This is a genomic window from Phytohabitans flavus (assembly GCF_011764545.1).
Lineage (GTDB): Bacteria > Actinomycetota > Actinomycetes > Mycobacteriales > Micromonosporaceae > Phytohabitans > Phytohabitans flavus.
Map to the genome: position 1 here is coordinate 2,456,659 of NZ_AP022870.1, position 57,084 is coordinate 2,513,742.

Annotated in this window: 54 protein-coding genes and 2 pseudogenes (1 of these 56 only partly in view); 35 read left to right on the top strand and 21 right to left on the bottom strand. The window is 70.9% G+C overall.

The features are described from left to right. From Pflav_RS10585 to Pflav_RS10595, 3 genes are all read right to left on the bottom strand, one after another. Window positions 1–545, bottom strand: the 5' portion of a protein-coding gene (locus tag Pflav_RS10585) for a class I SAM-dependent methyltransferase (RefSeq protein WP_173035793.1). It extends 52 nt beyond the left edge of the window; 545 of the gene's 597 nt are visible here — the first part of the coding sequence; its start codon is at window positions 543–545; its stop codon lies off the left edge, out of view. 262 nt (window positions 546–807) lie between these two features. Next, window positions 808–2,019, bottom strand: coding sequence for a serine hydrolase domain-containing protein (locus Pflav_RS10590; RefSeq protein ID WP_173035795.1), 1,212 nt, complete (start codon window positions 2,017–2,019; stop codon window positions 808–810). Between the two features lie 108 nt (window positions 2,020–2,127). Continuing rightward, window positions 2,128–3,171 (bottom strand): LacI family DNA-binding transcriptional regulator, encoded by a 1,044-nt coding sequence (locus tag Pflav_RS10595; RefSeq protein WP_197938317.1) that lies wholly within the window; start codon window positions 3,169–3,171, stop codon window positions 2,128–2,130. Window positions 3,172–3,327: 156 nt separating this feature from the next. Here Pflav_RS10595 and Pflav_RS10600 point away from each other — a divergent pair, with 156 nt between their 5' ends. The 5 genes from Pflav_RS10600 (at window position 3,328) to Pflav_RS10620 (ending at window position 12,980) form a co-directional block, all read left to right on the top strand. Continuing rightward, on the top strand, window positions 3,328–5,244 hold the full coding sequence (locus tag Pflav_RS10600; protein ID WP_173035799.1) for a glycoside hydrolase family 127 protein: 1,917 nt from the start codon (window positions 3,328–3,330) through the stop codon (window positions 5,242–5,244). Window positions 5,245–5,256: 12 nt separating this feature from the next. Continuing rightward, window positions 5,257–7,737, top strand: coding sequence for a glycoside hydrolase family 127 protein (locus Pflav_RS10605; protein ID WP_173035801.1), 2,481 nt, complete (start codon window positions 5,257–5,259; stop codon window positions 7,735–7,737). A 1,127-nt stretch (window positions 7,738–8,864) separates the two neighbouring features. Then, a complete protein-coding gene (locus Pflav_RS10610) occupies window positions 8,865–10,064 on the top strand; it encodes a hypothetical protein (protein WP_173035803.1) in 1,200 nt (399 codons plus the stop codon). A 132-nt stretch (window positions 10,065–10,196) separates the two neighbouring features. Then, a complete protein-coding gene (locus tag Pflav_RS10615) occupies window positions 10,197–11,426 on the top strand; it encodes a hypothetical protein (RefSeq protein WP_173035805.1) in 1,230 nt (409 codons plus the stop codon). Window positions 11,427–11,735: 309 nt separating this feature from the next. Continuing rightward, window positions 11,736–12,980 (top strand): hypothetical protein, encoded by a 1,245-nt coding sequence (locus tag Pflav_RS10620; RefSeq protein ID WP_173035806.1) that lies wholly within the window; start codon window positions 11,736–11,738, stop codon window positions 12,978–12,980. Window positions 12,981–12,991: 11 nt separating this feature from the next. Here the strand turns inward: Pflav_RS10620 and Pflav_RS10625 are convergent, their stop codons facing one another. Next, the gene (locus Pflav_RS10625) at window positions 12,992–13,330 is read right to left on the bottom strand and encodes a hypothetical protein (RefSeq protein WP_173035808.1); all 339 of its coding nucleotides are present in this window, start codon (window positions 13,328–13,330) and stop codon (window positions 12,992–12,994) included. A gap of 150 nt (window positions 13,331–13,480) precedes the next feature. Here Pflav_RS10625 and Pflav_RS10630 point away from each other — a divergent pair, with 150 nt between their 5' ends. Both Pflav_RS10630 and Pflav_RS10635 read left to right on the top strand, forming a co-directional pair. Next, entirely contained in the window at window positions 13,481–14,230 is a 750-nt protein-coding gene (locus Pflav_RS10630; RefSeq protein WP_173035810.1) for a hypothetical protein, read from the top strand. 35 nt (window positions 14,231–14,265) lie between these two features. After that, on the top strand, window positions 14,266–15,486 hold the full coding sequence (locus Pflav_RS10635; RefSeq protein ID WP_173035812.1) for a hypothetical protein: 1,221 nt from the start codon (window positions 14,266–14,268) through the stop codon (window positions 15,484–15,486). Between the two features lie 58 nt (window positions 15,487–15,544). Here Pflav_RS10635 and Pflav_RS10640 read toward each other — a convergent pair whose 3' ends face one another. After that, window positions 15,545–16,054, bottom strand: coding sequence for an Lrp/AsnC family transcriptional regulator (locus Pflav_RS10640; protein ID WP_173035814.1), 510 nt, complete (start codon window positions 16,052–16,054; stop codon window positions 15,545–15,547). A 100-nt stretch (window positions 16,055–16,154) separates the two neighbouring features. Between Pflav_RS10640 and pdhA the strand changes: the two are divergent. From pdhA to Pflav_RS10655, 3 genes and pseudogenes are all read left to right on the top strand, one after another. After that, window positions 16,155–17,247: pseudogene (gene pdhA, locus Pflav_RS10645) on the top strand (pyruvate dehydrogenase (acetyl-transferring) E1 component subunit alpha). A gap of 17 nt (window positions 17,248–17,264) precedes the next feature. Continuing rightward, window positions 17,265–18,230: an alpha-ketoacid dehydrogenase subunit beta gene (locus Pflav_RS10650; protein WP_173035816.1), complete on the top strand. Its 966-nt coding sequence runs from the start codon at window positions 17,265–17,267 to the stop codon at window positions 18,228–18,230. Continuing rightward, window positions 18,227–19,494, top strand: a pseudogene (locus Pflav_RS10655) (dihydrolipoamide acetyltransferase family protein). Before Pflav_RS10650 ends, Pflav_RS10655 begins: the two are co-directional and overlap by 4 nt. A 165-nt stretch (window positions 19,495–19,659) precedes the next feature. Here Pflav_RS10655 and Pflav_RS10660 read toward each other — a convergent pair. Next, window positions 19,660–20,025, bottom strand: a complete 366-nt coding sequence (locus tag Pflav_RS10660; protein WP_173035817.1) for a sigma-70 family RNA polymerase sigma factor family protein — start codon at window positions 20,023–20,025, stop codon at window positions 19,660–19,662. 137 nt (window positions 20,026–20,162) lie between these two features. Between Pflav_RS10660 and Pflav_RS10665 the strand changes: the two genes are divergently transcribed. From Pflav_RS10665 to Pflav_RS10700, 8 genes are all read left to right on the top strand, one after another. Continuing rightward, on the top strand, window positions 20,163–20,621 hold the full coding sequence (locus Pflav_RS10665; protein ID WP_173035819.1) for a nuclear transport factor 2 family protein: 459 nt from the start codon (window positions 20,163–20,165) through the stop codon (window positions 20,619–20,621). 131 nt (window positions 20,622–20,752) lie between these two features. Further along, window positions 20,753–21,307 carry a class I SAM-dependent methyltransferase gene (locus Pflav_RS10670; protein WP_232071231.1) on the top strand — a complete coding sequence of 185 codons (555 nt, stop codon included), beginning with the start codon at window positions 20,753–20,755 and terminating at the stop codon, window positions 21,305–21,307. 257 nt (window positions 21,308–21,564) lie between these two features. Beyond that, window positions 21,565–22,686 (top strand): threonine synthase, encoded by a 1,122-nt coding sequence (locus Pflav_RS10675; RefSeq protein ID WP_173035821.1) that lies wholly within the window; start codon window positions 21,565–21,567, stop codon window positions 22,684–22,686. A gap of 3 nt (window positions 22,687–22,689) precedes the next feature. Next, a complete protein-coding gene (locus tag Pflav_RS10680) occupies window positions 22,690–23,886 on the top strand; it encodes a M24 family metallopeptidase (protein ID WP_173035823.1) in 1,197 nt (398 codons plus the stop codon). A gap of 31 nt (window positions 23,887–23,917) precedes the next feature. Further along, on the top strand, window positions 23,918–24,361 hold the full coding sequence (locus Pflav_RS47315; protein ID WP_173035825.1) for an LLM class flavin-dependent oxidoreductase: 444 nt from the start codon (window positions 23,918–23,920) through the stop codon (window positions 24,359–24,361). Continuing rightward, window positions 24,298–24,933, top strand: coding sequence for an LLM class flavin-dependent oxidoreductase (locus Pflav_RS10690; protein WP_173035827.1), 636 nt, complete (start codon window positions 24,298–24,300; stop codon window positions 24,931–24,933). The genes Pflav_RS47315 and Pflav_RS10690 overlap by 64 nt, the downstream gene beginning before the upstream one ends. Then, complete coding sequence (locus Pflav_RS10695) at window positions 24,930–25,178, top strand: RidA family protein (RefSeq protein ID WP_173035829.1); 249 nt, start codon at window positions 24,930–24,932, stop codon at window positions 25,176–25,178. Before Pflav_RS10690 ends, Pflav_RS10695 begins: the two co-directional genes overlap by 4 nt. Before the next feature lie 128 nt (window positions 25,179–25,306). Continuing rightward, window positions 25,307–25,918, top strand: a complete 612-nt coding sequence (locus Pflav_RS10700; RefSeq protein ID WP_173035831.1) for a cysteine hydrolase family protein — start codon at window positions 25,307–25,309, stop codon at window positions 25,916–25,918. A gap of 160 nt (window positions 25,919–26,078) precedes the next feature. On the opposite strand, the gene Pflav_RS43475 is transcribed toward Pflav_RS10700, so the two are convergent. The 6 genes from Pflav_RS43475 to Pflav_RS10725 form a co-directional block, all read right to left on the bottom strand. After that, complete coding sequence (locus Pflav_RS43475) at window positions 26,079–26,330, bottom strand: aminoglycoside adenylyltransferase domain-containing protein (protein WP_197938319.1); 252 nt, start codon at window positions 26,328–26,330, stop codon at window positions 26,079–26,081. Further along, entirely contained in the window at window positions 26,321–26,842 is a 522-nt protein-coding gene (locus Pflav_RS10705) for a nucleotidyltransferase domain-containing protein (RefSeq protein ID WP_197938321.1), read from the bottom strand. The genes Pflav_RS43475 and Pflav_RS10705 overlap by 10 nt, the downstream gene beginning before the upstream one ends. Window positions 26,843–26,947: 105 nt before the next feature. Further along, complete coding sequence (locus Pflav_RS10710) at window positions 26,948–27,571, bottom strand: hypothetical protein (RefSeq protein WP_173035833.1); 624 nt, start codon at window positions 27,569–27,571, stop codon at window positions 26,948–26,950. An 816-nt stretch (window positions 27,572–28,387) separates the two neighbouring features. Further along, window positions 28,388–28,786 (bottom strand): IclR family transcriptional regulator domain-containing protein, encoded by a 399-nt coding sequence (locus Pflav_RS10715; protein WP_173035835.1) that lies wholly within the window; start codon window positions 28,784–28,786, stop codon window positions 28,388–28,390. Continuing rightward, window positions 28,765–29,271 (bottom strand): IclR family transcriptional regulator, encoded by a 507-nt coding sequence (locus tag Pflav_RS10720; protein ID WP_173035837.1) that lies wholly within the window; start codon window positions 29,269–29,271, stop codon window positions 28,765–28,767. Before Pflav_RS10720 ends, Pflav_RS10715 begins: the two co-directional genes overlap by 22 nt. A gap of 4 nt (window positions 29,272–29,275) precedes the next feature. Further along, a complete protein-coding gene (locus Pflav_RS10725; RefSeq protein ID WP_173035839.1) occupies window positions 29,276–30,307 on the bottom strand; it encodes an LLM class flavin-dependent oxidoreductase in 1,032 nt (343 codons plus the stop codon). A 78-nt stretch (window positions 30,308–30,385) separates the two neighbouring features. Between Pflav_RS10725 and Pflav_RS10730 the strand changes: the two genes are divergently transcribed. The 10 genes from Pflav_RS10730 to Pflav_RS10770 all read left to right on the top strand — a co-directional run bounded on the left by Pflav_RS10730 (window position 30,386) and on the right by Pflav_RS10770 (window position 38,694). Then, window positions 30,386–31,615, top strand: a complete 1,230-nt coding sequence (locus tag Pflav_RS10730; protein WP_173035841.1) for a metal-dependent hydrolase family protein — start codon at window positions 30,386–30,388, stop codon at window positions 31,613–31,615. Between the two features lie 39 nt (window positions 31,616–31,654). Next, window positions 31,655–31,882, top strand: coding sequence for a hypothetical protein (locus Pflav_RS10735; protein WP_173035842.1), 228 nt, complete (start codon window positions 31,655–31,657; stop codon window positions 31,880–31,882). Then, window positions 31,879–33,246, top strand: coding sequence for an ABC transporter substrate-binding protein (locus Pflav_RS10740; RefSeq protein ID WP_173035844.1), 1,368 nt, complete (start codon window positions 31,879–31,881; stop codon window positions 33,244–33,246). Before Pflav_RS10735 ends, Pflav_RS10740 begins: the two co-directional genes overlap by 4 nt. Next, window positions 33,243–34,277: an ABC transporter permease gene (locus Pflav_RS10745; RefSeq protein WP_173035846.1), complete on the top strand. Its 1,035-nt coding sequence runs from the start codon at window positions 33,243–33,245 to the stop codon at window positions 34,275–34,277. Before Pflav_RS10740 ends, Pflav_RS10745 begins: the two co-directional genes overlap by 4 nt. Before the next feature lie 3 nt (window positions 34,278–34,280). Continuing rightward, entirely contained in the window at window positions 34,281–35,318 is a 1,038-nt protein-coding gene (locus Pflav_RS43480) for an ABC transporter permease (RefSeq protein WP_197938323.1), read from the top strand. Next, window positions 35,240–36,148 carry an ABC transporter ATP-binding protein gene (locus Pflav_RS43485; protein ID WP_197938325.1) on the top strand — a complete coding sequence of 303 codons (909 nt, stop codon included), beginning with the start codon at window positions 35,240–35,242 and terminating at the stop codon, window positions 36,146–36,148. Before Pflav_RS43480 ends, Pflav_RS43485 begins: the two co-directional genes overlap by 79 nt. A gap of 50 nt (window positions 36,149–36,198) precedes the next feature. Beyond that, window positions 36,199–36,897, top strand: a complete 699-nt coding sequence (locus Pflav_RS10755; RefSeq protein ID WP_232071233.1) for an ABC transporter ATP-binding protein — start codon at window positions 36,199–36,201, stop codon at window positions 36,895–36,897. A 54-nt stretch (window positions 36,898–36,951) separates the two neighbouring features. Further along, a complete protein-coding gene (locus Pflav_RS10760; RefSeq protein ID WP_173035850.1) occupies window positions 36,952–37,314 on the top strand; it encodes a BlaI/MecI/CopY family transcriptional regulator in 363 nt (120 codons plus the stop codon). Beyond that, on the top strand, window positions 37,311–38,144 hold the full coding sequence (locus Pflav_RS10765) for a M56 family metallopeptidase (RefSeq protein WP_173035852.1): 834 nt from the start codon (window positions 37,311–37,313) through the stop codon (window positions 38,142–38,144). Before Pflav_RS10760 ends, Pflav_RS10765 begins: the two co-directional genes overlap by 4 nt. 82 nt (window positions 38,145–38,226) lie before the next feature. Next, a complete protein-coding gene (locus Pflav_RS10770; protein WP_173035854.1) occupies window positions 38,227–38,694 on the top strand; it encodes a DUF6194 family protein in 468 nt (155 codons plus the stop codon). Between the two features lie 22 nt (window positions 38,695–38,716). On the opposite strand, the gene Pflav_RS10775 is transcribed toward Pflav_RS10770, so the two are convergent. Continuing rightward, window positions 38,717–41,071 carry a hypothetical protein gene (locus tag Pflav_RS10775; RefSeq protein WP_173035856.1) on the bottom strand — a complete coding sequence of 785 codons (2,355 nt, stop codon included), beginning with the start codon at window positions 41,069–41,071 and terminating at the stop codon, window positions 38,717–38,719. A gap of 122 nt (window positions 41,072–41,193) precedes the next feature. Between Pflav_RS10775 and Pflav_RS10780 the strand changes: the two genes are divergently transcribed. The 3 genes from Pflav_RS10780 to Pflav_RS10790 are packed head-to-tail and all read left to right on the top strand — an operon-like array spanning window position 41,194 to window position 44,287. Further along, the gene (locus Pflav_RS10780) at window positions 41,194–41,712 is read left to right on the top strand and encodes a PadR family transcriptional regulator (RefSeq protein WP_173035857.1); all 519 of its coding nucleotides are present in this window, start codon (window positions 41,194–41,196) and stop codon (window positions 41,710–41,712) included. Continuing rightward, the gene (locus tag Pflav_RS10785; protein WP_173035859.1) at window positions 41,709–42,446 is read left to right on the top strand and encodes an ABC transporter ATP-binding protein; all 738 of its coding nucleotides are present in this window, start codon (window positions 41,709–41,711) and stop codon (window positions 42,444–42,446) included. Before Pflav_RS10780 ends, Pflav_RS10785 begins: the two co-directional genes overlap by 4 nt. 2 nt (window positions 42,447–42,448) lie before the next feature. Then, complete coding sequence (locus tag Pflav_RS10790; RefSeq protein WP_173035862.1) at window positions 42,449–44,287, top strand: FtsX-like permease family protein; 1,839 nt, start codon at window positions 42,449–42,451, stop codon at window positions 44,285–44,287. 190 nt (window positions 44,288–44,477) lie between these two features. On the opposite strand, the gene Pflav_RS10795 is transcribed toward Pflav_RS10790, so the two are convergent. Next, a complete protein-coding gene (locus tag Pflav_RS10795) occupies window positions 44,478–45,215 on the bottom strand; it encodes a YcnI family protein (protein WP_173035863.1) in 738 nt (245 codons plus the stop codon). A gap of 195 nt (window positions 45,216–45,410) precedes the next feature. Between Pflav_RS10795 and nhaA the strand changes: the two genes are divergently transcribed. After that, window positions 45,411–46,721, top strand: a complete 1,311-nt coding sequence (gene nhaA / locus Pflav_RS10800; protein ID WP_173035865.1) for a Na+/H+ antiporter NhaA — start codon at window positions 45,411–45,413, stop codon at window positions 46,719–46,721. A gap of 541 nt (window positions 46,722–47,262) precedes the next feature. Then, window positions 47,263–48,519 carry an HNH endonuclease signature motif containing protein gene (locus tag Pflav_RS10805; RefSeq protein ID WP_232071235.1) on the top strand — a complete coding sequence of 419 codons (1,257 nt, stop codon included), beginning with the start codon at window positions 47,263–47,265 and terminating at the stop codon, window positions 48,517–48,519. 346 nt (window positions 48,520–48,865) lie between these two features. On the opposite strand, the gene Pflav_RS10810 is transcribed toward Pflav_RS10805, so the two are convergent. After that, window positions 48,866–49,654, bottom strand: coding sequence for a SigB/SigF/SigG family RNA polymerase sigma factor (locus Pflav_RS10810; protein WP_173035867.1), 789 nt, complete (start codon window positions 49,652–49,654; stop codon window positions 48,866–48,868). A gap of 215 nt (window positions 49,655–49,869) precedes the next feature. On the opposite strand from Pflav_RS10810, the gene Pflav_RS10815 reads away from it, so the two are divergent. Both Pflav_RS10815 and Pflav_RS10820 read left to right on the top strand, forming a co-directional pair. Further along, window positions 49,870–50,628: an alpha/beta fold hydrolase gene (locus tag Pflav_RS10815; RefSeq protein ID WP_173035869.1), complete on the top strand. Its 759-nt coding sequence runs from the start codon at window positions 49,870–49,872 to the stop codon at window positions 50,626–50,628. Beyond that, complete coding sequence (locus Pflav_RS10820) at window positions 50,621–51,517, top strand: class I SAM-dependent methyltransferase (protein ID WP_173035871.1); 897 nt, start codon at window positions 50,621–50,623, stop codon at window positions 51,515–51,517. Before Pflav_RS10815 ends, Pflav_RS10820 begins: the two co-directional genes overlap by 8 nt. A 20-nt stretch (window positions 51,518–51,537) precedes the next feature. On the opposite strand, the gene Pflav_RS10825 is transcribed toward Pflav_RS10820, so the two are convergent. From Pflav_RS10825 to Pflav_RS10850, 6 genes are all read right to left on the bottom strand, one after another. Beyond that, entirely contained in the window at window positions 51,538–51,909 is a 372-nt protein-coding gene (locus tag Pflav_RS10825; RefSeq protein WP_173035873.1) for a VOC family protein, read from the bottom strand. A 36-nt stretch (window positions 51,910–51,945) separates the two neighbouring features. Next, on the bottom strand, window positions 51,946–53,139 hold the full coding sequence (locus tag Pflav_RS10830; RefSeq protein WP_173035875.1) for an MFS transporter: 1,194 nt from the start codon (window positions 53,137–53,139) through the stop codon (window positions 51,946–51,948). Between the two features lie 506 nt (window positions 53,140–53,645). Continuing rightward, entirely contained in the window at window positions 53,646–54,287 is a 642-nt protein-coding gene (locus Pflav_RS47320; protein WP_269474488.1) for a DUF2254 family protein, read from the bottom strand. A 50-nt stretch (window positions 54,288–54,337) separates the two neighbouring features. After that, the gene (locus Pflav_RS47325; RefSeq protein ID WP_173035879.1) at window positions 54,338–55,006 is read right to left on the bottom strand and encodes a DUF2254 family protein; all 669 of its coding nucleotides are present in this window, start codon (window positions 55,004–55,006) and stop codon (window positions 54,338–54,340) included. Window positions 55,007–55,050: 44 nt separating this feature from the next. Continuing rightward, window positions 55,051–55,587: a protein-tyrosine phosphatase family protein gene (locus Pflav_RS10845; RefSeq protein ID WP_173035881.1), complete on the bottom strand. Its 537-nt coding sequence runs from the start codon at window positions 55,585–55,587 to the stop codon at window positions 55,051–55,053. 94 nt (window positions 55,588–55,681) lie between these two features. Next, on the bottom strand, window positions 55,682–57,064 hold the full coding sequence (locus Pflav_RS10850) for a cellulase family glycosylhydrolase (protein WP_173035883.1): 1,383 nt from the start codon (window positions 57,062–57,064) through the stop codon (window positions 55,682–55,684). Window positions 57,065–57,084 lie beyond the last annotated feature (20 nt).

Here is a 57,084-nt window from a genome sequence, read left to right on the forward strand (position 1 = left end):
AGGGCGGGCGGCAGGTTGCCCCACACCGTACGGCCGATCACCATCTCGTCGAACCGGGACTCCAGCGCTCTGCGCAGCCGGCGGGCCGGTGGCGCCCAGCGCGCGTGGACGTACGCGAACGTGGTGAACGCCCCGTCCGCGGCGAGCGCACCGACCGCCGCGGTGAGCACGTCCCGCTGCTGCCGCTCGGCGAACGCGGCCCACGGCAGTCCGCTGACGATGACGTCGGCGGGCGGCAGGTCGCGGCTGGCCAGTACGGCCTCCAGGTCACGGGCGTCGGCGAGCGCGACGTCGACGCCGGGGTACCGGGCGGCCAGCCGCATCGCGAACCGTTCGTTGACCTCCACCGCGATGTGGTGGCCGCGACCGCCGAGCCGCCGCTGGATCAGTCCGGTGAAGGCGCCGGTACCGGCACCGAGCTCCACGACCACCGGGTCCCCGGTGCGGGGGATCGGCGCCGTGACCACGCGGGCCAGCGCCGCGCTGCTCGGCGCGACCGCACCCACCGTCAAGGGACTCCGGACGAACTCGCTCAGGAACGACATCGGACCAGGCCTTTCATCAAGGGATCCGCCTATCTCAGGGCAGCGAGTGCGGTCGGGAGGCCGAAACAGCAGGATCGGGCAAGATGTCGCGAGCATCGGTCAAGCCCGGGCGGGCCACCTCGACTGATCGATCTCTGTTAAGGTCTCGCCGCGTGGGAGCTATCAAGCCGTGGCATCTCTTGGCCCTGTTCTGCGTCGCCGCCGTCGCCATCATCGTGGTGGTCCTGGTCGCCGTCCTCGGGCGGCGCAAGTAGGGCGCTCCTCAGACCCGTACGACGGTCGGGCGCAGCGGCGGGACGGCGGCGCGGAGGGCGCGTTCACGGGGATCCGAGGTCAGCGCGGCGCCCATGCGGTTGGTGACGTAGGCGTACCCGATGCCGGTCTCCGGGTCGGCGAAGCCGAGCGAACCCCCGATGCCCGCGGTGCCGTACGCGCCGGGCCCGCCGAAGCTCCACGCCGCGCTCGACTTCATGAAGCCGAGCGAGTGCGGGATCTCGCCGTCGAGGTACTCGTGCCGCAGGCCGTTGTGCGGCGGCACCGCCGGCGCGGCCAGCTCGGCCAGCGTGTCGGGGCCGAGCCCGAGCTGCCGGCCGCCCGTGGCGAAGACGCTGTACGCCTTCGCGATCGACCGGGCGGTACCCACGCCGAGCGCGGCGGGCACCTCGAGGTCGCGGGTGTAGACGCGCTCGCGGTGCGTCGTCAGCCCGGGGGCGCTCACCATCGAACGGAAGAGGCTCGACCGTGGGTTCAGCGCGCGGAGCATCAGGCCCGGTGAGACGCTGAGCATCACCTTGAGCGGGTTAGGACGCTGGATCCGGGCCAGCCGGACGTTCGGCACGGTACCGGGCAGGCGGATGTAGAAGTCCAGGCCGAGCGGCCCGGCGATCTCCTCGTGGAAGAAGCGGCCCAGCGTGCGGCGCTCCGGGTCGACCCGGCGCAGCAGCGCACTCTGGTAGAAGCCGAGGGTCAGCGCGTGGTACGCCTGCCGGCTGCCCGGCTCCCACGCCGGCGCCTGCGCGGCGAGGACGGTGGCGAGCCGGTCGGGGTCACGCACCGTGTTCCGCCCGATCGGCCGGTCCAGCGCGAAGAGCCCGGCCTGGTGGGCGAGGAGCTGGCGGACGGTGACCTGCTCCTTGCCCCGCTGGGCGAACTCCGGCCAGTACGCGCTCACCCGCTCGTCGAAGTCGAGCCAGCCGCGCGAGTGGGCGAGGGCGAGCGTCATCGCGGCCAGCCCTTTCGTGGTCGAGAAGACGAGCACCATCGTGTCCCGCGCCCACGGCGCCCCGGTCGCCGCGTCGCGTACCCCGCCCCACAGGTCGACCACCGGCTCGCCGTCCTGGTAGACGCAGCACGCCGCGCCAAGCTCGTGGCGGCGGACCAGGTTTTCGACGAACGCGTCCCGGACCGACTCGAAGCCCTTGCGCGCGTAGCCGAAGACGGAGATGGGCCTGGACGGCCGCGTTCGCCATGCCATCAGTCCATCGTCCACGTTTTGGACCGACCGGCGACACCGTTCGTTCATCTATGCGCCATGTCACTGTTTGTCCGAATGCGGATGGTGCGCCGCGCCGGGGCACGAGCTTCAATCCGTGCTGGTCCTCGCCGGGCTGAGGCGCGGGCCGGTGGAGTCGCGGACGATGAGGCGGCTGGGCTGGCGCACGACGCCGGAGGAGGGCTGCCCGTCGAGCGCGGCGAAGAGGTGCTTGACCGCGATCTCGCCGATCTGCTGAAGGTTCAGGTCCACAGTGGTCAGTGGTGGCTGGCAGTCCGCGGCGAACTCGTGCCAGTTGTCGTACCCCACGATGGAGACGTCGTCCGGGACGCGGCGGCCCAGCTCGCGGACGGCGGCGGCCACCCCCGCGGCGATCTGGTCGTTGCCGCACGAGATGGCGTCGATGTCCGGGTTGGCCGCCAGCAGCATCTTGGCCGCGGTCCGCCCCCAGCGCTGCGACCACTCGCCGTAGAGCGGGGCGCCGCCGGCGAGCGCGAGCCCGGCGGAGGCGAGCACCACGCGCAGGCTTGTGGCCCGGTCGCGGGCGGCGCGGTAGCTCTGCGGCCCGGTGACGTGCGCGATCTGCCGGCGACCCAGCGAGACGAGGTGCTCGGTGGCGAGGCGGGAGCCGTGCTCGTCGTCGGCGAGGACGGACACGTCGCGGGGGTCGTCGGACTCGCCGTACACGTAGACGACCGGCACCGGGATCTGGGGGGTGAGCGAGGGGCGCACGTCGTTGGAGTCGCCCAGCACCACGAAGCCGTCCACCTGGCGAGCGATCAGCGTGCGGATGTAGTGCTGCCGGCGGATCGCGTCGCCGCGGGCGTCGCAGAGCAGCACGGACATCTGGCCGTTGGCGAGCGCGTTCTCCACGCCGAGCAGGATCGGGATGGAGAACCGGTGGGCCAGCTCGTCGGTCAGCAGCCCGATCGTCCGGGTGCGGCCGGTCTGGAGGCCGCGGGCCAGCACGCTCGGCTGGAACCTCAGCTCCTCGGCCGCCTCGAGGACCCGCCGCCGGGTCTCCGGGGCGACCTCGTCCCGCGCGTTGAGCGCCTTCGACGCGGTGGCCACCGACACCCCAGCCAGCCGCGCCACGTCGGTCAACGTGACCGTCCGGGATCGCTGCCTGCCCACCGAAAATCCTTTCGAAATATGTTTCGGAGCGAAAGCGTACATCAACAACCCCAGCAACCTCGTCTCTTGACGCGGACGTAACCGGGTGGCTACATTGCCGAAAAGGTTTTCGGCCACCGGGCGGCCATCGGTCCCAAGCGCGTTCAAGGGTGGACCATGATCGGACCGGTGCTTCCGTCCGCCGGCGCGTTGCGCCCGCTCGGCCTCGACCAGGTGCGCCTCACCGGCGGCTTCTGGGGCGAGCGGCAGGAGCGCAACGCCAGAGCCACGATCCCGCACGCCCACCACTGGCTGGAGGAGACCGGCTGGCTCGGCAACTTCCAGCTCGCCGCCACCGACGACCTCACCCCGCACCGCCGGCACGGCCGCGAGTTCTCCGACTCCGAGGTGTACAAGCTGGCCGAGGCGATGGCCTGGGAGACCGCCCGTGGCGGCAGCGCGCCCCTCGACGAGCTGTCCACTGTGGTCGCCGCCGCGCAGGAGCCGGGCGGATACCTCAACACGATGTTCGGCCGGCCGGGGCAGCAGCCGCGCTACAGCGACCTCACCTGGGGCCACGAGCTGTACTGCTACGGCCACCTCGTCCAGGCCGGCGTCGCCCGCCTTCGCGGCGGCGTGCGGGACGCGCTCACCAACGCCGCCATCCGCGCCGCCGACCACGTGTGCGTCGAGTTCGGCCCCACCGGCCGGCAGGCGCTCTGCGGGCACCCGGAGATCGAGATGGCGCTCGTCGAGCTGTACCGGGCCACCGGCACCGCCCGCTACCTCGACCAGGCCCGCCTCTTTCTCGACCGCCGCGGCCAGGCCACCCTCCCCGACATCGAGCTCGGCCGCGCGTACTTCCAGGACGACGTCCCGATCCGCGAGCGCACCGCCTTCGCCGGGCACGCCGTGCGCGCCCTCTACCTCGCCTGCGGCGCCGTCGATGTCGCCGTCGAGACCGGCGACGACAAGCTGCTCGCCGCCGTCGTGCGGCAGTGGGAGCGCACGGTCGCCGCCCGCACGTACCTCACCGGGGGGATGGGCTCGCGCCACGAGGGGGAGGCCTTTGGCGACGACTTCGAGCTGCCGGCCGACCGCGCGTACATCGAGACCTGCGCCGCGGTCGCCTCCGTCATGCTCTCCTGGCGGCTGCTGCTCGCCACCGGCGAGGCCCGCTTCGCCGACCTCGCCGAGCGCACCCTCTACAACGTCGTCGCCGCATCCACCTCATTGGACGGTCGCGCGTTCTTCTACACCAATCCGCTCCAGCAGCGCAGCCCGGGCGAAGCCCTCGACCGTTCCCGGCCGTGGCCGCGTGCCAGCTCCAGTGAGCGGGCGCCGTGGCGCGACGTCTCCTGCTGCCCGACCAACGTGGCCCGCACCCTCGCCTCCCTCGGCGGCTACGTCGCCACCGAGGACGGCGGCGGGCTCCAGCTCCACCAGTACGCGAGCGGCACCGTGACCAGCGGTGACACCACGCTGACCGTGGCCACCGGCTACCCCTGGGGCGGCGTCGTCCGGATCAGCGTCGACCGCACCGGCGACGCCCCGTGGGGGCTGTCACTGCGCGTGCCCGCGTGGGCCGGCGAGGCCCAGCTGGTCACTCCCGAAGGCACCAAACGGGTCAAGCCCGGATACACGGTCGTGTCGCGCGCGTGGCGTGCCGGCGACCAGATACGGCTGAAGCTGCCGGTCGCTCCACGATGGACAGAGCCCGACCCGCGCATCGACGCGGTCCGCGGGTGCGCCGCCGTGGAGCGCGGCCCACTGGTGTACTGCGCCGAGTCGGTCGACCACGACCCGGCGGTCGCGCTGGACGCGGTCAACGTCGACCGCGCGGCGCCCGTCGCCGAGCGCCCACTGCCGGCGCTCGGCCGGGACGTCGTCGCGCTCGTGGTCGATCGGGACCGGAGCGAGCCGAACGGCGACGTGCCACCACCCACCACCGACGCGGCCGGCAACGGCTGGCCATACGGATCCCACAGCACAGCCGACCCAGAGCCGGGCAACGTCACCCTCGTTCCGTACCACCTGTGGGCCAACCGCGGTCCGGCGACCATGCGGGTCTGGCTCCCGGTGGCCCCTAGGTAGAGGAGGTAACCCGTGTCCCTCACCCGCCGTACCGTGCTGCGCGCCTCAGCCGCCGGTGCCGTCGCCGCCGCCGGCATCACCGCGCTCAAGGCCACGCCCGCCGCCGCCGCTCGCCCCGACACCGGGGTGTCCGCCTACGCGTTCCCGCTCTCCGCCGTCACCCTGCTCGCCGGCCCGTTCCAGGCCAACACGGGACGCACCCACAGCTACCTCAGCTTCCTCGACGCCGACCGGCTGCTGCACATGTTCCGGCTCAACGTCGGCCTACCCTCCTCCGCCGCCGCGATGGGCGGCTGGGAGACCCCGACCACCGAGCTGCGCGGTCACTCCACCGGTCACGTGCTCACCGCGCTCGCGCAGGGGTACGCGAACGGCGGCCCCGCCGCGTTCAAGACCAAGGGCGACTACCTCGTCGCCGAGCTGGCCAAGTGCCAGGACCGGGCCACCGCCGCCGGGTTCAACACCGGCTACCTCTCCGCGTACCCGGAGAGCTTCATCGACCGGGTCGAGGCGCGGCAGTCCGTGTGGGCGCCGTACTACACGCTCCACAAGATCATGGCGGGCCTGCTCGACATGCACCTGCTCGCCGGCAACGCCCAGGCGCTCACCGTGCTGACCCGGATGGCGGCCTGGGTGAAGTTTCGCAACGACCGGCTCACCCAGACCCAGCGGCAGAACATGCTGGACACCGAGTTCGGCGGGATGAACGAGGTGCTCACCAACCTCTACCAGCTCACCGCCGACCCCAACCACCTGGCCGCGGCCCAGCACTTCGACCACGCCGAGGTCTTCGACCCGCTGGCATCCAATGTGGACGCGCTGAACAACTACCACGCCAACACGCAGATCCCCAAGGTGCTCGGCGCCATCCGCGAGTACCACGCCACGGGCACGACCCGCTACCGCGACATCGCCGTCAACTTCTGGGACATCGTGACCGGGCGGCACTCCTACGCGATCGGCGGCAACTCCAACGGCGAGTACTTCAAGGCGCCCGGGCGGATCGCCAGCGAGCTGTCCGACACGACGTGCGAGTGCTGCAACACGTACAACATGCTGAAGCTGACCCGGCAGCTCTTCTTCACCAACCCGGCCCGCACCGACTACATGGACTACTACGAGAAGGCGCTCTACAACCACATCCTCGGCGCCCAGAACCCCAGCTCCACGCACGGCTTCCACTGCTACTACGTGCCGCTGCGACCGGGTGGCATCAAGACGTACAGCAACGACTACAACAACTGGACGTGCTGCCACGGCACCGGCATGGAGAGCAACACCAAGTACGCCGACAGCATCTACTTCCATAGTGGAGACACGCTCTACGTCAACCTCTTCATCGCCTCCGTGCTCACCTGGCCCGGTCGCGGCATGACCGTGCGGCAGGAGACCTCCTACCCCGAGGCCGCCTCGACCCGGCTCACCATCACCGGTTCCGGCGCTTTCACGCTGCGGCTGCGGATTCCATCGTGGACCAGCGGGGCGCAGATCCGGCTCAACGGCGCGCTCCAGAGCGTGGCGACCACGCCCGGCACGTACGCGACGATGAGCAGGACCTGGGCGTCGGGTGACGTCGTCGACGTGACCCTGCCGATGTCCCTGACCCGGGAGTCCACACCGGACAACACCGCGGTCCAGGCGGTGAAGTACGGCCCGATCGTGCTCTCCGGCGTCTACGGCACCAACAACCTCTCCACCATGCCCACCCTCAACCCGGCGACGATCGCGGCGACGTCGACGCCGCTTCAGTTCACCGCGACCGCCAGCACCGGGGCGGTGACGCTGCTGCCGTTCTACAAGATGCACGGCCAGCGGTACACGGTCTACTGGAACGTCAACACCACCACGCCGCCGCCCGCGCCGTTCGTCGCGCACTACCGCTTCGACGAGACCTCGGGCACCACGGCGGCCGACGCCACCGGCAACGGCCGCACCGCTACCCTCGCGGGCGGCGCAGGCTGGACCACCGGGCGCACAGGGGGAGCGGTCAACCTCAACGGCACGAGCGCGTACGTGTCGCTGCCGGCCGGCATCCTGGCCGGCGCTACCGCGTGCACGGTAGCGGCCTGGGTGCGGCTCGACGCCATCACAAGCTGGTCCCGGCTGTTCGACTTCGGCTCCGGGTCCACGGGCAGCATGTTCCTGACCCCCCGCAGCAGCGCGGGCACCGCACGGTTCGCCATCACCACCTCCGGCTCCGGCGGCGAACAGCGCATCAACGCCCCGGCCGCCCTACCCACCGGCGCGTGGACGCACGTCGCGGTCACGCTGTCCGGCACGGTGGGGGTCCTCTACGTCAACGGCGTCGAGGTCGCCCGCAACGCGGCCCTGACACTCCGCCCGGCCGACCTGGGCAGCACGACACAGAACTGGATCGGCCGCTCCCAGTACAGCGGCGACCCCTACCTGGACGGCGCCGTCGACGGCCTGCGCCTCTACAGCCGCGTCCTCACCGCGGCCGAGGTGGCCGACCTCAACGCCACCGGCCAGTAGCCGCGAACAGACCCCGGCTGGTGGCTCGACCCGCGCCCGGCTCGCCGGGCCACCAGCCGGCCTCCGCTCGTCCGGAGAAGATCTAAAAGCCAAGAGATCTTTTTGAGCTACCGCGATGTCCGCGGTGGTCCAGACCGCCGCTCCCGCGGCCTCACCCTCCGCGGTGCACGACCCAAGAAGGCGCTCCGTCGAATCTGCCAGCCCGCGCTCCGAGTGGGTCCATAGAGCTTTCGGAGTCGGCGTCATTGAGTCTGCCCGCAGTCTCTCCTGCGGATTTCCTTGATCGGCGTAAGCGGCACGGTGTCGCGCTGCGATTGTGGCGAGAAATTGCCCCTCCAGAGCCTGTCGCAAAATTGCCCGACTACAGCGTGTGTCGAGAAAAACACGGCTGTGTCCGCCGCTGGCCGCCGAACGGCGGCCGGCGAGGGTCAACGAGACCCTCATTTCAAGCGAATCTGGCGATTCTGCGACAGGCTCTCCAGAGGCAATTTCTCGCCACGGACGACCAGGGCGACCACCGATCAAGGCCACGCCCTCATCTCGCCAGTGCCGGCCATCCGCGACCTATCGCCCTGAGCGGCGCGATGGGATCGCAGCACGCGGCGACCAAGGGAAGCAAGCGGTCAAGATTCGCCACGCCCGGCGTGACCAACGTCAGTTGTGAAGACTCAATCGCGATCCTGCGGGAGCGTGGACCCGCAGCGATGGTCGCCGTCGGGCGACCGCGACCCCCGGGGTGAGGTTGCCGACCGCGAAGGGTGAGGCCGCGGGAGCGACGGTCTGGACCACGGCGGAAATCGCGGTAGCTCGATTTCCTTGGTTATGGATCTTTGTCGCGGCATGGCGCCGAGGCCACCCTGACTCCAAAAGCTCACTAGCGTCCCGAGCTTCCACAAATTCGAGGTCGTCCGGTGCTTCGGGTTTCGTGAAAGTAGTGACGCTTCTGTCGGATCAACGACGCGCGGAGCAGGGTGAACCTTGGTTACTTCCTGTTAATGCTGGCGTTTCCATGGAATTGTCCACTCGTTTCCAATGCGGGGTATTCGCGGCCGTCGCTCTCTCGAAAAACTGTCTTGGTTCGGTCACAAGATCGGGCAGAGATCTCCGCCCCTGAAAGGGGTGAATGCATGAAGCTGAAGAGCTTCATCGCTGCCGCGGGCGTTTGTGCCCTGGTCGCCGGCGTCCTGGTCGGCGCCGCCGGTCCGGCTACCGCTGATCCGTCAGGCCCCACGACGCCCATAGACCTCGACGGTAGCGGCGCGGACACCACACAGGACGTGATGAACGGGCTCGCGAATATGATCGGGTTCAGCTCGTGGAACTCGATTCCGCCCTACAGTTTGATCACGCCTAAGCCGACCTGTCCCAACATCGCCCGGCCGAATACCGACTTCGACGGTTTGGCGGCCCTGCGCCGATCGCTGAGCGTCTCCTCGACGGCCTTTTACAACGCCGGGGTCAACAACCCTCCGCTCGGCTCGCGGTGCTTTGAGTACGCCCGTACCTCCGTCCGGCCCACCTCCGCCCAGCAGTCCAACGCCGGTCTGCTGCAGTACGTCCCGTTCGGCCTGGACGCCGTTGGCATCGCGAAGGGCGGGACCTCGCTCGTCGGCGGCGTCTTCACCCTGTCGCAGTTGCAGGAGATGTACAGGTTCGGCACGCCGGTGACCGCCACCGATGCTGTCACCTACGACCCGGTTGATGTCAGCAACCCGCTTGACCTGCCGGCGCCGGGTAGTACGGCGGTCCATTTGCTGCTTCCGAGGGCTGGCTCGGGGACAGCGAGTTTCTTCGCGGCGGCGATGGGCATCGACTTTCCTGTCCCGTGGGTGAAGGACTGGTACACGCCGGCCGGCGGCGGTGCCGCCCAGCAGGTGGCGGAGAACGACGGCTCGGCGGTCGTGGCGGACAGCCGGGCGCTTATGCCCTACTCCATCGCCCAGTGGCTCGCCCAGCAGGCCCGCGCGGGTACCTCGATCGACCGCCGCAACGGCGCCCGGCTGATTGGCGTCGCTCCTTCTCCGCCGCGCTTTGGACCTGTCATCTCGCCGTTCACCCCGAACGGCCTCCAGCTCAACCCGAACTGGCACTCCATCCTGCTCCGCGAGGTCTTCAACGTGATCCCGTTCGCAGCCACCACGGCGGGTCCGGGCACCGGCTACCTGAACGACCTCTGGGAGATCTTCGTCGACACCAGCAACACCCCGATCAGCCTGTGCCGCCGCACCAGCGTTCTCCAGTCGTGGGGCTTCGCTCAACTGCCCGCTGGCCGCTGCGGCAACGTGACCGACGTGACCCTGCGCGCGTTCAACAGCAGCCAGTGGTAGTTCGCAATAGGCGTCCGTAATCGGCTTGCCTTCGAATGCCTGGCCGGCACTCCGCGCCGGCCAGGCACCCTATCCACGCGAAATTATCCCAATAGGTCGAGTGGATTTCTCATCCCAGAGAGAGGTGGATACATGAAGCTGAGGAGCTTCATCGGTGCCGCGAGCGTTTGTGCCCTGGTCGCTGGCATTCTGGTCGGCTCCGCCGGTCCGGCTGCCGCTGACCCGCCAGGCCCCACGACGGCCGTCAACCTCGACGGTAGCGGCGCGGACACCACGCAGGACGTGATGAACGCAGGCGCTTTCGCCATCGGGTTCAGCTCATGGAACGCTATCCCGGTCCACACCCCGATCACGCCCAAGAGCGGGATTGCCCCGCCCGCCGCCGTGCCCTGCGGCACCGTCACCCGGCCCAACACCGATCTCGAGGGTCTGGTGGAGCTGCTCCGGTCGCTGAGCGGCACTCCGCTCCTCCCCAACAACCCCCTCCTCCCCACGTACCCCATCACGATGGCCCAGGGCAGCGCCCCGCTCGACTCGCGGTGCTTCGAGTACGCCCGTTCCACTGTCCGGCCCGGCGCCAACGCGAGCTCCACGGGTTTGCTGCAGTACGTTCCGTTCGCGCTCGACGGCGTGGGGGTGGCGGTGGGCCCGAATTCGGGGGCGAACGCCACGCTCATTGGGGGAACCTTCACCCTGTCGCAATTGCAGGCGATGTACAGCACCGGCGCGCCACAGACCGCTAGCAACGGTGTCAGCTACGACCCGGTTGACGTCAGCGACCCGCTTGACGTTCCGGTGATCGGCAGCACGGCGATCCACCTGCTGGTTCCGCAGTTTGGCTCGGGGACGCGGACCTACCTCGCCGGCGTGCTGGGCTTCGACCCGTACTTCCTGCCCAGATGGGTGAAGGACAGGTACGGCCCTGGCCTGTTGGCGGTCCAGGAGAACAACGGCTCGGCGGTCGCGGCGGACAACCGGGCGATCATGCCGTACTCCATCGCCCAGTACCTCGCTCAGACGGCCCGGGCGGGTACCCCGATCGACCGCCGCAACGGCTCTCGTCTGCAGAACATCGGTGGCGTTTCGCCGTTCACCCCCAGCGGCCTCCAGCTCAACCCGAACTGGCACTCCATCCTGGTCCGCGAGGTCTTCCACGTGATCCCGTTCGCCGCCACCACCGCGGGTGCGGGCACCGGCTACCTGAACGACCTCTGGGAGATCTTCGTCGACACCAGCAACACCCCGTTCAGCCTGTGCCGCCGCACCAGCACGATCACCTCGTGGGGCTTCGGTCTGCTACCCGCAGGTCGCTGCGGCGCGATCGACCCGACCCTGCGAGCGTTCAACGCCACTCAGTGGTAATTCGCCATAGACGTCCCTAATCGACCCTCCCTTGGCTGCCTGGCCGGGCCATCCTGTGCCGGCGAGGCAGCCGATGATCGATATTCGTTGCGTCGTTGATCTGACAATTGCGTAACTGCTCTCAGGAAACCCGAAGCGCCGGGACGATTCTGAATTCGCGCCTGTTACTTCCTCTTAATGTTGGCGTGTCCGTGGAATTGTCAAGCCGACGTTAAATCGAGGTATTCGCGGCCATTGTTGGACGGAAGGATTGTTGTTACTCGATCAAATGGGTCGAGCAAGATTCTCTGCCCTGAAAGGGGTGAAGGTATGAAGCTGAAGAGCTTCATCGGTGCCGCGGGTGTCTGTGCCCTGGTCGCCAGCCTCATGGTCGGTGTGGCCGGCCCGGCTGCCGCGGATCCGTCGGGTCCCTCGTCGCCCATAAACATCGACGGTAGCGGCGGGCCCACCACGCAGGACGTGATGAACGCGCTCGCGAGCCAGATCGGCTTCAGCTCGTGGGACGCGACGGCGCCTAGCAGTTTGATCACGCCCAAGATCGCGATCGCCTCCCCCGCCACCGTGCCCTGCGGCACCATCGCGCGGCCGCGCACCGACTTCGACGGCGTGGTGGCCCTGCGCCGGTCGCTGAGTGGCCTCCCGACGACCCTGCCCCCGCCTTTGCCCGCGAACTACCGCAACACGACTGCCACCTACAACAACGGGATCGCCAACCCGCCGTTCAACTCGCGGTGCTTCGAGTACTCCCGTTCCGCCAGCGGGCCCGGCCTGAACGCGAGCCCCACGGGTCTGCTGCAGTACGTCCCGTTCGGGATCGACGGCTTGACGGTCGCGGTGGGCCCGGCTTCGGGGGCGAACGCCACCCTCATCACGGGCACCTTCACGCTGCCGCAGCTCCAGACCATGTACAGTACCGGCGCGCCGGTGGTCGCCAGCAACGGTGTCAGCTACGACCCGGTTGACGCCCACAACCCAGCGGACCTCCCGGCGCCCGGCAGCACGGCGATCCACCTGCTGCTTCCGCCGCCCGGTTCCGCAACGCGGACCCGCTTCGCCAACGTGCTGGGATTCAACCCCTTCGTCCTGCCGCCGTGGGTGAAGGACACGTACGGTGCCGGCCTGTCGGTCCCGGAGAACGACGGCTCGGCGGTCGCGGCGGACCGTAACGCGATCATGCCGTACTCCATCGCCCAATGGCTCGCCCAGCAGGGCCGCGCGGGTACCCCAATCGACCGCCGCAACGGCGCTCGTCTGCAGAGCATCGGTGGCATCTCGCCGCTCGCCCCCAACGGCGTCCACCTCAACCCGAACTGGCACTCCATCCTGGTCCGCGAGGTCTTCAACGTGATCCCGTTCGCCGCCACGACGGCGGGTCCGGGCACCGGCTACCTGAACGACCTCTGGGAGATCTTCGTCGACACCAGCAACACCCCGTTCAGCCTGTGTCGCCGCACCAGCATGATCACCTCGTGGGGCTTCGGTCTGCTACCCACGGGTCGCTGCGGCAAAGCGACCGACCCCGCCCTGCGCGCGTTCGACGACAGCCAGTGGTAATTCGCATTTTCTCAGCCCTGAAAGGGTGAACTCATGAAGCTGAAGAGCTTCATAGCGGGCGCCTGTGCCCTGGTCGTCGGCGCCGTGGTCGGCGTGGCCGGCCCGGCCGCCGCGGACCCGCCGGGTCCCACGACGCCCATCGACATCGACGGCAGCGGCGGGCCCGCCACGCAGGACGTGATGAACGCGCTCGCGAATGCCATCGGCTTCAGCTCGTGGGACCCGGGGCCGCCCAGCAGCTTGATCACGCCCAAGGCGAGCTGTGCCAACATCGCCCGGCCGCGCAGCGACTTCGACGGTGTGGCGGCCCTGCGCCGGTCGCTGAGTAGCCTCCCGACGGCCCGGCCCAACCCCGCGTTCTACCCCATCACGACGGCCATCTACAACAACGGGATCGCCAACCCCCGATCGGCTCGCGGTGCTTCGAGTACGCCCGTTCCGCCAACGGGCCCGGCGTCAACGCGAGCTTCACGGGTCTGCTGCAATACGTTCCGTTCGCTGTGGACGGCTGGACGGTCGCGGTGGGCCCGGCCTCGGGTCTGGACGCCACCCTCGTCAGGGGGAGCTTCGACCTGGCCGAGCTGCAGTCGATGTACAACGCGGGCACGCCGCAGACCGCCAGCGACGGTTTCACCTACGACCCGGTTGACGTCAGCAACCCGCTTGACACTCCGGCGCCCGGCAGCACGGCGATCCACCTGCTGGTTCCGCCGCTCGGCTCCGCTACGCGGTCCCTCTTCGCCGGCGCGATGGGATTCAACTCCAACTCCCCGCCGCCGTGGGTGAAGGACACGTACACGCCGACTGGCGGCGGCGCCACCCAGCAGGTCCAGGACAACGATGGCACGGCCGTCGCGCAGGACCGTAACGCGCTCATGCCGTACAACACCACGCAATGGCTCGCCCAGATGAACCACCCCGCCATCGACCGCCGCAACGGCGCCCGGTTGCAGAACATCGGCACCCTTTCGCCATTTGACGCGACCGGCCTCCGGTTCAATACGTCGTTCCACTTCCCCCTGCTCCGCGGGCACTACAACGTGATCCCGTTCGCCGCCACCACGGCAGGCCCGGGCACCGGCTACCTCAACTACCTCTGGCGGATCTTCGTCGACACCAACTCCGCCAGCCCGCTCCGCCTGTGCAACTACAACAACATCATCACCTCGTGGGGCTTCGGGGTACTGGCCCCGGGTCGCTGCGGCTTGATCGACCCGGCCCTGCGCGCATACGACGTCTCCCGGTGGTAGTTCGCAATTTCTCAGCCCTGAAAGGGGTGAAACGCATGAAGCTGAAGAGCTTCATTGGCGCCGCGAGCGTCTGCGCCCTCGTCCTCGGCGCCGTGGTCGGCGTTGCCGGCCCGGCTGCCGCGGACCCGTCGGGTCCGACGACGCCCATCAACATCGACGGTAGCGGCGCGGAGGCCACGCAGGACGTGATGAACGCGATGGCGAACTCGATCGGGTTCAGCTCGTGGAACGCGACGCCGGCCGGCAGTCTGATCACGCCCAAGGCCACGATTGCCCCTCCCAGCACCGTGCACTGCGGCACCATCACCCGGCCGAACACTGACGTCGAGGGCCTGATCGCGCTGCGCCGGTCGCTGAGCGACACTCCGGTCATCCCCAATGTTCCCTTGCCCAAGTACCCCATCACGGCAGCCAACTACCCCGGCGCCCCGCCGATCGGCTCGCTGTGTTTCCAGTACGCCCGTTCCACCGTTCGGCCCGTCGCGAGCTCCACGGGGCTGCTGCAGTATGTCCCGTTCGCACTGGACGCCGTGGGCGTCGCGGTCGGCCCGAACACGGGGGCGAACCCGACCCTGATCGGGGGCACCTTCACCCTGTCGCAGCTGCAGATGATGTACACCACCGGCGCGCCGCAGACCGCCAGCAACGGTGTCAGCTACGACCCGGTTGACACCAGCAACCCGGCTGACCTCCCGGCACCGGGTAGCACGGCGATCCACCTGCTGCTTCCGAAGGCTGGCGCGGGAACAGGGAGCTTCTTCGCGGCGGCGATGGGCCTCAACTTTCCTGTCCCGTGGGTGAAGGACACGTACGGTGCCGGCCTGTCGGTCCCGGAGAACGACGGCACGGCCGTCGCGCAGGACCGTAACGCGATCATGCCGTACTCCATCGCCCAGTACCTCGCCCAGCAGGCCCGCGCGGGCACCCCGATCGACCGCCGCAATGGCGCCCGGCTGCAGAGTGTCGGTGGCGTCTCGCCGTTCACCCCAAACGGCCTCCAGATCAACCCGTCGTGGCACCCCCTCCTGGTCCGCGAGGTCTTCAACGTGATCCCATTCGCCGCCACCACGGCGGGTCCGGGCACGTCGTACATCAACGACCTCTGGGAGATCTTCGTCGACACCAGCAACACCCCGTTCAGCCTGTGCCGCCGCACCAGCACGATCACCTCGTGGGGCTTCGGTTTGCTGCCCGCGGGTCGCTGCGGCAACGTGACCGACACGACCTTGCGCGCGTTCAACACCGCCCAGTGGTAGTTCGCGAATAACGTGCCTGGCCGGCCATCCTGGGCTGGCCAGGCACTCCCATCGCGCGCTACGGCAGCAGCACCTCGTCCGGTACTTCCTCGAAGACCAGCTGGGTCTGGGTGTTGCGGACGCCGGGGATGGACTGGATCTCGTCCAGGATGAGCGTGCGCAGGTGCGCCTGGTCGGGTACGCGGGCCAGCGCGATGATGTCGAACGCACCGCCCGTCAGGGCGAAATGCTGGATCGCGGGCAGCCGGGTGAGTCGCTCGCGCACGTCGCGCCACGCGTCCTGTTCGATCTGCATCGTGACGTAGACGGCGGTGGTCAGGCCGATCTGGACCGGGTCGAGGCGCACCGAGAAGCCGCGGATGACGCGGTCGCGGACCAGGCGGCCGAGCCGGCTGTACGCGTTCGCGCGGGAGATGTGCAGCCGCTCGGCGAGGGTCCGCACCGCCATCCGGCCGTCCTGGACGAGTTCGGCGATCATCCGCCGGTCTACGTCGTCCAGCGGCGCCGCCGCCGGTTGTCTCGCCACCTGGGCCGGCGGGCCGGGCGTCGTGCCTGTTTGTCTCTCCATCGCGCCCTCCGGTGCTCATCCGTCTCGGAGATTTCCCAGTCTATGGACAGCTGGCCAAGATCGAACGCATCGTAGCGGCAAGCGTTCGGAGGAGGCAGAGGTGACGGCGAAGTCGAAGCCGGCGGGGGTGGCGCTGCTTCCCTCGGCCGAGCCGGTGCGGTTCATCGAGTCGGACGGCACCCCGCTCGCGCGGCGCGGGCTGCCCGGCGGCCCCGAGCTGCGCGCCGCGTACCGGGCACTCGTGCTCGGGCGGCGGTTCGAGCAGCAGGCGACCGCGCTGGTCAAGCAGGGACAGCTCGCGGTGTACCCGTCGGCGCACGGCCAGGAGGCGGCCGAGGTCGGCGCGGTCCTCGCCCTGCGCCCGACCGACTGGATCTTCCCGACGTACCGGGACAGCATCGCGCTGCTCACCCGCGGCGTCGACCCGGTCGAGATCCTCACGCTGCTGCGGGGGAGTGGCACTGCGGGTACGACCCGTACACGCACCACGCCGCACCGCAGTGCACGCCGCTGGCCACCCAGGCGCCGCACGCGGTGGGGCTCGCCTTCGCCGCGCAGGCCAAGGGGGAGGACACCGTCGCGCTCGCGTTCGTCGGCGACGGCGCGACGAGCGAGGGCGACTTCCACGAGGCGCTCAACTTCGCCGCGGTCTTCCACCTGCCGGTCGTGTTCTTCGTGCAGAACAACCAGTACGCGATCTCGGTCCCGGTCAGCCGGCAGACGGCGGCGCCGTCGCTGGCCCACAAAGCTGTCGGGTACGGCATGCCGGGCGTCCTTGTCGACGGCAACGACGTCGCCGCGGTGCTGTCGGTGGTCGGCGAGGCCGCGCGGCGGGCCCGCGAGGGGAGGGGCCGACGCTCGTCGAGGCGACGACGTACCGGATCGACTCCCACACCAACGCCGACGACGCCACCCGGTACCGCCCGGACGAGGAGGTCACCGGCTGGCTGACCCGCGACCCGGTGTCCCGCCTCGCCGCGTACCTGACGAACTCCGGCCAGCTCAACGTCGACATCGAGGCGGCGATCGCGGCCGAGGCGGAGGATCTCGCCGCCGACCTGCGTACCCGCCTGGTGGCCGAGGTGCCGCCGGCGCCGGAGGAGCTGTTCGCGCACGTGTACCACCGACCCACGCAGCGGCTGCGCGACCAGGCGACGCTGCTGCGGGCCGAGACCGAGTCGGACGGGAGCTGAGCATCGTGGCGACCTCGATGGCACAAGCGATCAACCAGGCCCTCGCCGACGCGCTGGCCGAGGACGACCGGGTACTCGTCTTCGGCGAGGACGTCGGCACGCTGGGCGGCGTCTTCCGGATCACCGACGGGCTCGCCGCCAAGTACGGGGAGCGGCGCTGCTTCGACACCCCGCTGGCCGAGTCCGGCATCGTCGGTATGGCGGTCGGCATGGCCATGCAGGGGATGCGGCCGGTGGTGGAGATGCAGTTCGACGCGTTCGCGTACCCCGCGTTCGAGCAGATCGTCAGCCATGTCGCCAAGATGCGGAACCGCACCCGCGGCAAGGTGAGCCTGCCGATGGTGATCCGCGCACCGTACGGCGGCGGCATCGGCGGCGTCGAGCACCACAGCGACTCCTCCGAGGCGTACTACGCGCACACCGCCGGGCTCACCGTGGTCGCGCCGGCGACGGTCGCGGACGCGTACAGCCTGCTCCGCGCGGCGGTCGCCTGGCCCGACCCGGTGATCTTCCTGGAGCCCAAGCGGCTCTACTGGAGCAAGGACGAGGTGAGCCTGCCGGTACACGCCGAGCCGATCGGCCGCGCGGTGGTGCGGCGGGTGGGCGCGGACGCCACGCTCGTCGCGTACGGCCCAAGCGTCCAGATCGCCCTGGCCGCCGCCGAGGCAGCTCGCGAGGAGGGCTGGGACCTCGAAGTCGTCGACGTGCGCAGCATCGTGCCGCTGGACGAGGAGACGCTCGTCGCGAGCGTACGCAAGACCGGCCGCGCGGTGGTCGTGGCCGAGGCGCCCGGCTTCGCCAGCGTGGCCTCGGAGATCGCGGCCCTGCTCTCCGAACGCTGCTTCCACGCCCTGGAGGCGCCGGTGCTGCGGGTGACCGGCTTCGACATCCCGTACCCGTCGCCCAAGCTCGAGCACCACCACCTGCCCGACGTCGAACGGGTCCTGGACGCCGTCGCCGCACTCCAGTGGGAGGACGCGTGAGCACGCGCCAGTTCCGCCTGCCCGACCTCGGCGAAGGGCTGACCGAGGCCGAGGTCCTGCGCTGGCTTGTCGAGGTCGGCGACACGGTCGCGGTGGACCAGCCGGTGGTCGAGGTGGAGACCGCGAAGGCGAGCGTCGAGGTGCCATCGCCGTACGGCGGCGTGGTGGTCGAGCTGCACGCGGCGGCGGGCCGGACGCTGGACGTCGGCGCACCCCTGATCTCGATCACGGACTCCTCGGCGTCGCCGGCCGGGGAAGGCTCCGGGAACGTCCTCGTGGGCTACGGCACGGCGGAGGTGCGCCGCGGTCGCCGCGGCCGGCGCCGGCCGGTCGCCGCGCTGCCGTCCAACGGCACCCGGCCCCTGGTCATCTCGCCGATCGTGCGCAAGCTGGCCCGCGACCACCACGTCGACCTGACCGCCCTGACCGGCACCGCACCCGGCGGTGTGATCGCCCGCCGCGACGTCGAGCAGGCCATCGCCGCGGCGTTCCCGCCCGCCGACCAGGCCGTCGTCACGTCACCGCCCATCCCCGTCCACCGGGCCGGTGCCCCCGACCAGGGCCCGTTGCCGGTGCGCGAGCGGGTGCCCCTGCGCGGCGTCCACCGGGCGATGGCCGACCGGCTCACCCGCAGCCACCAGGAGATCCCGGACGCCACGACCTGGGTTGACGTCGACGCGACCGAGCTTGTCGAGACCCGCCGGCAGGCGCTGGCCCGCGACCCGGAGCACCCGGTCGGCATCCTGGCGTACATCGCCCGCTTCGTGGTCGCCGGCCTGGCCCGCTACCCGGACCTGAACAGCCGGGTCGACGTCGAGGCCGGTGAGATCGTCCGCTTCGAGGGCGTCAACCTCGGCATCGCCGCCCAGGGCGACCGCGGCCTGCTGGTGCCGGTCGTACACGACGCGCACCGGCGCAACGTCCGCGAGCTGCACGCCGAGATCACCCGACTGGCGAAGGGCGCCCGCGCGGGCGAGCTGGGGTCGGCGACCTGACCGGCGGCACGTTCACGCTGAACAACTACGGCGTGTTCAATGTGGACGGTGCGGCCCCGATCGTCAACCACCCGGAGGCCGCGATCCTCGGCGTGGGAAGGATCCTGGACCGCCCGTGGGTGGTGGACGGCGCCGTGGTGCCGCGGAAGATCGCCCAGTTTTCGCTGACCTTCGACCACCGGGTGTGCGACGGCGGCACCGCGGCCGGCTTCCTCCGCTTCGTCGTGGACTGCGTCGAACACCCCACGGACGCCCTGTCGCTCATCTGACCGCGCCGCCGACAACTTCCGCGGATCGGTTCCACGATGAAGACTTGAGCTACCGCGATGTCCGCGGTGGTCCGGACCGCTGCTCCCGCGGCCTCACCCTGCGCGGTTCACAATCCAACCCGGGCCGGCATCACGGCCGCGGCCCAGGCTACCGGGACAAGGCTGTCAAGGGCGGTGCCAGCCGCGCAGCTTGGCCGGGTTGAGCACGATCCAGACGACGGCGACCCGGGTGCCGGCGACCTTGACGCTGACCACCGTCAGGGCCCGCCCGGCCCGGCGCAGCGCCAGCCCGGCCCGGCCGTTGACGGCCTCGACGGTCAGCTCGGTGTCCGGCCGCCCGCACAGCAGCACGACGACGAGCTGGGCGACGTCCTCCGCGCCATGGACCGGGCCCAGCGCGGCCAGCACCAGCCCACCGCCGTCGCAGATCGCCACGGCATCGGCGGCGAGGACCGTGCGGACCGTGCCGAAGTCTCCTCCGTGGCAGGCCTCCGCAAGCCTGCGCACGACATCGTCATGCCGGTCGAGCACCACGCGTTCCTCAGTCCTCTCGCCGTCCCAGCTACGACCGGGTTGGGCATCGGTTTGTGACGGAAGTCGCCTGACGTTTCGCAAGGTCGTTCTGTCGTACCCACTGGTTGACAGACCGGTACGACAGGGAGGAACCGATGAGCGACCCGCGGGCCATCGCTGACCGCGTCGAGATCGAGGCGCTGCGCGGCGAGTACACCGACGCGGCGATGATGCGCGACTACGAACGAATCGCGTCACTGTTCACATCCGACGGCGCGCTGCGGATGCCGCACGTCCCGGCCGACATCGTAGGGCGGGACCAGATCCGGGCCTGGGGCGAGCAGGTACCGGATCGGGTGGAGTTCTTCGTGCAGAACACACACCCGGGCGTCATCCGGCTGGGCGGTGACACCGCGACCGGCCGGGCGTACCTCCAGGAGGTCATCCGCATGCGCGACGGCAGCTCGCACCTGAACTACGCGATCTACCACGACCGCTACCAGCGCACGGACGACGGCTGGAAGTTCGCCGAACGGGTGTACGAGATCAGGTACCTCGACACGACTCCGCTCGGCGGCACGGCACCGCCCCCGCCGGCCGTGCACTCGGAGTAGCGTCACCCACGAAGATCGCTCGGCCGGATCCAGCAGTCGAGGGGGTGTGCGGTGAGCGCGCGCGACGGCGGCGGCTACGACCCTGACTACGACGAGATCTACCGCGAAGCCGCCGGTTCGGGCGGGCCGCCGTGGGACATCGGGGGCCGCAGCCGGCACTCGAGGAGGTACTCGACCGCGAGGTCACGGGTACCAAAGTGCTCGATGTCGGCTGCGGCACCGGGGATCTCGCGATCGCCCTGGCCCGCCGCGGCTACGAGGTGACCGGGATCGACATCTCGTCCGTGGCGATCGACGCCGCCCGCGCCAAGGCCGCCGCCGAGGGCCTGACGGTGCACTTCGAGGTCCAGGACGCCACCGCGCTCTCGCTGCCGTCGGCGCCGTTCGACTCGGTGTTCGACTCCGGCCTGCTGCACAGCCTCATGCGGCGGGGGCGTGGCGAGCAGGACGCGTACCTCGCGCTGCTGCCGGACCTCGCCACGCCCGGCGCGATGGTGTTCGTGCTGGCCGTGTCGCTCGCGGCGGGGCACGGCTGGGGCGTGACCGAGGACTCCCTGCGGGAGGCCTTTGCCGGGCCGGAGTGGGCCGACCTCGACGTCCAGGAGATCGAGGTGGCCGCGCGGGTGGACGGTCGGGAACTCGCCCTGGCCGGCTACCTGCTCCGCACGGTCCGCGCCATGACGTAGAGCCTGTTGAGATCATCAGCCGCAATGATGTAGCGTTGGGCGCAACGTTGGGATCGGCTGGAGGTACCCCGCATGCGCCCACGTGCCCTTCGGTGCGTCCGATGCGGGACCGAGGGTGAGGTCACCGGACCGTTCAAGGGCTGCCCGGTGTGCGCGGCCGCCGGGAAGCCGACCAACGTCCAGGTCGTCTACGACGACGAGGAGCTGCTGCCGGCGCTGCGCCGTGTTGCGGGCCAGGCGGCGTCGTTGCGGGATATGTGGCACTACCGCGAGGTGTTGCCAGTCTCGGACGGCGCGATCGTCAGCCTGGGGAGGGGGCGACGCCGCTGCTGCCCGCGCCCCGCCTCGGCGCCAAGCTCGGCATCCCGAAGCTGCACCTCAAGGACGAGAGCCGCAACCCCACCGGTTCGTTCAAAGACCGCCTGGCCGCTGCGGCGGTCTCGGCCGCGCGCGAGCTCGGGCGGCGGGTCGTCGTGGGGTCCTCGTCGGGAAACGCGGGTGCCGCCGTCGCCGCGATGTCGGCGCGGGCCGGGCTGCCGTGCGTGATGTTCACGACGCAGAAGTTTCCGCTCGCCATGAAGACCCAGATGGCGGTCTACGGCACCTACCTGCTGGCCGCGCCCACCGTGCAGGACCGGTGGAGCCTCATGGAGACCGGCGTCGACACGCTCGGCTGGTTTCCGGTCACGGTGTTCGGCTACCCGTTCTTCGGCAGCAACTGTTACGGCATCGAGGGCTACAAGACCATCGGGTACGAGATCGTCGACCAGCTCGACGCGCTACCCGACCACGTCGTCTTCCCGGTCGGGGCGGGCGACGCGTTCTCCGGGGCGTTCAAGGCGATCGACGAGTACCGGCGGGCCGGCGTGATCGACCGGCTGCCCGCCATGCACGCCGCCGAGGTGTACGGGCCGCTCGAACAGGCCCTCGCGCGCGGGGCGGACGTGGTGGACGCCGTCGAGGTACCGGTGCCCACGGTCGCCGTCTCGGTGGGGTCGAACCTCTCCACCTACCAGGCGCTGGACGTCTTGCGCCGCACCGGTGGCTCGGCCCGCAGCGCCACGAACGAGGAGATGCTCCAGGCGCAGCGCGACCTCGGCGCCCTCGAAGGCATCTGGGTGGAGACCTCGTCCGCGCTCTCCGTCGCGGCGCTGCCCCGGCTCGTCGTCGCCGGCGCGGTCGACCCGGACTCGCTCGTCGTCGCGGTGCTTACCGCCGACGGTCTCAAGGACCCGAACACCACCGCCGCGGCGCTGCCGCCGATCCCGGACTGCTCGGCCGAGTTCGACTCGGCGCTCAGCACCCTGGCGGCGAGCTACGGCTTCGACGCACGCGAACACGCGGTCCCGGCCACCAGCCGGGCCCAAGGAAGGGGATGACACATGTCCGTCAACGTCGCTCGTGCCACGGCCCTCATGCGGGCGGAGGGTGTGGATGGCATCATCTCCGCCACGCTCGAGAACAACTTCTACCTCTCCGGCGTGTGGGACGACGGGCAGGAGCTGTTCCCCCTCGACAGCGAGTTCTACACGGTGGCCACCGCGGACGCGCCCGACTCCGGCATCGTGGTCTGCTCGATCGGCGCCGTCGACCTCACGCTCGGCGGGTACCCGACGCTCGAGGACGTGGTCACGTTCGGCACGTTCTTCCGGGACATTGTGGACGGTGTGCCGCTCGACCCCGACGAGCTGCGCGTCCGCACCATCACCGAGGCGCACGAGGTGGGCCGCCCCTCGGTCGACGCGCTCGCCGAGGCGATCAACCGGCTCGGCCTCGCGGAGGGCGTCGTCGCCGTCGACGAGCGCGGCCCCAGGCGGGACCTGCTCGCCGCGCTGGCCGAGAGGTTCCCCAAGGCGCGGTTCCGGCCGGCCTCCGGGCTCTTCCGCAACATCCGGGCGGTCAAGATGCCCGACGAGATCGAGCGGATCACCGAGGCGCTGAGCATCACCGAGAACGGGCTGCGCGCCGCGTTCGCCACGTTCAGCGAAGGGGTCAGCGAGAAGGACGTGCAGAACGCGTTCGAGCGCGCGGTGGCCGCCGAGGGCGGGCGTACCGGGTTCTGCCTCGTTCGGTTCGGCAAAGGGCTGGCGCTCGGCCAGGTGCCCGCCTCGCCGGACATCAAGCTCGGCGCCAACGACTTCGCGTTCTTCGACGTCGGCATCAAGTACCGCGGGTACCGCTCCGACATCGGCCGCCTCGTCTCCTTCGGCGAGCCCTCGGACGAGCTGCGGTTCCTCTTCGACGCCTCCAAGACCGGCCAGCAGACGGCGATCGACATGATGCGCCCCGGCGTGGTCGCCAAGGACGTCTTCGCCGCGGCCGTACAGGCGGTGCGCGACGCCGGCATCCCCAGCTACAGGCGGCAGCACGTCGGCCACGGCATCGGCATCGAGTACTACGACCTGCCGGTGCTCACCCCGAACGCGGAGACGGTGCTGGAGCCCGGCATGGTGTTCGAGGTGGAGACGCCGTACTACCGGCTGGGTGTCGGCGGGTCGTTCATCGAGGACACGGTAGTGGTCACCGACGAGGGTTCGTCGATCATCACGACCCTCAGCCGCGACCTGACCGTACTCTGAGCGGGCCCCCGCGCGTCACGAAGGAGCCCGGATGAAGTTCGGCATCAGCATCCCCACCTGCGTGGAGGGGATGGCGTATCCGATCCGGTTCGCGGACCAGCACGAGGTCGTCGCGCTCGGCGTCGAGGCGGAGGAGCTCGGCTTCGACTCGGTGCTCGTCAACGACCACTTCAGCACCATGCCGTACGTGCGGGAGCAGTTCGCCGACCCGCCGCGCTTCTACGAGCCGCTGATCACGCTCGGGTACCTGGCCGCGCGGACCACCCGCATCCGGATGATGACCGGCGTCGTGGTGATGCCGATGCGCGAGCCGGTGCTGCTGGCCAAGCAGGCGGCCACGCTCGACCAGCTCAGCGACGGCCGGCTGACCCTGGGCATCGGCGTGGGGCGTACCGGGCGGAGTTCGAGTCGGTGCACCCCGAGCTGGCCGGCGCGCCCCGCGGCGAGCTGGTTGCCGAGGGGATCGAGGCGCTGAAGGCGCTCTTCACCCAGCGGGTCGCCGGGTTCTCCGGCCAGTACTACCGCTTCAAGGACGTCGAGCTGTACCCGAAGCCGAAGCAGGACCCGTTCCCGATGTTCTCCTGCGGCAACGCGGACGGCACAATCCTGCGCGCCGCGCGGTGGTGTGCCGGCTGGATGCCCGCCGGGATGCCGGCCGAGCGGCTGGCCACCGGCGTCGAGCGGCTGCGCGGCATGGCCGCCGAGGCCGGCCGGGACGGCGACGCCATCGAGGTGGCGCCGCAGCTCGTGCTCTGCGTCGACCGCAACGCCGTGCGGGCGATGGAGCGGTTTACCACGTCCCAGGCGTACGAGCACCTGGTGAGCCTGCGCCGCTCCACCCTCAAGGGCATCGAGCTGGACAGCTACGCGTCGCAAAACCTCATCGGCACGGTGGACGATATCGTCGAGCGGGTGCGGCGGCTCAAGGACGCCGGCGCCACCCAGCTCGCCGGCATGATCGTGGTGGCCAACTCGACGGACGAGATGCGCGAGCAGATGCGCCTCTTCGCCGCCGAGGTGCTGCCCGCGTTCGAGGAGGGCCCATGAGCATCCTCGCCTCGCTCAAGGCCGAGCTGGGCGACCTCCGCCGGGTCACCGGCTTCCTCAAGCTGCTCGTGCTCGTCAACGCCACACCGGACTTCACCCAGCCGCACCTCGTCGCGGACGGCGCCAGCGACCTGATCCACGCGGTTTACGGCCCGTCCAGCCGGCACGCCCGTTCGGCGATCGGTGTCGCGACGCTACCGATGGACATCAGCACCGAGATCGAGGCGGTCGTCACCATCTCGTGAGGACCCCGCCCGGGCACCGAGCGTTCCGCCTCCTGTAACCCTGGGCCGGTAGCGTGGCCCCGGCGGCATTCGTACCCATGTTGCGTTTGACGCTATCCTGTTGCGCGTCGCATGGCTATGCTGTACGCGTGGCGCTTCACACCCTCGACCGCGCGGCGGTCGTCATCGTCGACATGCAGAACGGGTTCTGCCACCCGGAGGGCTCGTTCGGCCGGGCCGGCGCCGACGTGTCCGGTTGCGGCGCCGCCGCGCCGGCCTGCGAGGAGCTGGTCAGGATCGGGCACGACGCCGGCATCCCGGTGGTGTGGACCCGGGCCATCCACGAAAACGACCTCTCCGACTGGCGGATGCTCACCGAGGTGCCCATGTACAAGGGGCTGATCGGCATCGGCAGCTGTGTCGAGGGCACCTGGGACGCCGAGTTCTTCGCCCCACTCGCCCCGGCCGACGGCGACCTGGTGGTGAGCAAGTCCCGGTTCAGCCCGTTCGTGGAGACCGACATCGCCGACCGCCTCCGCGCGCTCGGCGTGGAAAACCTGCTCGTCGGCGGCGTAGGCACGAGCGCCTGCGTGGAGAGCACGGTGCGCGACGCCAGCCAGCGCGACTTCCGCACGTACGTGGTGACCGAGGCAACCGGCGACATCTCGCCCGCCGCGCACGAGCACTCCCTGCACGTCATGGGCTCCCTCTTCGGCTGGACGGTCGCGCTGGACGACGTCCGCACGGCCGCGGCGGCCTAGCCGTCCCCCCGGCAGGCCTGGTCGCCGGCCTGGTCAGGCACCGCCTGGCCGGCGACCAGGCCCAAAGATTTGAGCTACCGCGACGTCCGCGGTGGTCCGGACCGCTGCTCCCGCGGCCTCACTCACCGCGTCCCACAATCAAACCCTCGCCGCGCCGCGGTCACGCGAGCGTGTCGTGCAGCCGCCGGATCTGGGTGAGGACCTCGTCAACATGGGGTCCGACCTGCGCCTTCAGCTCATCGGGCCAGGTCTCGTCCGCGTAGGCGGTGGTCAGGTAAAGCTCCCGGGCGAATTCGAGCACCGGCCGATGCTCGGGCGCGAGGCGGGCCAGCACCCAGTCCGCGGCGCTGTCTTTGGCGACGATCGTGCCGGTGCCCAGCGTTGTCCAGACGCGGGCGAGGGTCAGCAGCACGTTGCGGGTGTCATGGGGCAGGTCCGCAAGCAACCCGGGATGCTATCCATGCAGGCCCGGACCAGGAACTCGGCGGGCACGGGGTCGAGTACGTGCGCTGGTCGGGGTCCGGCCAACGGATGGTCGCCGGCCAGGGCCACCGCGATCTCCAGCGCCAGGCCGGGCATCGGTGCGGGCGCTGGGACCACGCCGGCTTGATAGTCGGCACGCAGCCACTCGCCGTACAGGAAGTCGCCGATCGGCGGGTACCGCCACGGGCGCACGGCAGCCTGGACCACGACGGTGAGCTCCGCTGGCCAAGCACCCACGGGCGCACCGGAAATCGGCAGAAGGCCCGCGACCAACGCCCGCCGCTGGCCCTCACTCAGGGGTCGCCGGGTGACCGCGAGGATGTCGACATCGCTGGCCGGCCGCAGGCCGCCGAGTACGGACGAGCCGTGCATGTACGCACCCAGCAGGTCCGCTTCGATGACTTCGGTGACCAGTCCGACGACCCGCTCGACTTGATCCATCACGCGATCCTCACCGCCGGGGTTGCCCGACCACAACCGACTTTGTCTGGATACGACGATGGCCGGGGCCCTCGCAATGGAGGGCCCCGGCCATTTCGTCTGTTGTTAGCTGTTCCAGTGGTCGGCCACGAGGTTGGCGGCCTGCGTTTCCCACTGGGCGTAGTGGTCCGGGTACGCCGAGACCTGGACGGCCTGGGCGGCGTCGGTCAGTGGCATGTCCTTCCAGCCCTCGACATTCTTCAGGCCGGACAGGAACGCCTTCGTGGAGTACTCGGGGTTGGTGATCTGCTCGGCCGAGCCCCAGCCCGAGGACGGGCGCTGCTGGAACAGGCCCAGCGAGTCGTGGTCGTTCATGTCGCCGAGGTGGCCCAGGTTGTCCAGCTTGGACTCCTGAAGCGAGGTCGCGATCGCTACCACGGCCGCGCGCTCGTCCATGCCGGACTTCTTGGTCGCCTCGATGATCGCCTTCGCGTTCTTGGTCTGCTCATCGTTCAGCTTGACGGAGGACTGCTGGCCCTGCACACCGTGCGGCGACAGCTTGTCCATACCCGGCTTAGGCGCCGGCTTGTCAGTCTTGACCTGGGCGACCGCCACCGTGGCCGGAGCCGCCGTAGCCGGTGCCTCATGCGCCGGCGAAGCCAGCGCGGCGGTGGTCGGTCCGAGCAGGGCACCACCGGCGAAGGCGAACCCCGCGAACGCGTGAACCGTCTTACGCAGCATCGTGTTCATGCTCGAATCTCCATTCCAAGGGGGAAAGGCGCACGCCTCCACCCACCAAAAAGAATTGGGGAGACGCGCATACGAGCGCCATTTCGGCACTACCAAAAACAGGAGGGATGCACATGTCCGGCGGTCTGCTTCACCGGCGCGGGTTAGTCAACGACCCGACCCCGCCAGGCATTCCCGGCCGAACTCCCGGCCCACTCTCTCGCGGGCCGTATGTGTAACGACCCCGGGCCGCCGGCCATTCCGCCGAGCCGTGGCCGGCCGCGCTTTTCGGTGAGCCGTATATGTAACGACCCCCCGGGGGCTGGCCATTCCATCGAGCTCTGGCCGATCGCATTTTTCCGTGAGCCGCATGTATAACGACCCCCGGCCGCCGGCCATTCCATCGAGCTTCGACCGGCCGCGCTCTTTCGTGAGCCGCATGTATAACGACGCCGGGCCGCCGGCCATTCCGCCGAGCTACTCGACACTCACCCCAGACGGCGCAGAATCGGACATAACTTCGGGGCCCGCGCGCTGGGCGGCGGGCTGCCGGGTGTGGCGGCGTTGCGGCGGCTCGCGGGTGCGTCGTATGCGAAGTTTGGATCGGGGCCGTCCCGCAAGGCCGCATGACAGGGGACAGGGCAACGGTAAGGGTTTACAAAGTCCCGCGCGGATCCCTCGAAGGGACAATGCCCACTGCACGCGCCGGAGCGGGCAATGCCCCGGATTTTGCCCACTCGGGATTTTGGGGGTGGGTGGGAAGCAACGACCACGATCTGCCCGAGAGCGCCCTGCGATAGCGCCGATCAAGAGATGGTTCGTGTGCCGACGGTGGGGTTAGCCTTCGGATTCGGTGCCGGCGGCGCGTACGAGGCGTTCGATACGGCGTACGCAGTCTTGTAGCTCGCGGGGCAGGATGCGGCCCAGGCCCTCGGTCTCCGGAAAGCCCAGATAGTCCACCGAAAGCGAGAGGATCGGCGAGCCCTCCTGGTCGGTGAGGGCCACCGCGACCGTGTTCACCCCTGGGCTGTAGCGGCCCTGGCTCTCGCCGAAGCCCCGCTCGCGGATCGCCGCGAATTCGGCGCGCACCTCGTCGATGTCCGGGAACTTGCGCATCGAGCCGCCCGCCTGCCGCCGGCGGGCGACGATCTGGTCGGCCTTCATCGGGGGTAGGAACGCCAGCAGCGTGCGGCCGGTCGTGGTGTGCTCGGCGATCAGGCGGCTGCCCGGGTCCATGTACAGGTTGATCGGCCCTGGACCCGGATCGTGGAAATGACCACGACGTCCCCGCCGTCGAGTTGGGCCAGATACGCCGTCGCGTACTGGTGCGCGGCGATCATCCGGCTAAGTTCCTTCTCGGCCACGTCCTTGAGCAGCTGGCCGGCGAGGTAGCGCTGGCCCAGCTCCCAGATCCGCAGCCCCACCCGGTACCGGCGGGAGACCGGGTCCTGCTCGATGAAGCGGCGCGCGACGAGCGTGGACAGGATGCGGTGGATGACGCTTTTGTCGAGGTCGAGCTGCCGGGAAAGCTCCAATACGCCGATCTGGCTTTCCTCGCCGAGAAATGCCTCCAGCACGCGCAGCGCCCGGTCGACCGTCGAGTTTCGTGCTTCACCCGCGGGCTCGGTCGCGCTGGTGGGGTGCCGGGAGTCCGCGCGGGTACCGGTCGCCCGCGGACCAACCGGCGTACGCCTCGGCATTGTCGCACTCCCGTCGTTCACGCCGTCACCCCCGCGACAGCGGAGACACTACATCTTGGGCGATCCGGCGGGCGAGCCCCGCGGTCGAGGTGCCCGCGACCGGGAAGAGCACGAACGACACATGATCGATACCGCAGGCGTGGATCACCCGCAGTCGCTCGCGGACACTTTCCGGCGTGCCGTGCACGGCGAACGCGTCGACGATGTGGTCGGGCAGCAGCCGGGCCGCCTCCTCGGGCGTCTTCGTCGGGTACCGCCAGCCGCGCGCGTCGAGGTGGTCGCGCAGCGACGTCGGGAGCTTGATGCCGATGCGGTCCAGGATCGGCCGGCTGGTGATCAGGGAGGCGAGCACGATCTTGCTGACCGCGGTACGGGCGGCGGCCGGGTCGTCGTCGACCGATACGTACAGCCAGGACATGATGTCGACGTCCGCCGCGCGCCGGCCGGCCCGCTCGATGCCCCGCCCCACCATGTCCAGCGCGTACTTCAGTCCGCCGGGCTCGGCGAAGCCGCCGATGATCGCGCCGTCCGCGACCTCGCCGGCGAGCTGGAGGATCTTCGGTCCGCGCGCGGCCAGGTAGACCGGGATCGGGCGGAGCGGTGCGAAGTCGAGCTGGGTGGCGCGCAGCGCGAACGCCTCGCCCTCGTAGGTCACCGTCTCGCCCTGGAAGAGCATGTGTGCGATCTGTACCGCCTCGCGCAGTGTCCGGACGGGGTTTGTCCGCTTGACGCCATAGGCGTCGAGCCCACCGCCGGCGCCGTACGCGAGCGTGGCCCGGCCACCGGAGAGCTCGTCGATCGTGGCGATCGCGGCCGCGGTGTGCGCGGGGTGCCGGGTGTACGGGTTGGTGACCGCCGGCCCCAGCCCGATCCGCGTGGTCGCGTTGGCGATCGTCGCCAGGCTCACGTACACGTTGCGCAGCAGCCGCTCGTCCGGAACCCACACGTCGTCGAAGCCGAGCGTCTCGTACTCCCGGGCCCGGCTGGCGAGCTCGGGCATGGGCTGCTCGACGAGCGACGCGACACCCCAGCGAAGGGGACGATCCTCCAGCGACATACGAGAAGGTTACACCAGGAAAGACGCTGTTGCGCTCAACGCTACACTTCCGTGAAAAAATCACGTTCGGAGGTTGCCGTGCCGACGACATTGCTCACCGGGGCCAGGGTCTTCGACGGCACCGGGGCTGACCCGCGCGAGCAGGATCTGACGATCGACGGCGAATTCCTGCGGCTCGGCCGAGCGGAAAACGCCGACGAGACCGTGGATCTCACCGGCCTGACCGTACTACCGGGGTTCGTGGACGCGCACGTACATGTCTGCCTAAGCAACCTCGACCTGATGGCGAACCTGGGGTACCCCTTCTCTTACCAGTTCTTCCTGGCCGAGCGAAACCTTCGCCGCACCCTCGACGCCGGCGTCACCACGGTCCGCGACGCGTCCGGCGCCGACCTCGGCATCCAGCGGGCGGTGGACGACGGCCTGATCGACGGCCCGGCCCTGCGTATCTCGATCATCGCGCTCAGCCAGACCGGCGGGCACGGCGACCACTGGCTGCCCAGCGGCAACTCACCGGAGATCCTCCTCCCGCACCCGGGCCGCCCGTCCGGCATCGTGGACGGTCCGGACGAGGCCCGCAGGCGGGTACGCGAGCTGATCCGTAACGGCGCCAACTTCATCAAGGTGAACACCTCGGGCGGCGTCTTCTCGCCCCGCGACAACCCCGCGCACGCGCACTTCACCCAGGAGGAGCTGGACGCGATCGTCAGCGAGGCGGCCCGCGTGGACGTACCGACGATGGCCCACGCGCACGGCGCCGCCGGTATCAAGGCCGCGATCCGGGCCGGCGTGCGGTCGGTCGAGCACGGTACCGACCTGGACGACGAGGCGATCGCGCTGATGCTGGAGCGGGGCACCTGGCTCGTGCCGACGCTCGGGGTCACCCAGTTCATCATCGACCGGATCGACCAGGGCGCGGCCGTCGCGCCCGGCATCGCCGAGAAGGCACGGGCCAACCACGCCATGCGCGCAGACTCGTTCAAGCGCGCGGTCGACGCGGGCGTACGGATCGCGATGGGCTCGGACGCGGCCGCCGAGATGCACGGCCGGAACCTGGTCGAGCTGCGGCTGATGGCGGAGGGCGGGCTGGCGCCGCTGCGCGTGCTGGAGGCGGCCACCCGCTCCGCGGCCGAGCTGCTCGGCATCGACGACCGGGTCGGCACGATCGGCGACGGCAAGCAGGCCGACCTGGTCGTTGTATCCGGTGACCCGTTGGACTTCGCCGCGTACCCAGGGAACATCGTTCGCGTGTACCGGAAGGGAAAGCTGGTCCGCCACAATCAGGCCTTCTCCCGCCTGACGCAATAGCTTAGCGCCTAACGCAACATGCGATCCGGAGGCCCTCAGATGAGAAGACCCCAGCTTCTGGCCGCGGCGGGCCTCGCGCTCGCGCTGGCGGCGACCTCGGCCTGCTCTGGTGACAACGACGGCGGCGACTCGAACGCGAACGGGAACTTCGCCAGCGGTGGCACGTTCACTTTCGCGGTCGCGGGTGACCCCGGCACCCTCAACCCCTCAACAACACCGCGACGACGGCCAACTGGCTGTTCCGCTTCCTCTACCAGCCGCTCGTGACCCGCAAGGAGGACGGCTCGGTCGGGCCGGGCCTCGCCACGAAGTGGGACTTCGACGGCACCAAGGCGGTCTTCACCCTGGACCCGAACGCGACCTGCTCGGACGGCAGCAAGATCACACCGAGCGTCATCGCGAAGAACTTCACCTGGGTCAAGGACCCGAAGAACACCTCGACGGTCATCGGGGCGGTGCTGCCCAACCGCGACTTCACGTTCGTGGCCGACGACGCGGCGGGCACCTTCACGCTCACACTCGACAGCCCGTTCAGCAACCTGCTGCCGTCGCTGTCCTTCATGCACCAGGCCTGCGGCGCCGGTGGCGAAAACCCGGCCGGCCTCACGACCACGAGCAGCGGCTCCGGCCCGTTCGTGCTGAAAACCGCGACCCCCAACAGCGAGTACGTGATGACCAAGCGGCCCGGCTTCCCGGGCAACGACGCACCGGGGGTACCCGACCAGGTCGTCATGAAGATCGTCGACAGCGAGTCGACGGCGGCCAACCTGCTGCTCTCCGGCGCGATCAACGCGGCGGTCGTCAACGGTCAGGACCGGGCGCGGTTGACCGCGGCGGGTGCCACCGAGAAGACGTACGTAAGCGGCGGCGTGGTCATCTCGTTCAACCACCAGGAAGGGCGGATCACCGCGGACAAGGCGGTCCGCGTGGCGCTCACCCAGGCGCTCGAGCGGGGCGCGGTGGCCAAGGTGGTCACGCAGGGGCTGCTGCCCGAGGCGGGTACCAGCGTCTCCGCCGCGCAGCCGCAAATCTGCGACGACGCCTCGGCCGCGTCCGCCATCCCGGCCTTCGACGCGTCCGCCGCCGAGTCGACCCTGACCGGTGACGGCTGGACCAAGGGTGGCGACGGCATCATGACCAAGGGCGGCAAGCAGCTCGCGTTCCAGCTCGGGTACAGCACCGCGACGCCGGGTGCGGCCGCGGCGGCGGAGCTTATGGCGGACGCGTTCGGCAAGATCGGCGCGAAGGCCACGATCTCCCCGTTCGCGCAGGCGGACTACACCCAGCGGGTCTTCACCACCGGTGACTACGACGTGATGCTGCAACAGTTCAGCAACCCGTTCCCGTCTACGCTGATTGGGCTGCTGGCCGGCCCGTTCCCGCCGGACGGCACCAACGCCGGGCACGTGGCCAACAAGACGTACGCCGACGCGGTCGCCGCCGCACGGACCGCGTCCACGCAGGACGCGGCCTGCCAGAGCTGGACCGCGGCGTCCAAGGCCCTCTTCGAGGAGGCGGACATGATCCCGATCGCCAGCTGGCCGACCAACTGGGTGGTCAAGAACGCGGTGATGGACACGCTCGGCGGGCGCCCGATCGCCGAGAGCGTCCGGCTCCTCCAGCCAAGATGACGACGAGCACGGCGGAGGTCGGCAAGCGCCCGGCCTCCGCCGGCCGCCCCGAGCGTGGCGCGCACGCAGCGCGGGGCCGCAAGGTGCCCGGCTGGGTACCCGACCTCGCCTGGAAGCTGCTCCGCCTGGTCATCTCGATCTGGGCGGTGCTCACGCTGACGTTCCTGATGATCCAGTTCATCCCCGGCGACCCGGTGCGGCTGGCCCTCGGGCCCGACGCGCCGGCCAGCCTCGTCGAGGAGCGGCGGCACCAGCTCGGCCTCGACCAGCCGCTCGTCGCGCAGTACCTCGACTACTGGGGCCGGATGCTCACCGGCGACTTCGGTGACTCGCTGCTCAGCCAGCAGCCGGTGAGCCTGCTCGTCGAGGCCCGGATCGCCAACACCGCCACGATCGTGGCGCTGTCGCTGCTGGCCATCTCGGTCGTGTCGATCCTCGGCGGCCTGCTCGTCGGCATCGCCACCCACCGCGGCCGGCGGCCGCTGCTGGGGACCGGGTTCACGCTGGCAACCGGCATCGCGGCGGCGCTGCCCGACTTCCTCGTGGCCGTCGGGCTCGTCTTCCTCTTCGCGGTGACGTTCACGATCTTCCCGGTGGCCGGCGCGTCGAGCGCCGCGTCGTTCGTACTGCCCACGCTCGCGATCACGCTGGGCTCCGCGGCCACGATGATGCGCGTCGTCCGTTCCTCCACAGCGGTGGTACTCGACCAGGACTACATGCTCGTCGCCCGCGCGAAACGGCTGCCGTCGACCCGGGTGTACCTGCGGCACGGCCTGCCCAACCTGCTGACCGCCGCGCTCACGCTCGGTGGCCTTCAGCTCGGTACGGTCGTGACCGGCACGATCGTCGTGGAGAACGTCTTCGCGATCCCCGGCCTCGGCACCGCGCTCGTGCAGGCGCTCACCACCCGCGACTACCCGGTGGTGCAGACCATCATGGTGCTGCTCGCCAGCGCGGTGCTCGTGCTCAACCTGCTGATCGACGTGGCGCTGGGCGCGCTCGACCCGCGCTCGAAGCGGCAGCGGGGCTGACCGATGCGCAGACAGCTCCGTACCGTCTTCTCCACCGTCACCGGCAGCGTCGCCGCCGTACTGCTGCTCCTGCTCGTCCTCCTCGCGATCGTCGGCCCGATCGTCTGGTCGGCCAAGGCGAACGCGATCGACGTGGCCAAGGCGTGGCTGCCGCCGAGCGGGGAGCACTGGTTCGGCACCGACGAACTCGGCCGGGACATGTTCGCCCGCAGCCTCGTCGCCACCCGGCTCTCGCTGCTCAGCGCGGTCGCCGCGAGCGGGATCGCGATCGTCGTCGGGGTACCGATCGGGCTGCTCGCCGCGCTCTTCGGGCCGCGGCTGACCAGCGCCTTCCAGTCGGTGGTGAACGTGGCGATCGCGTTCCCCGCGCTGCTGACCGCGATGTTCGTCGGCACCGTCATCGGCATCGGTGTACCCGGCGCGGTGCTCGGCGTCGGCATCGCGCTGGCGCCGATGTTCGCCCGGCTCACCCAGACCCTCACCGCCTCGGTGGTCTCACTCGACTATGTCGCGGCCGCGCGCACGATGGGGGTACCGCTGCACAAGCTTGTCGGCCGGCACATCCTCGCGAACGTCGCCGAGCCGCTCGTCATCACCGCGACCACCTCGGTCGGTACCTCGCTGCTGGGCATCTCCGCGCTCAGCTTCCTCGGGCTCGGCGCGCGCCCGCCGCAGTACGACTGGGGTGGCCTGCTCAGCACCGGCCTCAAGGCGATCTACACGAGCCCGCTGGCGGCGATCGGCCCGGGCGCGCTGATCGCCCTCTCCGGCATCGTGTTCAGCCTCCTCGGCGAGGTGATCGCCGGCGCGTTCGGCGACAGCCAGGCGGGCCGCCGCTTCGGCCGGGTCGCTCGGGCGATGGCCCGCCGCTCTTCAAAAGCGACTCTCCCTCCTTCGGATGTCCTGCTGGATGTGGCGAACCTCCGGGTCGGGTTTCCTTCCGAAGCGGGGAGCTTCCCGCCGTGCGGGGTGTCTCGCTGCGGGTCGCCGCCGGCGAGCGGGTCGGCATCGTGGGCGAGTCCGGCTCCGGCAAGAGCGTGACCGTGATGGCGATCGCGCAGCTCGTCGAGCACCCGGCCGTGGTCTCCGCCGACCGGCTGAGCTTCCTGGGCACCGAACTGTCCACGATGGCCTCCGCCGCCCGCCGCCGCTTCCTCGGCACCAACCTCGCGATGGTCTTCCAGAACCCGATGAGCAGCCTCAACCCGGCGATGCGGATCGGCGCCCAGCTCACCGAAGTGGCCCGGGTCCACTCCGGACTGTCCGGTTCGGACGCTCGCACCCGCGCCGCGGACCGGCTTGCCGAGGTGGGCATCGCGGACTCCGCCCGGCGGCTGCGCCAGTACCCGCACGAGTTCTCCGGCGGTATGCGGCAACGCGCGATGATCGCGATGGGGCTGATGGAGACGCCCCGCCTCGTCATCGCCGACGAGCCGACCACCGCGCTCGACGTGACGGTACAGCGGCAGATCCTCGACCTGCTGCTCGCCATCAACCGGGACGCGGGCGCGGCGATCCTGCTCATCTCGCACGACATCTCGGTCATCGCCAACGTCTGCGAGCGGGTCGTGGTCATGTACGCCGGTGTCGTGGTCGAGGACCTGCCGGTGGCGAGCCTGTTGCGGGCGGCCGCGCATCCGTACACCCGGGCGCTGATCGCCTCGGTGCCGGACATGGCCACCGACCGCGCGGCCGACCTCGCCACGATCCCCGGCCGCCCGCCGGCGCTGGACAGCCTGCCGTCCGGGTGCCCGTTCGCGAACCGGTGCGCGTTCGCGACCGACCAGTGTGTCGAGGAGATGCCACCGCTGTCCCCGATGGCCGACGGGCACCTGGCCGCGTGCTGGCATCCACAGGGAGGCGCGTTGTGAGCGGTCTTGTGGTCCGTGGCCTGACTGTCCGATATGGAGGCCGGACGGTCGTGGACAATGTGGACCTCGACGTTACCGACGGCCGGGTGCTCGGCCTGGTCGGCGAGTCAGGCTCGGGCAAGTCGACGATCGCCCGCGCGGTGCTCGGCCTGGCCCCGGTGCACGCGGGCACGATCACCGCCGGCGGCCAGGAGGTCCGCCGGCTCTCCGCCCGGCAGCGGGCCCGCCGGGTACAGATGATCTTCCAGGACCCGTTCGGCTCGCTGAACCCGCGAATGAACGTCGGCGGCATCATCCGCGAGGGCCTCGAAGCGCTCGGCGAACTGCCCGCGCGCGAGCGGGCCGCCGAGGTCACCCGCCTGCTGGAGCTGGTGTCGCTCTCGCCCGACCTGGCCGAGCGCCTGCCCCGCCGCCTCTCCGGCGGCCAGCGGCAGCGGGTCGCGATCGCCCGCGCACTCGCCGCGCGGCCCGGCGTGCTGATCGCCGACGAGATCACCTCCGCGCTCGACGTGTCGGTACAGGCGCAGGTGCTCAACGTGCTGCGCGGCATCCTCGCCGCCGAACGCTTCTCGATGCTCTTCATCTCGCACAACCTCGCGGTCGTCCGCTACATCAGCGACGACATCGCCGTGATGCGCGACGGCGTGATCGTCGAGACCGGCCCGGTCGACGAGGTGCTCGCCGCACCCCGCCACCCGTACACCCGCGAGCTGCTCGCCGCGATCCCGCAGCTGCACCCTGTCACGTGAGCGTTACGCATGCGGGCCTCGCGCGTTGACCGAAGCGGGACCTGGAGGTGAGCGGTGAGGGGACACCGTGCGCATGGCGCGCTGGCCGCTGAGGTCGTGGCGGCCCTCGCGGCCGCGGAGGCACCGCTCAGCCCGGCCGAAGTGCAGGCGGCACTTGGGTCGGAGCTGGGGGAGGACAAGGTGCAGGCGACACTCGTGCGGCTGTGGGAAATAGGAGTGGTGGCCCGCCGGCCCGTGGAGGGGCGGGGCCACGTGTACTGGCCGATGAGGGATGCGGCGGCGGACGCCGCGAGCAGGATGCGGACCGCGCTGGCCGGGCGGCGGCCCAAACGGGCGGCGCTGCGCCAGTTCGTGACCAGCCTGCGCGGGGTCGACGCCGACCGGCTACGGGCGCTGCTGGTGCGGCTCAGATCATGAGTCTCGCCGTGCCCCTGCCCGTCGCGTTGTCGTTGCTGCTGGCGATCCTCGCGCCCCGGGCGGTGCGGCGCACGGCACCCGCGCTCGCCGCGCGTGGCCTGGTGGTCGCGGCGGTGGTGACGTCCGGCGCATACGCGGCCTGCCTGTTGATGCTGGCCTCGACGCTGATGGAGGACCTGCTGCCACTGTCCACAAGCGACGGTGGCGCGGGTCCGATCGCCGCGGTGGCCGCGGTGCTGTTGGCGTGGGGGCTGTGGCGGCTCGCCGGTGACCTGGCAGTGCGGCGCGGGATGCGGCGGCGCCTGCGCGGCGTCGGTCGCCCGCGCGGCAGCGGCCTCGTCGTGGCCGAGTGGGACGAGCCGCACGCGCTCGCGGTGCCCGGGCGGCCGGGCCACGTCCTGGTCACGACCGGCATGCTGCGCGCGCTGGACGCGGGCGAGCGGCGGGCGATGCTCGCCCACGAGCGGGCCCACCTGACCCGCCACCACGACCGGCTCGTGTCGTGGGCGGCGGCCGCCGCGGCGTTCGACCCGTTTCTGGCATCGGTCCGCGACGAGGTCGCCCACCAGGCCGAACGCTGGGCCGACGAGGAGGCCGCCGCCGTGGTCGGCGACCGCGCGCTGGTCGCCCGCGCCGTCACCCGCGCGGCGCTCGCGGGCCATCCGCCTTCGCCGGCGACATCCGGCACGGGTGGGTCCGGCATCCTTCATCGGGTACGGGCGCTGAGTCACCCCGCACCGGACAGTGAGCGGGGGATCGTGCTCCTGCTCGTGCTCATCGCGGTCGCGGTGGCCGAGGTCGCGGTCGTCGCGGCCGCCTGGCTGGCCTGACCTCGATTCGAGGGTTCGACCGCCTCGTCCAGGGCAGTTCGCGTCAAAGTCTCAACTAGGAGTTCAATGAAACACTTGAGGCATGGATGCGACTGAGATGAGGCGGTACGTCGAGGCGGAGTTCGCCGGGGTCCGCACGACCGAGGCCTACGGCGACACCTTCTTCCTCTACGACCCGGACGGCGACCTCCCGCCCGAGCGGCAGATGCCGTTCGCGACGATCGTGACCGGTGACCACTACGAGAAGGTGTCCAAACTGGACGGACGGGACGCCTACCGGCTCAACATCGGGCTGACCAAGGCCACGTACACCGCGATGTTCGGCGACCCACCCACCGAGCGGGACGCGGACGGCGTGCTGGCGACCGGGTACGACCAGACCGCCGAGGACACGCTGATGCCGCACCCGGTCTACGGCTCCCAGTACTGGGTGTGCGTGGTCAACCCGGGGGCGGCGACCCTCCCGGCGGTGCGGTCGCTGCTCGCCGAGGCGCACGACTACGCCGCCCGCAAGCACGCCAACCACCGCCGCCGCGCCGGGGCGGGCTGACCACCCCTGCCCGGTGGAGGCGTCAGGGGCGGCCGTTCTGGGCGAGGCGGTCCTGTAGGCGCGCGTGGCGGAACTGGTAGACCGAGCCGACCACCCGCAGCACGCTGCGGCGGTGCGCGTCCTCGAGGAAGGTCATGCCGCGGGCCGGGCCGTCGCCGCGTACCCGCAGCTGGAGGAAGGCCAGGGTGGTCCGCCAGGTGCTGGACACCGTGAGCGCCGCGGCGATGGTCGTGGCGACCCCGACCGCGACGCCGGTGACGAGCCCGACCCCGACGGCGACGTACAGCGGGTCGTGGCGGGCCATCGCCATCGCGTCGGTGACCCCGGCCGCGACGCCCACCGCGAGGCCGAAGACGCCGCCGACGGCGAGGCTGCGCCGCCCGTCCTGCCGCCACGCGGAGACCGGGTCGAGCGGTGCGGCCACGTCCAGCGACGCCGCGGAGAAGCCGTCGACGAGGCCGAACGCGAGGATGAACGTGGCGCCGATGACGATTCCGGTGACCAGCCCGGCGGGTGCCCCGTCGCTGAGGCCCACCGGGATGCCGGTGAACAGGCCGATCGGTACCCCGGTCGCGAAGCCCGCGGGCAGGCCCAGGGTGAGGCCCGCGCGCAGCGTGCCCGCCGCGCCGGACTGGGGTGGCAGGCCCGGTCCGCTGGGCGGGACACCGGTCTGGGAGACGAACCCGGTCGCGGCGCCGGCGGCGAGCGCGGCGCCGATCGCCACCACCAACCCGACCGCGCCGATCGTCGGGCCGACGGTGAGCACGGTGGCGATCCACGCCGCGATTCCGGCCACGAGTGCCATGCCCAGGTTGAAGCGGTGCCCGGAGGTGCCGGTCAGGCCGCCGACCGGGGACTCGCGGCGCTCGATCGCGAGGCCGATCGCCAGGCCCAGGAAGAGTCCGATGACCGCGGCCGGTCCACTGTCGATGGTGTCGCGTTCGCCGAAGTCCTCGGTGAACCGCGCGATGACGGCGGTCGTCGCGGCGGCCGTGAGCGCGCCGAGGAGGGTGGTGGCGACCACCCGTACGACGGCCGCCGCCCAGCGGTGTACCCGCCACCAGGCAAGGTCGCGGGTGCCGTCGCGGTCCATGGCCACGGCGAGGAAGACAAGCCAGCGGCGGGCCTGGTCCAGGTCGTACCGGCCCGGCGGCTTGCCCGGACGGCGGCGGTAGGCGGCCGGCAGCACCCGGTCGAGCAGGTGGTCCTCCACCTCGCCGGGCGTGGCGAACCGGTCCGGCGCGAGCAGCTCGTCGAGCTCTGCCGGCTCGGGGAAGGTGTCCCGCAGCAGCGTCACGGTCAGCGGGGAGGAGAGCGCCTGGGCGAGCGGGCTCGCCGGCTCCGCGCCCAGCCGGTCGAGCAGGCGGCGCCACTCCGGCGGCGGCTCGGCGAGCTGCCAGCGGGCGAGGTAGTCGGTGGCCACTGTGGACGGTACCGGCCGCAGCTCCAGGGTGGCCGCCCCGCGCAGGCGGAAGCGGCGGACCGCCTCGGCGTACTCCCCGGTGCGGCTGAACAGCACGAGTCGCCCGGTGGCCTGCGCGTCGAGGGCTTCCAGCGCGGCCGGCCGTACCGGCGCCGCCAGCTCGTCGAACCCGTCGAGGAACAGCGCGACCCGGCGCTCCTCGACGAGCCGGCGGGCGACGTCCGGGCCGTACTTGGGTGCGCGCAGGAAGCGGAAGTCGCTCGCGATCCGGGCGGCCAGCCAGGCGTCGAGCGGCTCCCGCTCCGGGTCCCAGCCCTGCGGGGTGACCAGCACCGGTACCGGCACCGCGGCGCGCTCGGCGGGGGCGAGGGCGGCGCGGTGCACCAGCGCCTCCAGCACGGTGAGGATGGCGGCCGCGGACTTGCCGGCGCCGGGTCCACCGAGGACGGTCGTGCGCCCCGAGGCGATGCCCGCGTACACCGCGAACAGCTCGGGCAGGCCACCGGCCCGTACCGTGTCGGCGGTGGCCGGGGCCGTCCCCGGCAGCGGCGCGAACCGGCCGTGCGCGAGACCACCCCGGCCGACCGCGTCGTCGACCTGCCCGCTCACCGAGCCGCTCGACCACTCCCACCGCACCGGGATCGGGCCGAGCAGCTGGCGGTCGGCGACGGCCGCCTCCCACTGCCGCCGTACCGCGCGGGCCAGGTCGTCGGCGGCGGCGTCGAGCGCCGCGTCCTGGTCGATGCCCTGCCAGTGCCGGCGCCGCCAGAGCGCCGCACCGGCGGCGGTGACCAATGGCGTGAAGATCGCGGTCCCGATCGAGACCACGATGCCGATCACCTGCTGGTCGCCGCCGGCGAGCACCACCGCGAGGACGGCTCCACCTACGAGGGCGAGCACGAGGAGGGCGAGCAGGGCCAGCGGCCACGGTCGCAGGCGGTCGGTGGCCGGCATGGCGAGAAGTCTGACAGGCGCCCTGGCACGGCGGCTAGCCGAACAACGACCGCACTCAGCGCCAGTAGCTTTACTCTTCTAGATAACGGTTGTAGATTACCGTTATCTAGAGGGGGTGGACGGTGCGCGAAGCGATGCTGGCCATGCTGGCCAAAGAGCCGGCGCACGGCTATGAGCTGCGGCAACGGCTGATCCAGGCGCTCGGGCCGATCGGCGAGGTGGTCAACTCCGGGCAGATCTACGTCACGCTGGGCCGGCTGGAGAAGGCCGGGTTCGTGCGGGGCGTGCAGGTCGAGCAGAGCGCGGCGCCGGACAAGCGAGTCTACGAGGCGACGCCGGAGGGGCGGGAGCACGTCGCCGCCTGGCTGCTGGACGCCTCGTGGCCCAAGGTCGCGCCGACCGAGTTCCACCTCAAGCTGGTGGCCGCCGCCGCGACCGGGCTGGCCGATCCGGTGGCGCTCATCGACGCGCAGCGTCGTGAGCTGTTGCGCCGCCTGCGTGAGGTGCAGCTGCTCGCCGAGTCCGAGCCACCCGACGGGGACGGGGTCTTGATCCTAGAGGGCAGCGCCCTCCGGCTACAGGCCGACATCCGCTGGCTCGAAGCGTGCGAGCAGCGGTGGAGCGCGAGGAGAGCGGGATGAGCGGGATCATCGAGACGGCTGGGCTGAGCCGGTTCTATCCGGGTGACGGGGCACCGGTGCGGGCGGTCGACGGGGTGGACATGTCGGTGGCCGAGGGCGAGTCGGTGTCGGTCATGGGGCCGAGCGGCTGCGGCAAGTCGACACTCCTGCACCTGGTCGGCGGGCTGGAGCGGCCTACCGCGGGCACGGTCACGATCGCGGGGCAGCGGGTCGACGGGCTGTCCGAGGCGGCGTGGGCGCGGCTGCGGCGGCGCAGTGTCGGGTTCGTCTTCCAGGCGTTCCACCTTGTCGACGAGCTGTCCGCGGTGGAAAACGTCGAGCTGCCCGCGCTGCTCGTCGGCACCTCCCGGCGGGCCGCGCGGCGGCGGGCGATGGAGCTGCTGGAGCGGCTGGGCGTGGCGGACCGGGCGACACACCTGCCCGACCGGCTCTCCGGCGGTCAGCAGCAGCGGGTGGCGCTGGCTCGCGCCCTGGTCAACGAACCGGTGCTGGTGCTCGCCGACGAGCCGACCGGAAACCTCGACAGCCACGCGACAGGTGAGATCCTGCGGCTCTTCGCCGGGCTGCGCGAGGCCCGGCAGACGCTGCTGCTGGTCACCCACGACCCGCGGGTTGCGGCCAGCGCCGACCGGCTGCTCACCATGCGTGACGGGCAGATCGTCGAGGACACCCGGCTCGACGGCGGGCTCCCGCGGCAGGCGGTCCTCGCCCAGATCGCCGGCTGGGAGGCGTAGCGGTGCGCGCCTTCGCCCTCATCGCCCGCCTGGCCTGGCGCAACCTGCGCCACCGGCCGGGCCAGGCGGTCATGCTGCTGCTGGCCCTCTGCCTGGCCACCACCACGCTCAGCCTGGCCCTCGCGGTCAACGGCGCCGGCGACCGCTCCTGGGAGCGGGTCTGGCGCGACACAAACGGTCCGCATGTGCAGAGCTTCTTCGGGTACGGGGCGGAGCGCACGCCGAGCGATGCCACGCTGGCCAAGGTGCGCGCCGACCTGGCCGCGCTCACCACCGCCCCGGGCGTGGTCGCCGCCAGCGGACCGTGGGACGCGATGGTCACCACCGGCGAGGTCGCCGGCGACCGCATGGACGTCGAGGTGCTGGTTCGCGACCCGGCGCCGGCCGCCGTCGGACAGCCGCTGCTCACCGAGGGACAGTGGCTCGACGGGGGAGACGGGGTGGTCCTGGAGGAAGGGCTCGCCTCGACGATGCGCGTGCGGCTCGGCGACACCGTGACGGTCGCCGGCCAGGCGCTGCCCGTGCGCGGCGTCGCGATGACGTCCACGACCGGCCGCTTCCCGATGTACCAGCCGGGGCGGATCTGGGTCAACCAGCCCACCGGCGAGCGGATCCAGGCGGGCGGCGGCGTCGAGGCGTTCGCCTCCTCGGTCGAGCTGCGGCTCGCCCAGCCTGGCGACGCGGCGGCGTTCGTGGCGGCGCACGCCCCGCCCCCGCCACGGCGCGGCGAGTTCTTCTACGTTGGACTGTCCACATGGGAGCAGCTGCGGGACGGCTCGCACGACGACCTCTCCGCCTTCGCGATCGCGCTGGTCGGCATCGGTGTCCTGCTCGGGCTGCTGACCATCGCCACCGCCGCGGTCCTGGTGGCCAGCCGCATGGCAGCACAGATCCGCCAGGTCGGCACGCTCAAGGCGATCGGGGTCACGCCCGGTCAGGTGACGATGGTGCTGCTCGCCGAGTACCTGACCGTGGCCGGGCTCGCCGCGGCCGTCGGGCTCGCCGCCGGCCAGATGCTGACGCCGATGCTCGCCGGTGTCTCGCTCAGCCTCTACGGCTCTCCGCAGGCACCACCGGTCACGTGGGAGCGGGCGGCGCTGGTCGTCGCGGTCGCCGTCGCGGTGGTGCTCCTCGCCACGGTACGGCCGGCGTTGCGCGGTGCCCGGCGCAGCACGTTGCGCTCGCTCGCCACGAGCGCACGGCCGCCGCGCCGGTCCAGCCGCGTCGGCGGGCTCGCCAGCCGGCTCGGCCTGCCACTGCCGGTGGTACTCGGACTGCGTTCCGCCCTGCGCCGGCCCGGCCGGGTGCTCGCCAACGCCGCCGGCCTCACCCTCGGGGTGGCGATGGTCGTCATCGGCCTCGGGCTGGACCGCAGTGTCCACATCTTCATGACCGAGCAGACGCCCGACGAGGTCGAAGCGCCCGGCGCCGAGATCGTCGCCGAGGTCGTCGACCGGCTGGTCGCCGTCGTCTACGCGGGAGCCGGGCTGCTCCTGGCCCTCGCGGCGGTCAACGCCGTGGTCGTCGCGGTGTTCGCGGCCCGCGACAGCGCCCGCAACCACGCCATCCTGCGTACGGTCGGGGCGACGCCGCGCCAGACGATGGTCGCGTTCGTGGTCGCCCAGCTCGGCGGCTGCCTACTGGCCTGCGCGGCGGGCATCCCGCTCGGCGTGCTGCTCTTCAACCTGGTCGCCGACGACGACCTGGCCCCGATCCGGCTCACGTTCGGCACGTACGCGGCGGTGGCGGTGATCGTCCCACTCGTGTACGCGGCGATCGTGGCGGTGCCCGCGCGCCTGTTCGGCAGCCGCCCGGTCACGCCGTCGCTGTCGTACCAGTGACCAGGCCCCGGGGCCGAGCCGCGCCACGTCGGTTCGGCCCCGGAAGCTCGGCCGGCTGAGACCCCGGCCGGCCCGCCGGCCCCGGGGCGGGCGCGGTCAGCTCGGGCGGGCGCTGCCGGGTGGCGGCTGGCGTGCTCCTTCGGTCGGAGCTTGCTGGCCCCAGGGCTGCCGGCCCTCGGGGCCGCTGCGGTCAGCTCGGGCGGGCTGCTCCCGCGCGGCGCCAGGCGAGTAGGCCGAAGACGAGGCCGGCCAGGCCCGCGACAAGCCCGCCCAGGCCCGCGAACGTCGCCAGGCCGTCGCCGTCCTCGCCGGTGTCCTCTGTGGAGCCGGCGAGGTTGACGTTCGCGTTCGCCGCGGTCGACGCGCCCTCCGCCGGCGCCTTGGCCAGCTTCAGCACCGGCGCCGGGTGCTCCGGCTCCTCACCGCCGGCCGCCGACGGCTCCTCGATCCAGCGCACGATCTCGTTGTTCGAATACGTTTGCAGCGCCTTGAACACGATCTTGTCCACCTCGGGCAGCGGCCCCGCCGACACCTCGAACTCCTGGAACTGCCCCGGCTTGACCTCGCTGCCCTGTGCGGCCGTCCAGGTGATCTTCAAGACCGCCTCGGTGATCTCCTCGCCGTGCGCCTTCAGCGGCGTGGCCGGCTTCCCCCGCTCCACCGTCGCGGTCCAGCCCGGCGTGGGCCGTACCGACACCGACGCGATCGCGGTCTCGGCCGGGATGTTCACCTCGACCTTGGTGGTGGAGGCGTTGTCGCGCTCGTTCGGCACCCGGAACGCCAGCTTCGCGTACCCGCCCTGGGTAGCCTCCCGCGGGTTCACCGTCACATGCGCGGACGCGGGACCCACCCCGATCCCGACCGCCGCCACCGCGCCGGCCAGCACCGCCACGCCGAGCCCCGCCACGATCCGTGCTGCTGCTCGCATCACCGCTCCTCATCCGTTCCGCCGGCGCCGTGCCGGCGCCGACAAGCACCGGATACCAAGTCGGGCGCGAAGGCCGAAAAGTTCCCGCCGCGCCGGTTTGGGATAGCCCTGGGCCGGGGCATGTAGGGTTGGGGCGGCGCGCCGGGAAGTCTGGTCGGCATTTGTGCTGGTGTGACCCCGGAAAGGCGACCCTTCATGGCTGTTCCGCGTGCCAAGCCGCGGCTTTTCCGGCTCGGATCGTGGGTCGAGGCGCGGCGGATGGCGGCGATCCTGCGCCAGGAGACGATCGGCGGCGCGCTGCTGCTCGGCGCCGCGCTCGTCGGCATTGTCTGGGCCAACACACCCTGGTCCGCCGGTTACGCGTCGCTGCGGGAGTACCAGCTCGGCCCGTCCGCCCTGCACCTCGACCTCAGCGTCGCGACCTGGGCGGCCGACGGCCTGCTGGCCATCTTCTTCTTCGTGGCCGGGCTGGAGCTCAAGCGCGAGTTCGTCGCCGGCGACCTGCGCGACCCACGGCGGGCGGCGGTACCTGTCGCGGCGGCGATCGGTGGCGTGGCGGTACCCGCCATCCTGTACCTGCTCATCGCCGGAGGAGCCGGTGGCGACGCCACCCGCGGATGGGCGGTGCCCACCGCGACGGACATCGCGTTCGCCCTGGCGGTGCTCGCGGTCGTCGGCCGGCATCTGCCCAGCGCGCTGCGCACGTTCATGCTGACGCTGGCCGTGGTCGACGACCTCATCGCCATCCTGATCATCGCGGTCTTCTACACCACCGACCTCGATGTGCTCCCGCTGCTCGGTGCGCTCGTACCGCTCGCCGGGTTCGGCCTGCTCGTCCGGCGCCGGGTCCGGTCGTGGTGGTTGCTGCTGCCGCTCGCCGCCGCCACCTGGGTGCTGGTACACGAGTCAGGGGTGCACGCGACCGTGGCCGGGGTACTGCTGGCGTTCACGGTCCCGGTCGGGAGCAACGGCGACGGGCTCGCGGAGCGATTCGAGCACCGCTTCCGGCCGATCTCGGCGGGCGTGGCGGTACCCGTGTTCGCGTTCCTGACAGCCGGCGTGACCATCGGCGGCCTGGACGGCCTCGCGGACGCTCTCAGCGACCCGGCCGCGGTCGGCGTCGTCGCCGGGCTGATCGTCGGCAAGGCGATCGGCATCACGGCTGCGACATGGCTCGTCGCCCGGTTCACCAAGGCCAGCCTGGACGAGGGACTCCGCTGGGCGGACGTGGTAGGGCTGGGGATGCTCGGCGGGATCGGGTTCACCGTGTCACTGCTGATCGGCGAACTCGCCTTCGGACCCGGCTCGCCCCGCGCCGAGCACGTGACCGTCGCGGTGCTGGCCGGCTCGGTCGGGGCCGCCCTCCTGGCGACCGCTGTGCTCCGGCTCCGCGACCGCGCACACCGCCGCCTCCAGGAGGCCCAGGCCGCGGACGAGGACCACGACGGGGTACCGGACGCCTACCAAGCCGGCGCGGCCGACCGCAAGACCGGCGACGGGTTGTGAAGCACGGACGGATCTCCGGCCTCCGGCATCGGGAGCCGCTCGTCGGGCTTTGAAGACGTATTTCCGCCAAGGAGCCTGTTGCAGAATCGCCAGATTCGCATGAAACAAGGGTCGCGTTGACCCTCGTTGGCCGCCATTCGCCGGCCAACGGCCGACTCAGCCCTGTTTCCTCAACACACGCTGTCGTCGGGCCATTTTGCAACAGGCTCCAAGGCGGCTGCCAAGGCTGCCATGAGTCGCCACAAAGGGTCTTCTGGGGCAAGGTCGCCCTGCCGCTGGAGCGATACCGATCGCTAGGTTCTGAATCTGTAGGCCTGTCAGGGCTGGGGTATTGGGGCTTGTCCGGGTGATGCCGTTGGAAGCCTTTGCTCTGCTTCCCTATGGGAGGCAGAGCCCGGCCGTTTGTCGCCGCTCGTGCTGACTCCAAGCCTCCCGTCGCCGCCAGGAACTCCGCCTCATTTCTCGCAAGATTGCAATTCGAATATTCCTAGATCGACGAATATAACTGGTGGTCTTGGTGTTGATGCGAGACAATTAACGGGTGTCCAGGGAGGCGTTAGAGCAGCTGCGCGAGGTAGCCAGTAAATGCGCTACCGCGTCGGTCTGGACCCTGGGCGATGACGAGCTTGTCGATTCGCTGGACACGATCCACCAAGCGTTGCAAACGCTTACCGCAGCCCAGTTGCATTTGATCCGGGAGATCGACGGTCGCGGTCTGCCGATCGCGCAGCACGCGTCCAGCATGGCGGTGTGGTTGCGGGAGCGTCACCGGATCAGCATCCACGCCGCGAAACGGCTGGCCGACCTCGCGAAGGCGGTTGACGAGCGGCCGGCCCTCGACACCGCCCTGGTCGCGGGTGCGGTCAACGCGGAGCAGGCCACGGTCATCGCCACTGCGGTCCGGGACCTTCCCGCCGACCTCGGCCCTGATCTGGTTGATGAGGCGGAGGCGGTGCTGATCGGTCAGGCCGAGCAGTTCGAGCCCACCATCCTGCGCAAAGCTGGCCAGCGGATCCTCGCCCACGTCGCTCCCGAGATCGCCGACGCTCGCGATGCCGCCGCGTTGCAGCGGCAGGAAGCCCGCGCCTGGCAGACGCGGGCGTTTCAGCTCACCCGTCTCGGCGACGGACGCGTAAGGGTCACCGGCTGGCTGGACGAGGCCGGCGCCGCGAGCGTCAACGCGGCGTTGGATCCGTTGTGTGCGCCCCGCCATGACGACGACGAGCCGCGCACGCCGGGACAGCGTCGGGCGGATGCGTTGGTCGAGGTGTGCGACCTGGCCACCCGGACGGAGCGGTTGCCGGACAATGGTGGGCAGCGGCCGCACGTGATGGTCACCGTTCCGTTCGAACTGCTAGAGCAGCAGTTCGGCGTTGGGGTGTTGGACACTGGTGGGCGGCTCAGCCCCACGCAGGTCCGCCAGTTGGCTTGTGACGCGCAGCTGATTCCGGCGTTGCTTGGCGGCGACGGGCAGGTCCTGGACCTGGGCCGGACGCGGCGGCTGATCAGCGGGTCGTTGCGGCGGGCGCTGGAGCTGCGTGACCGGGGATGTGCCTTCCCGGGCTGTGATCGGCCGCCGCGCTGGTGCGACGGGCACCACATCCAATCATGGGCCGACGGCGGACCTACCAGCCTGGACAACAGCGTGCTGTTGTGCGGCTACCACCACCGCATCATCCACCGTGGACACTGGACCATCCGGCTCCGCGTCGAGGACGGCAGGCCGGAGTTCATCCCACCCGCCTACGTCGACCCGCGGCAGCGACCCCGTCGAAACCCTTACCACCACCAGACGTGATGGCCATAGGCTCGGGGAGCTTTCGGGGTTGAGGTAGGTGGGTCGGTCCACGATGCCGCGTCCGAGGGTTCGCTTTCTGCGGGTTTGTCCGCTTGGCTCAAGGTCATGCGTACGGCGTCGGCGGCGGGCTCAAGCAGGCCACACGACTGCCCGCGGGATGACACCGGTCGAGCTGGCCGATGGCCAGTTGGCCAAGCTCAAAGCCCGACTCGAACTCGGGCCCGCGGCCGCTCCCGGCCGCGGATGGCGTAAACACCACCGTGCGCGAGGTCAGCGGCGGCGCCGGCAAGGCGACCACCTGGCCCCACGAGGCCACACCCCAGTTGTTCGCGTCAGCGCCAACTCTTTAAACGAGCTCTCCCAGCTCTTCGCGGAGGCGGGCGAGGGTCCTGGTGAGTAGGCGGGAGACGTGCATCTGGGAGACGCCGACGCGGTCGGCGATCTGCTGCTGGGTGAGGTTGTCGCAGTAGCGCAGCAGGATGATCCGGCGCTCCCGCTCCGGCAGAGTGGCGAGCGCCTTCACCAGCGTGGTGCGGGCCTCCACGTTTTCGTAGCCGGGGTCGTCGGCGCCGAGCAGGTCGCCGAGGGCGGTGCTGTCGGGCTCGCCTGTGACCGGGGTGGACAGTGAGGCGGCCTTGTACGCCCGGGCGCCCTCCATGCCCTCCAGCACGTCTTCCTCGCTGACTCCAAGGTGGACGGCGACCTGGGCGACCGTCGGCGAGCGACCCAGCTCCTGGGTCAGCACCGTGTTTGCCTCGTTGATCGCCAGCCGCAGCTCCTGTAGGCGGCGCGGCACCCGGACGGCCCAGGTGCGGTCTCGGAAGTGCCGCTTGATCTCACCGATGATCGTGGGCACCGCGAACCCGGCGAAGTCGGTCCCGTGCTCGGGGTCGAACCGGTCCACCGCCTTGATCAGCCCGAGTGTCGCGGTCTGCACCAGGTCGTCGTACGGCTCGCCGCGCTCCCGGAACCGACGGGCAAGGTGGTGGGCCAGCGGGAGCAGCAGCTCGATCGCGCGGTCGCGGACGCCCGCCCGGTCCGGATGGTCCTGTGGCATCGCCGCGAGGGTGGTGAGCAGCACGGTGGTGTCTTCCTCGACCCGACCGGTTGGCGTACGCATCGTCGACAGTGGCATCTGGCTTCCTCCCCTGAGCCGTCGCTTACAAGGTCGTCGCTGTCACCCGGGCAGTCGGATGAACAGCTAGACAGAACATAGTCGATCGGCCACCAGAGCACCAGCCGTTCGTATGAGTAGATTACCAATCTATAGCGCCAGGATCGGACCTCTGCTGGCCAGACCCGCGGATAACGCGTGTACCGCGGCCGGTCCGATCTCTACTGTCGGAGCCGATGACTATCGCGCATGACGTGGCCGGAAGCGGGCCCACCGTTGTCCTTCTGCACTCCACCGTCTGTGACCGGCGGATGTGGGATCCCCAGGTGCCGGCCCTCGTGGACGCCGGATACCGGACGGTCCGCGCCGACTTCCGGGGCTTCGGTGAGTCCCCGATGCCGGACCGGCCCTACAGCGACGCCCAGGACGTGGTCGACCTGCTGGACAGCCTCGGCGTCGAACGAGCCACGGTGGTCGCGGTCTCCGGCGGCGGCCGGGTCGGGCAGGAGGTGGCGGCCCGCTGGCCGGCGCGGGTGGCCGCGCTGATGCTGGTCAGCACCGCGCTGGGCGGGCACGAGCCGGGCGCCGAGCTGCGGGCGTTCGGCGAGCGGGAGGACGAGCTGCTTGAGGCGGGGGACGTGGCCGGCGCCACCGCGCTGAACGTGGCGACCTGGCTCGGCCCGTACGCGAGCGACGAGACCCGCGCGCGGGTGGGGCAGATGCAGCGGCACGCGTTCGAGGTACAGCTCGCGGGCGACCCGGACGTCGAGTCGCTCGGCGTGGAGTTCGACGTGTCGGACATCGTCGCGCCGACCCTGCTCGTCTCGGGGGCGCACGACCTGCCCGACTTCCGGGAGATCGCCGTCGAGCTGGCCGGCCGGCTGCCGCACGCCCGCCACGTCCCGCTCGACTGGGCCGGGCACCTGCCCAGCCTGGAGCGGCCGGACGCGTTCAACACCCTGCTGATCGACTTCTTACGGGATGGCGATGGCTGAGCCCGCCGGGGCGAGCCGTACCGCGGTGCTGGTGTGCCAGGGCCGGGCGGTGGCGCACGGCAGGATCGCGCCCGGGCGCTTCGCCGACCCGGTCGCGATGTCGCTGCTGCGCGGCGACGAGCGGGCCGCCGTCGAGCGGGCCCGCACGGGTACACCGCCGCCGGGCGTCTCGGCCCGCATCGAGTACGAGTCGCTGACCGCGGTCGCGGAGACGATGGTGCCGCGCACGGTCGCGATCGACGACGCTGTACGGGCCCGACCCAACCCGCAGCTCGTGATCCTCGGCGCGGGACTTGACGGGCGGGCGTGGCGGATGGCCGAGCTGTCCGATGTGGACGTGTACGAAGTGGACCACCCCGCGTCCCAGGCGGACAAGCGCGACCGGGCCGCGGACCTGGAGCCGGTCGCCGGAGCGCTGCGCTGGGTGCCGGTCGACCTGGCCCGCGACCCGCTCGGATCGGCGCTCGGCGCGGCCGGCCACGACGAAGCGGCCGCGACCACCTGGATCTGGGAGGGCGTCGTGCCCTACCTCAGCCGACCCGAGGTGGCCGCGACCGTCCGCGCGGTCGCCGAATGCTCGGCGCCCGGCAGCCGGCTCGTCGTCAACTACCAGTCGCCGTCGCTCAAGGCCACGCTCGGGCTCGGAGTGGCCCGGGTCATGGCCACGCTCTCCCGCCGCCCGGACCCGATGGCCCGGGAGCCGCGCCGCTCGGCGTGGACCCCGCAACGGCTACGGGACCTGCTCGCCGCCGAGGGCTGGCAGGTGACGAGCGACGACGACCTGCTCACGCTCGCCCAGCAGCGGCCCAGCCCGGCCCGGCACCCGACCAGCACCCGCAACGGCCGGGTAACGGTCGCGGACCGCGGCGCCTGGCGGCGTCGGCCGTAAGGCCACACAACAGAACAGGCCTAGCCGTTCGGCCGGGACTCGATCGCCTGGAGCGACCAGCTGTTGCCGTCGGGGTCGCGGAAGTAGACGAAGTTGCCCCATGGCTGCTGGTCGACGTCGCTCGCCGCCACGCCCGCGTCGAGCAGCTGCTTGCGCGCCGCCTCGGCGTCGGCGACCACGACCTGGATCTCCTGCGTGCCAGGCGTCTTCTCGGTGATGCCCTCGCCGAGCACGATCGAGCAGGCCGAGCCGGGCGGGGTCAGCTGCACGAAGCGCAGGCCCTCCCGCACCTGGTAGTCGTGGTCGGCGTTGAAGCCCACCTTGACGTAGAACTCTTTCGCCCGGTCGACGTCCGTGACCGGGACGGGGATGAGCTCGATCTTCCAGTCCATGACCGCACCCTAAAACGGAGGTATGACATTTCCGCCTCAGCCGACGGGGGCATGACGTTCCATGGGCTGTTCAGCGGGGAGGCGGCGGAACAGCAGCCGGTACAGGACCGCGCTGGCCCCGATCACTACCGGCGACAGCACGAAGCCGGCCGCGACGCTCGCCGTGCCGTCCAGGATCGCGCCGTCGAGCGCGGCGCCGAGGGCCGCGCCGCTCGTGAAGGCGGTCGCCACCCAGGCGAACGCCTCCGCGGCCGTACCGCTCGGTGCGATCCGGTCCACCGTGACGAACGTGGCGGTCAGCAGCGGCGGCAGCGCGAGGCCACTGAGGACCGCCAGCGGCAGGAGCACCGGCGGTGACGCCGTGAACGCCAGCGGCAGGTACCCGATGGCCAGCGCGGCGGCGATCCACGGCGCGTGCCGTTCCGCGAGCTTGATCTTGGTGTTGATCAGCCCGCCGACCAGCGCGCCGGTGGCCTGGGCGGCGAGCAGCCACCCGGCCCACGAACGGTCGCCGGCGTCCTCGGCCAGCCGGGTCACCGCCACCGGCAGCGCGCCCACGCCGGCGCCGACCAGCACGATCGCCACCAGCAGCAGCCGCAGCGGCGGGGAGCGGAGCGGGCCGGCCCAGTGGCGTTCCGCGGCCACCCCACGCCAACGCCGCACGGCGGGCGCGGAGACGAACCAGGCGGCGCCGATCAGTTGCAGCGCCGCGGTCGCGTACAGGCCGGCGGCCGGGCCACCCGCGCCGATCGCCGCGACCGACACCAGCGGGCCGACGATGAAGATCAGCTCCTGGACGGCGATGTCCAGCGAGTACGCGGTGTGTACCCGCGACTCGGGCAGCAGGTCGCGCCAGAGCACCCGCAGCCCGGACTCGAACGGCGGCGCGCCCGCCCCGGCCAGCAGCGCGGCCGGTATCGCGAGGCCGAGCGGCGGGTCGCCGGCCGCGAGCGCGAGGAAGCCGGCGGTCGAGACCGTGACCCCGGCCAGCATCACCGGCGGTTGGCGCCACCGGTCGGCGATCCGGGCGAGCATCGGACCGCCGGCGGCCAGCCCGATCGTGTACGCGGCGACGAGCAGCCCGGCGATGCCGATCGACCAGCGTTCGCGGGCGAAGAGCAGCAGCGCGACCGGCGAGGACGCGAGCGGGATGCGGCCGACCGTGCTGGCGGCGAGCACGCGGGCCACCTGGGCGGCGCGCAGCACGGTGAACACACCTGAATCGGACATGGGGGACACTCCCGGTGTTCAGGGCGACTGGGGCGACGGCGGGGCCACAACGGCCGGGCCGGTCAGGGAGCGAAGTCGCCCCGCTCGTGGTCGTTGCCATAGAGCGGGAGGTCAGGCGTGATCCACTGGCGGAAGGCACAGTGCGAGATCACGGCGTCACCGTACCACTGTCGATGACCGCGGCCGTCCGGGCTGCTGGAGGTGGTGGGCAAGCTCGACGCCACCGCCGACCGCAAGGCATAGCCCCTAGAAGCATTTGACCCATAAAGATTGAGCTACCGCGACGTCCGCGGTGGTCCGGACCGCTGCTCCCGCGGCCTCACCCTCCGCGTTTCACAACCGAAACCCAGGCCGATCGCGGTGGCTAAGTCGACGGGGCCGCCGAGGTCGCGGGTCACGCGCACGGCCTCACCGAGACGCCTGTACGTACCCATCCCGCCGAGCGTATCGAACATCGTCTCGCTCGAGAACGACCCGCGCCGGCGTCGCCGTGGCGCTCCTCGCCGTCACCCGGTGCGAGTGGTGGCGGATCGCCAGCGTGGCCGGCGATCGCCCGACCGAAAATGATCAGCGCGGGCAGCCTGGGTCAGGAGGGGGTGTCGGCGAGAAGTACCCAAGTGGCGGTCGAGTTCCGCGCGCGCCGCTTCCCGGCCGGGCAGGCCGGCGGAGGCCGCCTGGAGCATGCGTATCGTCTCCGTGACGGTCTCGCGGACCAGGGGATGATCCGCCGAGTAGACGTTGATCTGGTCGAACGCGTGCCGGACGTAGGCGGCGTGGTCAAGGTCGTTGGGTGTGAGCAGGACCCGCCCGGACTCGTCCCGGACCGATCGGGCGGGCAGGTCGGCCATGAGCAGGGGACGCATCAGTGAGCCGAGCCGCGCGACGGCTTCGGCGGCGGTGGTGGGGTCGTTGACGTCCGAGAGCCCGCGTAGGGCGAGGTCGTTGAGCTGGCGGATCCCGAAGTCGATGTCGTGTTGCATGCTGCGGGCGGCGGCGGTGACGACGCTCCGCGCCACCAGCTGGCCGATCCGGTGCTGCTGGTCGGCCGGTGGTGGCGGCCACAGGGTCACCAGGGGCGTGTCCTTGGTGAGGTAGGCGCCGACCCGGGTCTCCAACCGTATGACGGTCCCCTCGGGCACGGCGGTCATAAGGCCCCGCCTGCTGATCTGTTGGACCCACCCGTCGAACGGCGCCGTGATCACCAGCGAGGGGCCGAGCGAGCCCGGCTCGGGGGTGTCACCGGTTCACCCACCTGCCCTCCGCTGTGCCGCCCGTAGGGCAGTCCGGCGATGAGGTACAGCGACTCCGCCAGTACCCGGCGCATGATGTTGCCGATGTACTGCTGGCGGATGACGCGGTCGAGATAGGCGACGATCCCGAGCACCGAGCCCAGCGTGAGCACCAGCGCGAACAACACCGTGTACGGCGGTGCGAACTCCTGGGCGACGTCCACCCGGGCAAGGGCGACCACGCAGAACGCGAACGTGGACAGCAGCAGCCCGATCAGCAGGTGGCTGAAGCGGTCCCGCCAGAAGCCGCGCAGAACCCGCGGCGAGAACTGGCGGCTGACCAGGTGCAGCGAGATCAGCAACAGGGAGAACACGACCGCGGCCGCGGTGATCATCGCCCCGGCGATCGTGCTCAGCAGCACCGTGACCACTTCGGGCGCGAACTGGAACCGCTCCGGTATCACCGGGCCGATCTTGCGATGGTCCAAATGGTCGAAGAACTCGGCCAACACCAACGCGGAGATCAGCATGACCGTCGGCAGGAACAGCAGGCTCTCGCGCAGGCGATCCACCAAGGTCCCCAGCCGCAGTCCCGTCAGCTCACGGTACCGCCGCGGCTTTCCTACTGAATCGGGCATATCATGACTCTACGGCTGGAGAGGCTACTAGACGCGGAGGGCGCCTAAGGGAGGCCGCCGGCGGCCAGCCAGCCTTCGACGCTGCGGGCGTACGCCTGCACCATCACCGCCTCGGCACGGTGGCCGGTGATCAGGTCGGACGCGCCGGCGACTGAGTGGCCGCGCAGGCGCAGTACCGCGTACGCCAGCATCACCGAGCGGCGGCGGCCCTGGTGGCAGTGGATGAGGACGCGCGCGTCCGGATCGCCGTCGAGCACGCCCGCGGCGAAGTGGGCGGCGGCCGACCACAAGCGTGGGTGTTGGTGCTGGCCGAAGTCGAGCAGCGGTACGTGCACGACCCGGCCCGGCCCGAAGAGCGCCCGCTCGACGGCCAGGTCCTGGGACAGCCAGATCTGCGCCCGGGACCGGCAGTTGACCACGTGGGTGACGCCCAGCGCGGGCAGGCCCGGGAGGGCGGTGGCGAGCGGCAGGTTGCCGATCGCGATCCGCTCGTCGCCGATCCAGCTCAGCGGGATCGCGCGCCGGTCCGGCCGGTACACCCGGGTGCTGTAGATGTAGTACCGCTGCTGCCAAGCCGCCATGTTTCCAGATTAGGCTGGCCAGGCCCGGGGTGAGGCCGCGTTGACCAGGCACGCGGCGGGCGGTGGGCCGCCCGCCGCGCGTGAGGCCCCGGTGTCAGGTCGCGGTGCAGGACAGCGTGGGCGCGCCGTTGCTGCCGGTCCACGAGCCGAGGAAGCCGAAGTTGGTGCTGGCTCCCGCGCCGAGGCCGCCGTTGTAGCTGACGTTGCGGGCGGTCGCGGTGGTGCCGCTGGTCGTCACGGTCGCGTTCCAGGCCTGGGTGACGCGCTGGCCGTTCGGGAACGTGAGCGTGACGGTCCAGCCGCTGATCGCGCCGCTACCGGCGGTGACCCGCACGTCGCCCTGGAAGCCACCCGGCCATTGACCCGTGTTCGAGTACGCGGCCGTGCAGGTTCGGTTGCCCGGCGGCGGCGTCGTGACCGGCGGCGTTGTAACCGGCGGAGTGGTGACGGGTGGGGTCGTGACCGGTGGAGTGGTCACCGGCGGCGTGGTCGTGGGCGGGGCCCCGCCGAAGATCGTCGCCTCCCGCGCGGTCGCCTTGATGCCGTTGGCGCCGTTGAAGATGCGCTGCCCCCAGGTGGTGAGCTGGCTGGCGTTGAAGTTGGTGGCCATGTCGAGGATCGGGTCGGTGTTGCCGCTCCACGACCAGCCGAGGTACCCGATGCCGCGGGCCTGCGCCTCGGCCAGAATCGTGTCGTGGTCCACCTCGCCCGAGTTGAACCGCCAGCCGAACTCGCCGACGACCAGCGGCCACCCGTTCGACTGGAAGCGGTTGAGGTAGTCGGTGATGCTCGCGGCCGTGTTGAACACCGCGTACATGTGGATGGAGAGCACGGTGTTGCGCCGGCTGTCCGCGTTGAGGATCGTCTGCGCGTTGTCCCGCATCACGAACTGCCAGTCCTGCCCCCAGTTCGGCGCGTCGACCATCAGCAGGTGTTCGAAGCCGTTGGTGCGCATCTTCTGGATCGCGGCGGTGGTGGCGGCCGTCCACTGTGCCGCGTTGGTGTTGCCGATCGGCTCGTTGCCGATGTTGATGACGACGTAGTTCTCCTGGCCGACGAGCGCGCTCTTCTGGCTGATCCAGTAGTTGACCGCCTCGTCGAGGCTGGCGGCCGCGCCCTCCTCGCCGTACCCGGTGGTGTCGTGCACCTCCAGGACGCAGATCATCCGGTTCTGCTTGCACAGGGTGATGACGTTGGCGACATCGGTGGAGGGACCCCAACGCTTGCCGCTGCCCAGCACAACGCGCACCGTGTTGGCGCCGAGCGCCTTGATGTTCGCGAACGAGCCCGTCTGGCCGGTGAACCAGACATGCGGGTGGTTGACGCCCCGCATGACGAACCGCTGGCCGTTCGCCTCGACGATGTTCGCGCCGCTGACGTGCAGGCCCACGGCGGCGTCGGCCGGCCGCACGAACATCAGGATGGATGCCGCGGCGGCCACCAGGGCGACGCCGAGGACGGTGAGCTGTCTTCTCATGACCTTCCTCAAAGGGGAGG

Coding starts and splice junctions, on each gene's coding strand:
- Pflav_RS10710 (WP_173035833.1), bottom strand. CDS start 27,571: ATGAACACGATGCTGCGTAAGACGGTTCACGCGTTCGCGGGGTTCGCC.
- Pflav_RS10635 (WP_173035812.1), top strand. CDS start 14,266: ATGAAGCTGAAGAGCTTCATTGGCGCCGCGAGCGTCTGCGCCCTCGTC.
- Pflav_RS10705 (WP_197938321.1), bottom strand. CDS start 26,842: ATGGATCAAGTCGAGCGGGTCGTCGGACTGGTCACCGAAGTCATCGAA.
- Pflav_RS10815 (WP_173035869.1), top strand. CDS start 49,870: ATGACTATCGCGCATGACGTGGCCGGAAGCGGGCCCACCGTTGTCCTT.
- Pflav_RS10665 (WP_173035819.1), top strand. CDS start 20,163: ATGAGCGACCCGCGGGCCATCGCTGACCGCGTCGAGATCGAGGCGCTG.
- Pflav_RS10845 (WP_173035881.1), bottom strand. CDS start 55,587: ATGGCGGCTTGGCAGCAGCGGTACTACATCTACAGCACCCGGGTGTAC.
- Pflav_RS10775 (WP_173035856.1), bottom strand. CDS start 41,071: ATGCCGGCCACCGACCGCCTGCGACCGTGGCCGCTGGCCCTGCTCGCC.
- Pflav_RS10785 (WP_173035859.1), top strand. CDS start 41,709: ATGAGCGGGATCATCGAGACGGCTGGGCTGAGCCGGTTCTATCCGGGT.
- Pflav_RS10820 (WP_173035871.1), top strand. CDS start 50,621: ATGGCTGAGCCCGCCGGGGCGAGCCGTACCGCGGTGCTGGTGTGCCAG.
- Pflav_RS10765 (WP_173035852.1), top strand. CDS start 37,311: ATGAGTCTCGCCGTGCCCCTGCCCGTCGCGTTGTCGTTGCTGCTGGCG.
- Pflav_RS10810 (WP_173035867.1), bottom strand. CDS start 49,654: ATGCCACTGTCGACGATGCGTACGCCAACCGGTCGGGTCGAGGAAGAC.
- Pflav_RS10590 (WP_173035795.1), bottom strand. CDS start 2,019: ATGGCATGGCGAACGCGGCCGTCCAGGCCCATCTCCGTCTTCGGCTAC.
- Pflav_RS10770 (WP_173035854.1), top strand. CDS start 38,227: ATGGATGCGACTGAGATGAGGCGGTACGTCGAGGCGGAGTTCGCCGGG.
- Pflav_RS10680 (WP_173035823.1), top strand. CDS start 22,690: ATGTCCGTCAACGTCGCTCGTGCCACGGCCCTCATGCGGGCGGAGGGT.
- Pflav_RS47315 (WP_173035825.1), top strand. CDS start 23,918: ATGAAGTTCGGCATCAGCATCCCCACCTGCGTGGAGGGGATGGCGTAT.
- Pflav_RS47320 (WP_269474488.1), bottom strand. CDS start 54,287: ATGACCGCCGTGCCCGAGGGGACCGTCATACGGTTGGAGACCCGGGTC.
- Pflav_RS10850 (WP_173035883.1), bottom strand. CDS start 57,064: ATGAGAAGACAGCTCACCGTCCTCGGCGTCGCCCTGGTGGCCGCCGCG.
- Pflav_RS10620 (WP_173035806.1), top strand. CDS start 11,736: ATGAAGCTGAAGAGCTTCATCGGTGCCGCGGGTGTCTGTGCCCTGGTC.
- Pflav_RS10725 (WP_173035839.1), bottom strand. CDS start 30,307: ATGTCGCTGGAGGATCGTCCCCTTCGCTGGGGTGTCGCGTCGCTCGTC.
- Pflav_RS47325 (WP_173035879.1), bottom strand. CDS start 55,006: ATGCCCGATTCAGTAGGAAAGCCGCGGCGGTACCGTGAGCTGACGGGA.
- Pflav_RS10715 (WP_173035835.1), bottom strand. CDS start 28,786: ATGGACCCGGGCAGCCGCCTGATCGCCGAGCACACCACGACCGGCCGC.
- Pflav_RS43480 (WP_197938323.1), top strand. CDS start 34,281: ATGCGCAGACAGCTCCGTACCGTCTTCTCCACCGTCACCGGCAGCGTC.
- Pflav_RS10795 (WP_173035863.1), bottom strand. CDS start 45,215: ATGCGAGCAGCAGCACGGATCGTGGCGGGGCTCGGCGTGGCGGTGCTG.
- Pflav_RS10745 (WP_173035846.1), top strand. CDS start 33,243: ATGACGACGAGCACGGCGGAGGTCGGCAAGCGCCCGGCCTCCGCCGGC.
- Pflav_RS10600 (WP_173035799.1), top strand. CDS start 3,328: ATGATCGGACCGGTGCTTCCGTCCGCCGGCGCGTTGCGCCCGCTCGGC.
- Pflav_RS10830 (WP_173035875.1), bottom strand. CDS start 53,139: ATGTCCGATTCAGGTGTGTTCACCGTGCTGCGCGCCGCCCAGGTGGCC.
- Pflav_RS10610 (WP_173035803.1), top strand. CDS start 8,865: ATGAAGCTGAAGAGCTTCATCGCTGCCGCGGGCGTTTGTGCCCTGGTC.
- Pflav_RS10615 (WP_173035805.1), top strand. CDS start 10,197: ATGAAGCTGAGGAGCTTCATCGGTGCCGCGAGCGTTTGTGCCCTGGTC.
- Pflav_RS10650 (WP_173035816.1), top strand. CDS start 17,265: ATGGCACAAGCGATCAACCAGGCCCTCGCCGACGCGCTGGCCGAGGAC.
- Pflav_RS10695 (WP_173035829.1), top strand. CDS start 24,930: ATGAGCATCCTCGCCTCGCTCAAGGCCGAGCTGGGCGACCTCCGCCGG.
- Pflav_RS10640 (WP_173035814.1), bottom strand. CDS start 16,054: ATGGAGAGACAAACAGGCACGACGCCCGGCCCGCCGGCCCAGGTGGCG.
- Pflav_RS10735 (WP_173035842.1), top strand. CDS start 31,655: ATGAGAAGACCCCAGCTTCTGGCCGCGGCGGGCCTCGCGCTCGCGCTG.
- nhaA (WP_173035865.1), top strand. CDS start 45,411: ATGGCTGTTCCGCGTGCCAAGCCGCGGCTTTTCCGGCTCGGATCGTGG.
- Pflav_RS10825 (WP_173035873.1), bottom strand. CDS start 51,909: ATGGACTGGAAGATCGAGCTCATCCCCGTCCCGGTCACGGACGTCGAC.